This window comes from Pantoea sp. RIT-PI-b (genome assembly GCF_001187905.1).
GTDB classification, from domain to species: domain Bacteria; phylum Pseudomonadota; class Gammaproteobacteria; order Enterobacterales; family Enterobacteriaceae; genus Pantoea; species Pantoea nemavictus.
The window spans coordinates 288,358-346,028 of record NZ_LGIS01000030.1; the positions used below are offsets into that span (position 1 = coordinate 288,358).

Annotated in this window: 52 protein-coding genes and 1 other RNA gene (1 of these 53 running past the window's edge); 18 read left to right on the forward strand and 35 right to left on the reverse strand. The window is 54.1% G+C overall.

The genetic code is table 11. The annotated features are described in order from the left end of the window. Nucleotides 1-3,556 carry the 5' portion of an alpha-2-macroglobulin gene (locus AC790_RS20585; protein ID WP_049852993.1) on the reverse strand. Its footprint begins 1,331 nt before the window's first position, so 3,556 of the gene's 4,887 nt are visible here — the first part of the coding sequence; its start codon is at nucleotides 3,554-3,556; the stop codon falls past the left edge of the window. 137 nt (nucleotides 3,557-3,693) lie between these two features. Here AC790_RS20585 and sseA point away from each other — a divergent pair, with 137 nt between their 5' ends. Continuing rightward, nucleotides 3,694-4,533, forward strand: a complete 840-nt coding sequence (sseA, locus tag AC790_RS20590; RefSeq protein WP_049852994.1) for a 3-mercaptopyruvate sulfurtransferase — start codon at nucleotides 3,694-3,696, stop codon at nucleotides 4,531-4,533. Between the two features lie 61 nt (nucleotides 4,534-4,594). On the opposite strand, the gene sseB is transcribed toward sseA, so the two are convergent. From sseB to trmJ, 5 genes are all read right to left on the reverse strand, one after another. Further along, nucleotides 4,595-5,362: an enhanced serine sensitivity protein SseB gene (gene sseB / locus AC790_RS20595; protein ID WP_007886231.1), complete on the reverse strand. Its 768-nt coding sequence runs from the start codon at nucleotides 5,360-5,362 to the stop codon at nucleotides 4,595-4,597. Nucleotides 5,363-5,408: 46 nt separating this feature from the next. Then, nucleotides 5,409-6,695 carry an aminopeptidase PepB gene (gene pepB, locus AC790_RS20600; protein ID WP_049852995.1) on the reverse strand — a complete coding sequence of 429 codons (1,287 nt, stop codon included), beginning with the start codon at nucleotides 6,693-6,695 and terminating at the stop codon, nucleotides 5,409-5,411. 62 nt (nucleotides 6,696-6,757) lie between these two features. Beyond that, nucleotides 6,758-7,930, reverse strand: a complete 1,173-nt coding sequence (locus tag AC790_RS20605) for an IscS subfamily cysteine desulfurase (RefSeq protein ID WP_049852996.1) — start codon at nucleotides 7,928-7,930, stop codon at nucleotides 6,758-6,760. 89 nt (nucleotides 7,931-8,019) lie between these two features. Continuing rightward, nucleotides 8,020-8,517 (reverse strand): Fe-S cluster assembly transcriptional regulator IscR, encoded by a 498-nt coding sequence (gene iscR, locus AC790_RS20610; RefSeq protein ID WP_007886228.1) that lies wholly within the window; start codon nucleotides 8,515-8,517, stop codon nucleotides 8,020-8,022. Between the two features lie 135 nt (nucleotides 8,518-8,652). Further along, on the reverse strand, nucleotides 8,653-9,396 hold the full coding sequence (gene trmJ, locus AC790_RS20615) for a tRNA (cytosine(32)/uridine(32)-2'-O)-methyltransferase TrmJ (protein WP_007886227.1): 744 nt from the start codon (nucleotides 9,394-9,396) through the stop codon (nucleotides 8,653-8,655). A gap of 121 nt (nucleotides 9,397-9,517) precedes the next feature. On the opposite strand from trmJ, the gene suhB reads away from it, so the two are divergent. Then, on the forward strand, nucleotides 9,518-10,321 hold the full coding sequence (gene suhB / locus AC790_RS20620) for an inositol-1-monophosphatase (RefSeq protein ID WP_036620143.1): 804 nt from the start codon (nucleotides 9,518-9,520) through the stop codon (nucleotides 10,319-10,321). Between the two features lie 36 nt (nucleotides 10,322-10,357). Here the strand turns inward: suhB and AC790_RS20625 are convergent, their stop codons facing one another. The 3 genes from AC790_RS20625 to AC790_RS20635 all read right to left on the reverse strand — a co-directional run bounded on the left by AC790_RS20625 (nucleotide 10,358) and on the right by AC790_RS20635 (nucleotide 13,165). Then, nucleotides 10,358-11,371: a hypothetical protein gene (locus AC790_RS20625; RefSeq protein WP_007886225.1), complete on the reverse strand. Its 1,014-nt coding sequence runs from the start codon at nucleotides 11,369-11,371 to the stop codon at nucleotides 10,358-10,360. Between the two features lie 193 nt (nucleotides 11,372-11,564). Next, on the reverse strand, nucleotides 11,565-12,548 hold the full coding sequence (locus AC790_RS20630; RefSeq protein ID WP_049852997.1) for a nickel/cobalt transporter: 984 nt from the start codon (nucleotides 12,546-12,548) through the stop codon (nucleotides 11,565-11,567). Further along, nucleotides 12,539-13,165, reverse strand: a complete 627-nt coding sequence (locus tag AC790_RS20635) for a DUF1007 family protein (protein ID WP_007886223.1) — start codon at nucleotides 13,163-13,165, stop codon at nucleotides 12,539-12,541. Before AC790_RS20635 ends, AC790_RS20630 begins: the two co-directional genes overlap by 10 nt. 155 nt (nucleotides 13,166-13,320) lie before the next feature. On the opposite strand from AC790_RS20635, the gene csiE reads away from it, so the two are divergent. Further along, the gene (csiE, locus tag AC790_RS20640) at nucleotides 13,321-14,589 is read left to right on the forward strand and encodes a stationary phase inducible protein CsiE (RefSeq protein ID WP_049852998.1); all 1,269 of its coding nucleotides are present in this window, start codon (nucleotides 13,321-13,323) and stop codon (nucleotides 14,587-14,589) included. Here csiE and AC790_RS20645 read toward each other — a convergent pair. Both AC790_RS20645 and glyA read right to left on the reverse strand, forming a co-directional pair. After that, nucleotides 14,586-15,725, reverse strand: coding sequence for a 3-phenylpropionate MFS transporter (locus tag AC790_RS20645; protein WP_049852999.1), 1,140 nt, complete (start codon nucleotides 15,723-15,725; stop codon nucleotides 14,586-14,588). The genes csiE and AC790_RS20645 overlap by 4 nt on opposite strands. A gap of 129 nt (nucleotides 15,726-15,854) precedes the next feature. Beyond that, nucleotides 15,855-17,108, reverse strand: a complete 1,254-nt coding sequence (gene glyA / locus AC790_RS20650; protein ID WP_007886219.1) for a serine hydroxymethyltransferase — start codon at nucleotides 17,106-17,108, stop codon at nucleotides 15,855-15,857. A gap of 339 nt (nucleotides 17,109-17,447) precedes the next feature. Between glyA and hmpA the strand changes: the two genes are divergently transcribed. Beyond that, the gene (gene hmpA, locus AC790_RS20655) at nucleotides 17,448-18,632 is read left to right on the forward strand and encodes an NO-inducible flavohemoprotein (RefSeq protein ID WP_049853000.1); all 1,185 of its coding nucleotides are present in this window, start codon (nucleotides 17,448-17,450) and stop codon (nucleotides 18,630-18,632) included. Between the two features lie 50 nt (nucleotides 18,633-18,682). Here hmpA and glnB read toward each other — a convergent pair whose 3' ends face one another. The 5 genes from glnB to purL form a co-directional block, all read right to left on the reverse strand. Further along, a complete protein-coding gene (gene glnB, locus AC790_RS20660) occupies nucleotides 18,683-19,021 on the reverse strand; it encodes a nitrogen regulatory protein P-II (protein ID WP_007886217.1) in 339 nt (112 codons plus the stop codon). Between the two features lie 75 nt (nucleotides 19,022-19,096). Then, complete coding sequence (glrR, locus tag AC790_RS20665; protein WP_007886208.1) at nucleotides 19,097-20,428, reverse strand: two-component system response regulator GlrR; 1,332 nt, start codon at nucleotides 20,426-20,428, stop codon at nucleotides 19,097-19,099. 2 nt (nucleotides 20,429-20,430) lie between these two features. Then, nucleotides 20,431-21,102 (reverse strand): two-component system QseEF-associated lipoprotein QseG, encoded by a 672-nt coding sequence (gene qseG / locus AC790_RS20670; RefSeq protein ID WP_049853001.1) that lies wholly within the window; start codon nucleotides 21,100-21,102, stop codon nucleotides 20,431-20,433. Between the two features lie 3 nt (nucleotides 21,103-21,105). Further along, nucleotides 21,106-22,533, reverse strand: coding sequence for a HAMP domain-containing sensor histidine kinase (locus tag AC790_RS20675; protein WP_049853002.1), 1,428 nt, complete (start codon nucleotides 22,531-22,533; stop codon nucleotides 21,106-21,108). A gap of 645 nt (nucleotides 22,534-23,178) precedes the next feature. Beyond that, nucleotides 23,179-27,069, reverse strand: a complete 3,891-nt coding sequence (gene purL / locus AC790_RS20680) for a phosphoribosylformylglycinamidine synthase (RefSeq protein WP_049853003.1) — start codon at nucleotides 27,067-27,069, stop codon at nucleotides 23,179-23,181. Nucleotides 27,070-27,339: 270 nt separating this feature from the next. Between purL and mltF the strand changes: the two genes are divergently transcribed. Next, nucleotides 27,340-28,797 (forward strand): membrane-bound lytic murein transglycosylase MltF, encoded by a 1,458-nt coding sequence (gene mltF, locus AC790_RS20685; protein WP_007886192.1) that lies wholly within the window; start codon nucleotides 27,340-27,342, stop codon nucleotides 28,795-28,797. On the opposite strand, the gene tadA is transcribed toward mltF, so the two are convergent. Together tadA and yfhb are read right to left on the reverse strand one after the other, a co-directional pair. Next, nucleotides 28,794-29,288 (reverse strand): tRNA adenosine(34) deaminase TadA, encoded by a 495-nt coding sequence (tadA, locus tag AC790_RS20690; RefSeq protein ID WP_072093462.1) that lies wholly within the window; start codon nucleotides 29,286-29,288, stop codon nucleotides 28,794-28,796. The genes mltF and tadA overlap by 4 nt on opposite strands. A 65-nt stretch (nucleotides 29,289-29,353) precedes the next feature. Beyond that, on the reverse strand, nucleotides 29,354-29,992 hold the full coding sequence (gene yfhb / locus AC790_RS20695; protein WP_007886187.1) for a phosphatidylglycerophosphatase C: 639 nt from the start codon (nucleotides 29,990-29,992) through the stop codon (nucleotides 29,354-29,356). Nucleotides 29,993-30,208: 216 nt separating this feature from the next. On the opposite strand from yfhb, the gene AC790_RS20700 reads away from it, so the two are divergent. Beyond that, nucleotides 30,209-31,048 (forward strand): MurR/RpiR family transcriptional regulator, encoded by an 840-nt coding sequence (locus AC790_RS20700; RefSeq protein ID WP_007886185.1) that lies wholly within the window; start codon nucleotides 30,209-30,211, stop codon nucleotides 31,046-31,048. A gap of 55 nt (nucleotides 31,049-31,103) precedes the next feature. Further along, on the forward strand, nucleotides 31,104-31,352 hold the full coding sequence (locus AC790_RS20705) for a YfhL family 4Fe-4S dicluster ferredoxin (RefSeq protein ID WP_049853005.1): 249 nt from the start codon (nucleotides 31,104-31,106) through the stop codon (nucleotides 31,350-31,352). On the opposite strand, the gene acpS is transcribed toward AC790_RS20705, so the two are convergent. The 11 genes from acpS to rpoE form a co-directional block, all read right to left on the reverse strand. Beyond that, entirely contained in the window at nucleotides 31,349-31,729 is a 381-nt protein-coding gene (gene acpS, locus AC790_RS20710; RefSeq protein WP_007886180.1) for a holo-ACP synthase, read from the reverse strand. The genes AC790_RS20705 and acpS overlap by 4 nt on opposite strands. Further along, complete coding sequence (gene pdxJ / locus AC790_RS20715) at nucleotides 31,729-32,460, reverse strand: pyridoxine 5'-phosphate synthase (RefSeq protein ID WP_007886179.1); 732 nt, start codon at nucleotides 32,458-32,460, stop codon at nucleotides 31,729-31,731. The genes acpS and pdxJ overlap by 1 nt, the downstream gene beginning before the upstream one ends. A 70-nt stretch (nucleotides 32,461-32,530) precedes the next feature. Beyond that, nucleotides 32,531-33,259, reverse strand: a complete 729-nt coding sequence (recO, locus tag AC790_RS20720; RefSeq protein WP_049853006.1) for a DNA repair protein RecO — start codon at nucleotides 33,257-33,259, stop codon at nucleotides 32,531-32,533. Between the two features lie 3 nt (nucleotides 33,260-33,262). Further along, the gene (gene era / locus AC790_RS20725; protein ID WP_007886176.1) at nucleotides 33,263-34,168 is read right to left on the reverse strand and encodes a GTPase Era; all 906 of its coding nucleotides are present in this window, start codon (nucleotides 34,166-34,168) and stop codon (nucleotides 33,263-33,265) included. 49 nt (nucleotides 34,169-34,217) lie between these two features. Continuing rightward, entirely contained in the window at nucleotides 34,218-34,898 is a 681-nt protein-coding gene (rnc, locus tag AC790_RS20730; RefSeq protein WP_036620136.1) for a ribonuclease III, read from the reverse strand. 138 nt (nucleotides 34,899-35,036) lie between these two features. Beyond that, complete coding sequence (lepB, locus tag AC790_RS20735; RefSeq protein WP_007886174.1) at nucleotides 35,037-36,008, reverse strand: signal peptidase I; 972 nt, start codon at nucleotides 36,006-36,008, stop codon at nucleotides 35,037-35,039. A gap of 9 nt (nucleotides 36,009-36,017) precedes the next feature. Beyond that, on the reverse strand, nucleotides 36,018-37,817 hold the full coding sequence (gene lepA / locus AC790_RS20740) for a translation elongation factor 4 (RefSeq protein WP_007886170.1): 1,800 nt from the start codon (nucleotides 37,815-37,817) through the stop codon (nucleotides 36,018-36,020). Nucleotides 37,818-38,035: 218 nt separating this feature from the next. Beyond that, complete coding sequence (rseC, locus tag AC790_RS20745) at nucleotides 38,036-38,500, reverse strand: SoxR-reducing system protein RseC (protein WP_007886167.1); 465 nt, start codon at nucleotides 38,498-38,500, stop codon at nucleotides 38,036-38,038. Further along, nucleotides 38,497-39,453 carry a sigma-E factor regulatory protein RseB gene (gene rseB / locus AC790_RS20750; RefSeq protein ID WP_049853007.1) on the reverse strand — a complete coding sequence of 319 codons (957 nt, stop codon included), beginning with the start codon at nucleotides 39,451-39,453 and terminating at the stop codon, nucleotides 38,497-38,499. The genes rseC and rseB overlap by 4 nt, the downstream gene beginning before the upstream one ends. After that, nucleotides 39,453-40,109, reverse strand: a complete 657-nt coding sequence (gene rseA / locus AC790_RS20755) for an anti-sigma-E factor RseA (protein ID WP_049853008.1) — start codon at nucleotides 40,107-40,109, stop codon at nucleotides 39,453-39,455. The genes rseB and rseA overlap by 1 nt, the downstream gene beginning before the upstream one ends. 27 nt (nucleotides 40,110-40,136) lie before the next feature. Next, the gene (gene rpoE / locus AC790_RS20760; RefSeq protein WP_007886161.1) at nucleotides 40,137-40,715 is read right to left on the reverse strand and encodes an RNA polymerase sigma factor RpoE; all 579 of its coding nucleotides are present in this window, start codon (nucleotides 40,713-40,715) and stop codon (nucleotides 40,137-40,139) included. 441 nt (nucleotides 40,716-41,156) lie between these two features. On the opposite strand from rpoE, the gene nadB reads away from it, so the two are divergent. Continuing rightward, entirely contained in the window at nucleotides 41,157-42,770 is a 1,614-nt protein-coding gene (gene nadB, locus AC790_RS20765; protein ID WP_049853037.1) for an L-aspartate oxidase, read from the forward strand. On the opposite strand, the gene AC790_RS20770 is transcribed toward nadB, so the two are convergent. Beyond that, nucleotides 42,759-43,508: a tRNA1(Val) (adenine(37)-N6)-methyltransferase gene (locus AC790_RS20770; RefSeq protein ID WP_007886159.1), complete on the reverse strand. Its 750-nt coding sequence runs from the start codon at nucleotides 43,506-43,508 to the stop codon at nucleotides 42,759-42,761. The genes nadB and AC790_RS20770 overlap by 12 nt on opposite strands. Before the next feature lie 141 nt (nucleotides 43,509-43,649). On the opposite strand from AC790_RS20770, the gene srmB reads away from it, so the two are divergent. Further along, the gene (gene srmB, locus AC790_RS20775; protein WP_049853009.1) at nucleotides 43,650-44,978 is read left to right on the forward strand and encodes an ATP-dependent RNA helicase SrmB; all 1,329 of its coding nucleotides are present in this window, start codon (nucleotides 43,650-43,652) and stop codon (nucleotides 44,976-44,978) included. Between the two features lie 186 nt (nucleotides 44,979-45,164). Here srmB and grcA read toward each other — a convergent pair whose 3' ends face one another. Further along, entirely contained in the window at nucleotides 45,165-45,548 is a 384-nt protein-coding gene (gene grcA / locus AC790_RS20780) for an autonomous glycyl radical cofactor GrcA (RefSeq protein ID WP_007886153.1), read from the reverse strand. A 265-nt stretch (nucleotides 45,549-45,813) separates the two neighbouring features. On the opposite strand from grcA, the gene ung reads away from it, so the two are divergent. Beyond that, on the forward strand, nucleotides 45,814-46,491 hold the full coding sequence (gene ung / locus AC790_RS20785; RefSeq protein ID WP_049853010.1) for a uracil-DNA glycosylase: 678 nt from the start codon (nucleotides 45,814-45,816) through the stop codon (nucleotides 46,489-46,491). A 44-nt stretch (nucleotides 46,492-46,535) separates the two neighbouring features. Here ung and grpE read toward each other — a convergent pair whose 3' ends face one another. Further along, a complete protein-coding gene (grpE, locus tag AC790_RS20790; RefSeq protein WP_049853011.1) occupies nucleotides 46,536-47,114 on the reverse strand; it encodes a nucleotide exchange factor GrpE in 579 nt (192 codons plus the stop codon). Nucleotides 47,115-47,236: 122 nt separating this feature from the next. On the opposite strand from grpE, the gene nadK reads away from it, so the two are divergent. The 3 genes from nadK (at nucleotide 47,237) to bamE (ending at nucleotide 50,397) form a co-directional block, all read left to right on the forward strand. Then, nucleotides 47,237-48,115 (forward strand): NAD(+) kinase, encoded by an 879-nt coding sequence (nadK, locus tag AC790_RS20795; protein ID WP_008101540.1) that lies wholly within the window; start codon nucleotides 47,237-47,239, stop codon nucleotides 48,113-48,115. An 85-nt stretch (nucleotides 48,116-48,200) separates the two neighbouring features. Beyond that, nucleotides 48,201-49,862, forward strand: a complete 1,662-nt coding sequence (recN, locus tag AC790_RS20800) for a DNA repair protein RecN (protein ID WP_049853012.1) — start codon at nucleotides 48,201-48,203, stop codon at nucleotides 49,860-49,862. A 187-nt stretch (nucleotides 49,863-50,049) separates the two neighbouring features. After that, complete coding sequence (gene bamE, locus AC790_RS20805) at nucleotides 50,050-50,397, forward strand: outer membrane protein assembly factor BamE (RefSeq protein ID WP_007886144.1); 348 nt, start codon at nucleotides 50,050-50,052, stop codon at nucleotides 50,395-50,397. A gap of 53 nt (nucleotides 50,398-50,450) precedes the next feature. On the opposite strand, the gene AC790_RS20810 is transcribed toward bamE, so the two are convergent. After that, nucleotides 50,451-50,741: an RnfH family protein gene (locus AC790_RS20810; RefSeq protein WP_049853013.1), complete on the reverse strand. Its 291-nt coding sequence runs from the start codon at nucleotides 50,739-50,741 to the stop codon at nucleotides 50,451-50,453. Further along, on the reverse strand, nucleotides 50,734-51,168 hold the full coding sequence (locus AC790_RS20815) for a type II toxin-antitoxin system RatA family toxin (protein ID WP_007886142.1): 435 nt from the start codon (nucleotides 51,166-51,168) through the stop codon (nucleotides 50,734-50,736). The genes AC790_RS20810 and AC790_RS20815 overlap by 8 nt, the downstream gene beginning before the upstream one ends. Before the next feature lie 159 nt (nucleotides 51,169-51,327). Here AC790_RS20815 and smpB point away from each other — a divergent pair, with 159 nt between their 5' ends. The 5 genes from smpB to AC790_RS20835 all read left to right on the forward strand — a co-directional run bounded on the left by smpB (nucleotide 51,328) and on the right by AC790_RS20835 (nucleotide 54,621). Beyond that, on the forward strand, nucleotides 51,328-51,810 hold the full coding sequence (smpB, locus tag AC790_RS20820) for an SsrA-binding protein SmpB (protein WP_007886141.1): 483 nt from the start codon (nucleotides 51,328-51,330) through the stop codon (nucleotides 51,808-51,810). Nucleotides 51,811-51,854: 44 nt separating this feature from the next. Next, nucleotides 51,855-52,217, forward strand: a transfer-messenger RNA (tmRNA) gene (gene ssrA, locus AC790_RS24445). A gap of 112 nt (nucleotides 52,218-52,329) precedes the next feature. Further along, nucleotides 52,330-53,184 (forward strand): PA4780 family RIO1-like protein kinase, encoded by an 855-nt coding sequence (locus tag AC790_RS20825; protein ID WP_007886139.1) that lies wholly within the window; start codon nucleotides 52,330-52,332, stop codon nucleotides 53,182-53,184. 297 nt (nucleotides 53,185-53,481) lie between these two features. After that, nucleotides 53,482-53,838 carry a hypothetical protein gene (locus AC790_RS20830; protein ID WP_007886138.1) on the forward strand — a complete coding sequence of 119 codons (357 nt, stop codon included), beginning with the start codon at nucleotides 53,482-53,484 and terminating at the stop codon, nucleotides 53,836-53,838. Nucleotides 53,839-53,961: 123 nt separating this feature from the next. Then, on the forward strand, nucleotides 53,962-54,621 hold the full coding sequence (locus AC790_RS20835; protein ID WP_007886137.1) for an epoxyqueuosine reductase QueH: 660 nt from the start codon (nucleotides 53,962-53,964) through the stop codon (nucleotides 54,619-54,621). A gap of 135 nt (nucleotides 54,622-54,756) precedes the next feature. On the opposite strand, the gene mgtA is transcribed toward AC790_RS20835, so the two are convergent. Then, on the reverse strand, nucleotides 54,757-57,480 hold the full coding sequence (mgtA, locus tag AC790_RS20840) for a magnesium-translocating P-type ATPase (protein ID WP_049853014.1): 2,724 nt from the start codon (nucleotides 57,478-57,480) through the stop codon (nucleotides 54,757-54,759). Nucleotides 57,481-57,671: the final 191 nt, after the last annotated feature.

A 57,671-nucleotide genomic window follows, 5' to 3' on the forward strand; every position in this document is an offset into this window, starting at 1 on the left:
CCATCGCCGTCAGCTGCGCATGGTTGGTGAACACCGATGGCCAAATGCCGCTGGCGGTCTGCTCAAGGCAGCCGTAAGGATAGGCGTAGAGCGAGCTGATAAAGCTGGCGATGTTCAGCGGCGGGCGGTTACTGAGCGACAGCTGTCCGCTCAGCGTATCCTGCTGCAAACCATTAAAGGCACTCGCCAACACCTGCCAGTTTTGGCCGGTTTGCATCACGTTATCGAAGCTCAGCGTTTGTGCCGGATAAGCCGGACGCACGCCAATTTTCCATTTTCGCTCGCTCGGCGCCAGGGTTTCGCCCGGCAAACTCATGCCTGAGACATTCACCTGCACAGCGCCGTCACCAAAACCTCCCTGCGCTTTCACCGGAATGGATAAGGTGCTACGCGCGCCCTTTGCTAATTGCACGCTGGCCGGGATTTGGCCATTCAAGGCAAGCTGACCGCTGGCAGTAACATTGATTTTCAGCGTCTGGGCGCGATCGGTGAGGTTAGTGAGATCCAGCGCCAGCGTAGCTTGATCGCCGCTAGCAAGGAAACGCGGTGTCGCCAGTTCGCTAATAAGCGGTGCAGCAACCACCAGCTTGCGCTCGGCCGATCCGAAGCTGTCGTCGCTCCAAACCTGCGCCATCAAACGCAGTTCACCATTAAAAGCAGGGATTGGCAGCTCCAGCGTGCCGTCGCCATTGGCATCCAGCGTCACAGGCTGCAGCTGTTGTGCCACGATCTGCACATCGGTGACCGGCTTTTTACCGCCGCGCGACAGGGCATCCGCATCGTCGCCGTCACCGCCAAAGCGCAGCGCGGCCAGCTTGCCGCCGCCTTCAATTAACTGACCAAACACATCGTATTGATCGGCGTTATAGCGCTTGCGACCGAAAAACGCCTCCCACGGATTCGGTGTTGAGTAGTCAGTGATGCTAAGTACGCCGCTGTCTACCGCCGACAGCAATACCTGAACCCGCTTCGGCAACTCGCCGCCTTCGCGGCTGGCTTTCACCTTCACTTTCAGGGTCTGTTCTGGGCGGATTTTATCGGGTGCGTCGAGTGTCAACGTGAGTCGACGTGCTTCGGTCGCCATCGGCAGATGCAGCAAGCCCACCGCGCGTTTCGGCGTGACGCCGCTGGCCTTGTCGCCGTCGCGCACCACGATAGCGCTGAGATAGAGATCGTGTCGCTTCCAGCTGTCGCTAATTGGCACATCAATGGTTGCGCCACCTGCCGGAACATCCAGCGGCTGCCACCACAGCGTGCCGCTGCTGGATTCTACCATCAGATAGCCTTTGCCAGCTGCGGGCGACTCTACCTGCACATGTGCAGTGTCGCCCGGTTGATAAGCGGTTTTATCAATTTTCAGCTTGACCTGATCCGGGCGCAGCGCGCCGGTGCCATTGGTGTTGTCCTGCCACCCATATCCCGCCTGGAATCGTACGCTGCTGACGATGTTGTCACCCGCATGCACTTCCAGTCGATAGGTGCCCCACTCCACCGGGAAACTCACTTTCTGGCTGCCACCGGCAGCAATAGTGATGTGCTGTTGCTCTTCCTGCAGATCTTTTTGATCGTAGCGCGACTGCCAGCCTTCGCTGTCAGAAAAGCTCCAGTAATAGTCGCGGCGCTCGTGGATCAGGCGAACATCCAGATCCTGCGCCGCCAATTTTTCACCCTGCGGGTTGGCATATACCACGTCGAATTCAGCAAGGCTGTTTTCCGCGACGGTTGGCTCATCGTGATAACGATCGGTGCGGTAGTCATACACCGATTCACTGTTAAACAGCGGACGAATGCCCGGCAGCGCCGGTGCGGGCCAGATCGCCTGAATGGCGCGACGCGTCACCGGACGTCCACCGGTTTCCAGCAGGCTGGCTTGCAGAATCAGATTGAGCGGCGAATGGCTCTCTTTCCAGCTGCTCTCCACGCTGAGCTGCAACTTACCGCTCTCATCCAGCTTCTCATCGACATCGTCCAGCGTGCGTTTCAGTTCTTCGGTGATGTCACCGAACTGATAACCCGGCAGCGCCGTCACCGCTTCACGCGCGGGGCGCAGGAACAGCTGCCCTTGTAGCTCATTACCTGCGGCAGGTGCGCCGTACAAATAGCGCCCTTCCACATCAAATTGCACCGCGGCATCCGGCGCCACCGGCTGTGCGCTGTTGCTCAGCGCCAGCGCCATACGTTCCGGCAAAAAATCCTCCACGTGGAACGGCCAGCTACGCGGCTGGTTGTCGCCACTGTTAATGCGCAGCGTCCACTCTCCGGTCATGGCAGAAGCCGGCAGCGGGAAGCGTTGTTGATAGACGCCATTTACCGGCTGCCAGACGAAGGTTTGCGCCACTTCACCGTTCGGCTGCACCACTTCGGCTTTTACTGGCTGCGGCGGCAGCGGTTTACCATCGGCATCACGCAGCAGCGCGTTGACGATCACCGTTTCGCCGGGACGATAGAGATCGCGCGGACCAAAGACGAAGAACTGTTTGTCGTAACCTTGCGGACCATCAATCGGAAACTCAGCCAGATCGAGCGCCGGGCGAGTGAGATCGATCAGCGAGGTTTGCCCTTTTTGTGTCGCCAGCAGCAACTTGCCTTTAGCATGCGCGGGTAAGCGCAGATGACCGTTACTGTCGCTGGTGCCACTGGCCAGCTGTTTGCCCTTTTCATCCAGCAGCTGCACGCTGACGTCATCCAGCGGTGCGCCGCTGGCCAGGCTTTGAGCGAACAGCTCCAGCTGTTCAGGGAATTGGTGTAGCGACAGACCGATGTCGCTTAGGGTAAACAGCGTCGCTGGCTGCGTGTAGTTATAAGTCCCAGCCTGTTTCATTACCGCCAGATAGACGCCAGATTGTTTCAGGGCATCCACATCGCCGAGCGGCAACTGCATTTTTTCGCGCGTGTTGCGCGCCGGATTAAGATCAAAACGTCCGCTGTAAACCAGATCGGCATTTTTCAGCAGATCGCGGGATTCCCAGTACGACATATTGTTGCCGTAGTTCCACTGAGCCAGGAAATCGGCCAGTGTGGCACTTTTTACCCGGAAGAAATCGACGTCGACACTGTTTACATTCAGCGCCAGCAGCGGTAAGCCCTGCGTCAGACGTAGCGGCAGCAGCGAGCCGCGACTGGCAAAGCCGACCATCGGCTGGATATCACGCGTGGTCAGCGTTTGGCTAAAAGGCGTGGATAAGGTCGTGCCATCGGCGGCTTTAAGACCGGCATCGACGTTAATCGTCAATTTGCGCGACGGTTCCGGATGACGAAAACGCAACGCTTTACCGTTTTGCGCCAGCTCCCAGCCGCCGTCGAACTTGCCACTTTTCTCGTCAGTAATTTGCACGCGCGAAGCAAAATCCTGTTTGCTATCGAGCGGGGTATTAAAGGTCAGCACCAGCGCAGCAGCACCGTCGAGCTGCAGTTCGGAGAGATCGATAACCGAGAGTGATTGCTGCGTGGCTGCTGCGGCTGTCGTTTCCGCCGCGTGAGTCGTCGACGTTGCGCTGCCCAGTAATACACCCCCGATCAGCGCGCTGAGCAGTAGCCGGTTAAAACATTTTGCCATGGTAAATCCCTCACCAGTCCCAGAAGTTAAGAAAGAGTAATGCTGCGCATTTTCGACAACTTTAGCAATCATGCCCTTGAGATAGCCTTCACATTCCCGGAGACTGGACGTTTCACGATTGCTAAGAAGAGGTTGCTATGACAGCCATATTTGTCTCCGCTGACTGGTTGAAAGAACACTACACAGAAGAAACTTTGCAGGTGATTGATGCCCGCATGTTACCGCCCGGGCAGGAAGCGGTGCGCGATCTCCAGGCGGAATATCTTGCCGGCCATCTGCCGCATGCCCCCTTCTTTGATATCGAAGCGCTATCCGATCACACCAGCCCCTATCCGCACATGATGCCGCGCGCCGAGACCTTTGCAGTGGCCATGCGTGAGTTGGGCATTAGCCAGGACAAACATCTGGTGGTGTATGACGAAGGCAACCTGTTTTCGGCGCCGCGCGCGTGGTGGATGCTGCGCGCTTTCGGCTGCGAGCAGGTGTCGATTCTTGCTGGGGGATTACAAGGCTGGAAAGCCGCCGGTTATGACGTGGTTACCGGACCGGTTAGTCTGCCGGAAGCTGAGTTCGAGGCTAAATATGATAGTACACAGGTAAAACGCCTGACCGATGTGCTGCTGATTAGTCATGAAGGTGGTGCGCAGATTGTGGATGCACGCGCGGCAAACCGCTTTAATGCCGAAGTGGATGAGCCACGCCCCGGCCTGCTGCGTGGACATATCCCTAACAGCCTGAACCTGCCGTGGAACAGTTTGGTGGCGAACGGTGAACTGAAACCGGCAGCGGAACTGCGCGATTTGTTTGATAAAGCAGGCGTGAAGCTGGATCAGCCAGTGATTGCCAGCTGCGGTTCCGGGGTGACTGCGGTGGTATTGATTTTGGCGCTGACATCGCTCGGGGTACGTAACGTGACGCTGTACGACGGCTCGTGGGGCGAATGGGGAAGTCGCGACGATTTACCGATTGAGAAATGATGGTAGGGTGCGCATTAATGCGCACCTGGCCAAACGCTGCACCGTTCGTAACGGTAATAGATCAAATAATCCGCTGACTGCCTTTAAAGTCGCGCAGGAAACTGCCCCAGCGGCGTTCATAGAATGGCGTGATGTGGGCAGTAAAAAAATGGCTAACGCCACGATCTTCACTCACCACTTCACAGATATCAATTGGCGCATCATCGGCAAGCGTATCGGTTGCCACACCGCCCGCCGCCTGAATGATCTCATCAATATCGCTATCAGCTTCGATGCCAATCAGCAGATTCGGCGCTTCCGTTGCGCTTTCACGAATGCTGGCGACGTAAGCACGGCGCACCTGCTTATACTTGGCAAACAGCTGCGTCAGAGAATCAATCATCTGCGCCGGTGGCTCTGCCACTTCAGAGAGCAGCAGCGCTTGTCCCCCTTCCAGCACGGTTTGTTGACTCAGCGCACTGCCCTCTTCACTCATCAAATGAGCGATTTCGCCTGGCGAAAACTCTTTGCCGGCAGGCAGTTTCGGATTGAGAAACAGCGTTTCGCCCTGCGTAATCTCAAACAGCGTACGCACCGGCATGCGCAGATAAGGCTGTTCATCTTTGATCGCCTCGCCCATCGCTTCTTCGGAGGTGAAGAAAGGAATCACGCTGCCGCCGCCCTCTTTTTCCCAGTGCTGCAGTTCCACCGGTGACGTGGCATCAAACTGTTCGGCCGGGCTTTCGCCAGGTACCCAAACATCGGCTTCCAGCAGCAGTTGGAAAAATTCCGGACGGTGCGCAGGCTCAGTGGCTGCCAGTTTTAGCACCTCTTCAAGACGGTTACTCATTTAGTCATTTCCAAAAAAAGCAGGCCTGCGCCTGCCGTGATGAGGATTATTTCAGCAGAAGATTGGCAACGGTGCGCACACCCAAACCGGTTGCACCGGCAGACCACTGATCCACCGCGCCTTTGCGGTAGGTGGCAGAGCAGTCAATATGCAGCCAGCCCTGTTGATATTTGCTGACAAAATGCGACAGGAACGCGGCCGCGCTGCTGGCTCCGGCAGCATGCGACGGGCTGGCGATGTTATTCAGGTCGGCGAAGTTCGAAGGCAAATGGCTGCGATGGAATTCGGCCAGCGGCAGGCGCCAGAAAGCTTCGTTTTCACCGGTCGCACTGCCAAGCAGCGATTCCGCCAGCACGTCGTCAAAAGTAAACAGCGCGTGGTAATCGTTGCCCAGTGCCGTTTTCGCTGCACCCGTTAGCGTTGCTGCATCAATCAGCAGCTCTGGATTCTGCTCGCTGGCATCAATCAGGCCATCAGCCAGTACCAGACGACCTTCCGCATCGGTATTCATCACTTCAACGGTTTTACCATTGCGATAGCGGATGATGTCGCCCAGACGGAATGCGTTGCCGCTTACCATGTTGTCTGCGCAGCACAGGAACAGTTTCACGCGCTTATTCAGACCACGCGAAATCGCTAACGCCAGTGCGCCGGTCAACGTTGCCGCGCCGCCCATGTCGGACTTCATCGAGTCCATAAAGGCGCTCTGCTTTAGGCTGTAACCGCCGGTATCAAAGGTGATGCCTTTACCGACCAGACACGCATAAACCGGTGCAGCTTCATCACCGGTCGGGTTGAAATCGAGCGCCAGCAATACCGGTGCGCGGGTCGAACCACGGCCAACGGTATGGATGCCGGTGTAACCCTGGACGCGCAAATCATCACCTTTGGTGATGCGATAGCTCACCGCTTTGCCGCCGACCTCGTTGATCAGATCAACGGCGTTATGCGCCAGCTGCTCCGGACTGAGATCTTCCGCTGGCAGGTTGATGGTGTCGCGCACCCAATCGATGATCTTCAGACGACGATCAAATTCACTCTGATCGGCTTCACTAAACTCTGGCCACTCGACCTGACGTTTGCCTTTCGGGCTGCGATAGCCTTGCCAGAATGCCCAGCATTTTTCCAAATCCCAGCCTTCGCCTTGCAGTGCTACGTGACGAATGCCCTGACCGTCCAGCTTGCGGCCCGCGCGCTGGATGCTCATCAGCGCATCTGCGCCCGTCAGGTGAAGGGTCATGCCACTTTCGTTGCTGCTCAGCAAAGCTTTGTCACCCCAGCGCGCGTCGGCGGCCTGGGAGCTGAGCGTAATTATCATCGGTTGTGTTGTCATCGCGTGGCTCCGTTTGCGTTAGGTGTCACCTTGCGCCAGAACCGGCGCAAGGGGTGCATGAATTAGCGGGACGGTGCTGCAGGCGAAACTGCCCGCAGACGCGTCACCGCTTTGTTGACCAGCTCGATAGCGTACTCAATCTCTTCTGTGCTGGTGAAGCGTCCGAGCGAAAAACGCAGCGAGCTGTGTGCCAGCTCCTGCTCAACGCCCATCGCGCGCAGCACATAAGAGGGTTCGAGACTGGCCGAGGTACAGGCGGAACCGGATGACAGCGCCAGATCTTTCAGCGCCATGATCAGCGATTCGCCATCGACGTGGGCAAAACTGATATTGAGGATGTTCGGTGCGCCCTGTTCGAGCGAACCGTTGAGGTTCACATTACCCAGTTTACTGATGCCGCTCCACAGACGCTGGCGCAGCTCAGCCAGACGTGCCATTTCGCCGCTCATCTCTTCACGCGCAATGCGATAGGCTTCGCCCATGCCGACAATCTGATGCACCGGCAACGTACCCGACCGCATGCCGCGTTCATGACCGCCACCGTGCATCTGCGCATCAATTTGCAGACGCGGTTTACGTCGCACCCACAGCGCGCCAATGCCCTTCGGCCCATACAGCTTGTGTGCCGAGAACGACATCAAATCCACCGGCAGCTCACTGACGTCAATCGGTAGTTTGCCGACACTTTGGGTGGCATCAACGTGAAACAGGATGTCACGCGCACGGCACAGCGCACCGAGGGCGGCGATATCCTGAATCACACCGGTTTCATTATTAACCTGCATCAGCGACACCAGCACCGTATCGTCGCGCAGCGCAGATTCAAGCATCTGCGGCGTGACAATGCCGTCGCTGCCCGGCTGTAAGAAGGTGACATCAAAGCCCTCATTAGCCAGCTGCAAGCAACTGTCGAGCACCGCTTTGTGTTCGGTCTGGCTGGTAATGATGTGTTTGCCGCGCGCCTGATGGAATTGTGCCGCACCCTTAATTGCCAGGTTGTCAGCTTCGGTCGCGCCAGAGGTAAAAACGATTTCACGCGGATCGGCATTGACCAGCTCAGCAATCTGATTGCGAGCAACATCAACGGCTTCTTCAGCCTGCCAGCCAAAACGGTGGGAACGGGAAGCGGGGTTACCGAAGGTGCCATCCAGGGTGAGGAACTGCATCATTTTGGTGGCAACACGCGGATCAGCAGGCGTGGTGGCTGCGTAATCCAGGTAAATCGGTAATTTCATTGCGCTAAAACTCCGTATAAAAAATCATACGTCTTTATAGCACGCTTGGACCTTTCCTACCTTAGCAGGAAAGGCCGAAGTGAGATCAATTACGCGCGAAGATTAACGTTGATGGTTTCTTGCACACGATGCTGCTGGAAGCGACGATTATCGACGGTGTTCTGACGATCGGCGACATCAAGGATTTCCTGATTATTGACCAGCTCTGCCAGCGTGATGTTGTTGAGGAAGTCGCTGATGCGCTCACTCAAATCACGCCACAGCACGTGGGTCAGGCAACGTTCGCCGCCCTGGCAGCCTTCTTTGCCCTGGCATTTGGTGGCATCGACAGATTCATCAACCGCGGTGATCACCGCGCCTACGGCGATAGCGCCTGAATCTTTGCCTAACAGATAACCGCCGCCTGGACCACGTACGCTGGCCACTAAGCCGTGCTTACGCAGACGTGAGAATAACTGCTCCAGATAGGACAGCGAAATGCCCTGACGCTCAGAAATGTCAGCTAGCGGCACCGGGCCCTCGTGTGAGTGCAGTGCAACGTCCAGCATAGCGGTTACGGCATAACGTCCTTTGGATGTCAGTCTCATAGCATACAACCTCGTAAGCGTCCGTCCGGTTATCGGCGGGTTATCTGATGAATTGAGGCCAGTCTGACATTCCCGAGTAAAACGGTCAACTATTTAACCAAGTAATTTACTCAACTATTTAACCAACTGTTTCACTCAACTATTATCCACATTACCTTTGCGTTTTTCGAACGAGGCCATCATGCCGCGCAGGATATTGAGTTCATCACGTTCCGGGCGCGCGCGGGTGTATAGACGACGCAGCTTGCTCATCACCTGGCTTGGCGTGCCTTCACGAATAAAGCCGCTGTTCAGCATCATCTGTTCGATGTGCTGATAGAAACGCTCCAGATCGTCGACCAGTGGATACGGCGACTCCTCAGGCTCCGCAACCGGTGCGGCTTTTTCCTGCGCTTCCAGCCACGCCATGCGCACTTCGTAAGCGATGATCTGTACCGCCATCGCCAGATTCAACGAGCTGTACTCCGGATTGGCCTGAATCGCGACATGATAATGACACTTCTGCAGCTCTTCGTTAGTCAGGCCGACGCGCTCACGCCCAAAAACCAGGGCAACTGGCGCCTGCTGGCCCTCTTCCACGCTTTTAATGCCGCACTCGCGCGAGTCAAGCATGGGCCACGGCAATGAACGCGAACGTGCGCTGGTGCCCACGACTAAACTGCAACCGGCAATGGCTTCATCCATGGTATCAACAATGCGCGCATTGCCGATCACATCACTGGCACCGGCGGCGAGGGAAATAGCCTGTGAATCAGGTTTTACCAGCGGATTGACCAGATAGAGGTTAGTTAAGCCCATGGTTTTCATCGCGCGTGCGACGGAGCCCATGTTGCCGGTGTGTGACGTTTCAACCAATACGATTCGGATATTTTGCAGCATAATTAGAGGCGGTCAGGGAAATGATGGCGCGCATCCTAACATAAAAGTAGGACATTTGCTGAACACGCTGATATACTCCGCGCCGTTTTCCCCGTTCTTTAACATCCAGCGAGAGATACCGATGCATCCGATGCTCAACATCGCCGTGCGCGCAGCGCGCAAGGCCGGAAATTTAATTGCCAAGAATTACGAAACCCCGGACGCTGTCGAAGCCAGCCAGAAAGGCAGCAACGACTTCGTTACCAATGTTGACCGCGACGCAGAACGTCTGATTATCGAAGTAATTCGTAAATCGTACCCGAAACACACCATCATCACCGAAGAAAGCGGTGAACTGGCGGGCGAAGATCAAGACATTCAATGGGTAATCGATCCGCTGGATGGTACCACCAACTTCATCAAACGTTTACCTCACTTCTCAGTATCTATCGCTGTGCGCATCAAAGGCCGCACCGAAGTGGCGGTAGTTTACGATCCAATGCGCAACGAACTCTTCACCGCTGTACGCGGTCAGGGCGCACAGCTTAACGGTTATCGCCTGCGCGGCAGCACCGCTCGCGATCTGGATGGCACCATTCTGGCGACCGGCTTCCCATTCAAGTTGAAGCAGCATGCAACGCCTTACATCAATATCGTTGGCAAACTGTTCACCCAGTGTGCAGATTTCCGTCGCACCGGTTCTGCCGCGCTGGATCTGGCTTACACTGCTGCGGGCCGCGTGGATGGTTTCTTTGAAATTGGTCTGAAGCCGTGGGATTTTGCAGCGGGCGAACTGCTGGTACGTGAAGCGGGCGGCCTGGTGACTGACTTCACCGGCAACCACGGCTACGTCTTGTCAGGTAACATCGTCGCGGGTAACCCACGCGTGGTTAAAGCGATGCTGGCATCAATGCGTGAAGAATTGAGTGAAGCGCTGAAGCGCTAAAGCAGAAAAGGCGGCTGAATCAGCCGCCTTTTTTTATTACCGACGTTCGTGACTTAATACCTGGCGCGGCTGGGTCTTACGACCAACCCGCCCCAGCAATGCCGCCAACACCGCTTCAATGACCAGCATAAAGAAGGTGAACCAGCTGGCTTTCGCCGTCGCAGCTGCTGCTTGCTCAGCAACCTCACGCGCTTTCTGTTCCGCCTGCTGTTTTAACTGCTGATATTGTTGTACGGCTTTTTTATAGCTCTCTTCCGTTTGCGTAACGATCTGCTCAACTTCCTGATCGCTTTTACCGGTACGCGCCTTGATAATATTTTTCAGTGCATCACGATCGGCAGCCTGCAACGTATCGGAATGACGGCTGACAACGCCTTTCAACCAATTAGCCAGATCATCATCCGCATTTTGTGGATTCTGCGCCGTTTGCTCTGCCTGATTTTGCGCATTATTGGCTTCGTTATTTACATCCTTCTGCAGATTCTCCGGTTGTAATTCCGACTTACCCGTCTGTCGCAGTGTGGTTTGCAGTTCATTTTTTAAATCGTCCAGATTGATATTACTTTCCTGCAGCTTTTCTTTTGCCATATTGGTAAGGGATGGCGCCGCAGCGGAAATTCCATTACCCACAGCATTAACGCCTGCGCCGAGAATATTAAAGGCGCCACCAATAAGGCCAGTAGCTAAGGTAATCGCCAGCCACAATGTCAGGATGGTACTGACACCAAACATTAATAATCCGTGCATCGCGCCTTCGCGCTGCGCCAGACGCCCCGCGACGTAACTACCTACGCCCATGGCGATTAGCATACTGACGCCGGTCCAGATTAATGCGCCGGTCCCCAAATGCTGGAGTGGATTTTGTTCCTGTTGCGGATCGATGGTTGTCGCGCCAATTGCGGTGCCTAATACACCTAATAAAATATGGATGATTAGCGCAGCGATGACGCCGGCAAATACTGCGCTCCAGGAAATACGTTTCAACGGTAAACCGACATGAGCTTCATGAACAGTTTCTACGCCGCCATTATTAAGCCGGGTTTCAGGCATCACATTTTCCTCGCAAAATATTACGATAAATAATTATTGTTACTGAATGGACCAGAAGCCTGACTGGTAATAATCAGCGTAGACGGTGAACGCTATTTCCACCAGATAAGCACAGAGGAGATATTTAATTATATGAAGTGAATAACGTTTTAAACGCAGCCGATAATGTTACCGCTGCGTTTATTATTTTAGATTATATGAAAGGACGAATTCCGCCCCCGCTACCCGGGGAAGCGCTCTGCCATAATGCAACGCCCGCGATCATTAATAATACACTGCCCAACAGGGCGAGCACGGGCAGCAGTAGTCTGGCAGACGCATGCGTACCGCTGGCTCGCCCTAACTTCATCGCCAATATGCGGGAACGTTGCACCAGCAAACCGAGGGCTGAAACGGTCAGTGCGGTACCCACCGCCATGGCGACTGCAGACGCCACGCCCCAGACATAGACCCCAATCACTTTGGCGAACAGCAGCATCATAATGGCACCGGAACAGGGCCGCAGTCCCATTGAGAACACCACCAGCGCCTGAGTTTTAGCGCTTACCGCCTGGTCCATCTGCTCGGCACTTGGCATGTGCGCATGGCCACAGCCGCAGTGCTCGTGGTGCTGATGCTGCGGCCGAATAGCGTGAATCTGCATCTTTACTGCAGGTTTCAGTTGCTGGCGCAGCGATCGCAACGCACGCCACCCGACCCAAACGCCGAGCGCAACAACCAGCAGATAACTGCCCTTCTCCAGCCAGTAGCTGCCGAGATGAAGCTGGCGCGACGAAGTTTGTAGTACTACCAGCATTAGCGTCACCAATCCAATCGCTACCCCGCCTTGCAACAAGGCCGCCAGCAGCGTCAGCTTCATACTGGTCTTCAGTTTCGCCGGATGGGTGGCGAGAAAAGTCGCGATCACCACTTTGCCATGCCCTGGGCCGAGCGCGTGTAGCACGCCGTAGGCCAGGCTAAATAGCATCAGCGTCACGCCCGCCTGCTGCGGTTGCTCAGCGACCTGCTGTAATAGCTGGGTCATTTCGCGATTGAGGACCTTCTGCCACAGCACGCTTTGCAGCAAAATCTGCGACCAGTGCTGCCAGAGCAACACTCCCGCCAGCAGCAACAATGCCGCCAGCAGCCACAGCGGCCACAAGCGGCGTGAGCGTGAAGGAATTGAAATCAATGACATGTCAGCATCACCGTTTGCGCGAACTGTTGGCCGAGATCCATATCTTCCGGTGGCGCATCGGCCTTATCCAGCGACAGCGCATATTGCTTTAGGGAGTCATCGGGTTTCGGTGTGTGGAGATCAATTTGGCAATGGGATTTAACGCTATCGTCCATGGTTAATGCCTGCGGATTATCGTAATACATATCAACGAAATAAGTGGGATCAAACGTCTGAATACGATACTGCTTCGCGCTTAGCGACTGCGGTTCGCCAAACGGCACAATAAACTCCAGCACCGCTTTATTACCCTCGCGCGACAGATGGTACTCTTTCGGCAAATTAAGGAATTTCACCCGGTTTTTGTCCTGCCACACTTCGGTAAAATAGTGCTGGCCCAGCACATTGGCCATCACCTGTGCCGCCAGTTTCTTCCACACCACATCGCCCGGTTTAGCCTTTCCCGCGTCGTAAAGCAGGTCAGCGGAGGTGATTTCATCCATGGTCCACACCATTTTCATGCCACTCAAGCGATCGTTTTCACTGATGAACTGAGTTTTCATATCAATAAAGCTATGTGGATGTGACCAGGCTGCCGTGCTGAACAATAGCGTAAAGATAATGAGTGCAATTTTCATGTGTTATAAAGTAACAATTTTAGAGTGAAGTGTGGAGTGGTACAGAAAAATTGTGACCCGCCCTAAAGCTCTGAACAAAAGTCACGACAAAGAGCAGGGATACCCCAAGGAGTTAGCTATTCTTAGCTGAAAAATGACCTGCGGATAAACCTTTGATGAGTTCTGCACCTTCTTCTGCACCACTCTTCAGCCGCTCCCAGCGTCGTTGTCATCTATTACTGCTGCTCTTTCTGCCCGCTCCCGCATTGACGCTTGAAAAGCTCTGCCAGTTAAATGGCGTGGCACCTGTTGTCGCCCGACAGGATATCGCGGATGTGGGAGAGGAGATACAGCGATACCATCAACTGGAGCTACACCAGATGGTGGATGGCAGCTTCCGCATTCATGGGACGGAACTGGACAGGCGACTGTGCCTGATCCACTGGCTGCGACGCGCGCTGCGTTTGTCGCAGGATTTTGTCTGCGAGCACTTTGCCCCCATTCTGCGCCAGCGCCTGAAAGTGCTAAAGATTGAGAAAGCGCTGTGGGATGAGACCAACCTTCAGGCACTGATTCAACACTGCAGCCTGCGGCTAACGCGTGACTTCAGCCCGCGCGATCGCCTGTTTTTGCAAATCTTCATGAAGTATTCACTGTGTCAGAGACAAAACGCCCTCTTCAATCAGGGACAGCGCGCGTGGCTGGCAGAGAAAGCAGAGCGCGCCGCCGCCGACGATGTGATTCATCATTGGCAGAAACGCTGCCACTTAGCGCCCGATGCCAGCGAAACTGACTTCTGGACGTTACTATTCAGCCTGATTCATGCACCGAACGGTGCGGAACTCCATCATCCTCAGGCCATTAAACTGATGCAAGCAGTGCAAGCACTGGTTGTGCGTTTTGAACAAATGGCACAGACGCGCTTCAAAAATCAGCAAGAGCTCACCCAGCAGCTGTTTACGCATCTGGCGCAGGCGCTGGATCGTAGCCACTTTTCCATCGGCATTGATAACAGCGTAGCGCTGGATGTTGCGCGGCTCTACCCGCGCCTGCTGCGCACCACCGAACGTGCACTCCACCCTTTCAGCACGGACTTTGGTACGCGCTTTAGCGCGGAGGAAGTGAGCCTGGTGGCGGTGCTGTTTGGTGCCTGGCTAATGCAGGAGAGTGCGTTGCAGGAAAAGCAGGTGCTGCTGCTGACCGGCGCCGATGCGGCGCTAGAACAGTTGCTGGAGCAACAGCTGCGGGAAATGACGCTGTTACCCATTAACATCAGCTATCAGGATGTGATGCATTTTCAACGGGAAGGCGCACCACGGGATATCGCGCTGGTGATCACGCCATACGCCATTTCACTGCCGCTGTTCTCACCGCCGCTGATTCAGGCGGAGCTGCCGCTGAGTAGCCATCAGCAGCAGCGCATCCGCCAATTGCTCGAGAGCTAAGCGGTTCGCGGACGCAGGAACAGTGCCGGCAGCGCCACCAACGCCATTACCCAGAACAGATGTCCTTGCAGATGGGCAAACAGCACGCCGCAAATCATTGTCATCACCGCGATACCGCCGCCCATCGCCAGCGCCGAGTAAAGCGATTGCAGACGAATCACTTCTGCACCTTTGCGTGCGGCAATAAAACGCATCGCCGCTAAATGACAAACGGTAAAGCTGCCGCAGTGCAGAATCTGCGCCACAATCAGCAGTGGCAGCGCGGTGCTGGATCCCAGCAGCGTCCAACGCACGATGGCGCATGCTCCGGATAACAGCAGCAGGTCGCGCGCGGTCCAGCGTCGGAACAGCCGGCCACTGAGCGCAAAAATAATGATTTCGGCGACAACGCCTAATGACCACAAATAGCCAATAATCGACGCAGAATAACCGCTTTCCTGCCACCAGATGGCGCTAAAGCTGTAATAGGCCGCGTGCGCGCCCTGCAGTAGCGTTACGCATAACATAAAGCGCCACACTGCATTTTCGCGCAGCAGCTCACGCCACGCCTGCCAGCCGCCGTCTGTTGACGTCTGACGTTCACTGCCCTGCGGCCTGGTCGCCGGTGTTAACATCATTCCACCCAGCATGCCGATCGCGCCTAATGACAGCAGCACCAAAATCGCCTGAGACGAGAACGCAGTGACTAACATGCCGGTTAGGGCGGAACTGATAACAAACGCTAGCGAACCCCAAAGACGAACCGGCCCATAGGCCAGGCCAATTTGCTGCGTCCAGGTAGCGGCCAGCGCATCGCTCAGCGGCACCAGCGGTGAGAAAAACAGGTTGAAGCCGATCATCACCAACAGCAGCCACATCCACTGTTGCCCAAGCCAATAACCGATGGCGAACAGACAGGTCATCAGCGCCAGCAGGCGCAGAGCAGTGATCAACTGCGCCGGATTTTTAACCTGTGAGGCAATCAGCAAGCTCCCCACGAAGCGGGCCACCATGCCGCAGCCCAGCAGCAGGCCAATCTTTTCGGCATCAAGGCCTGCACCTTTCAGCCAAACGCTCCAGAAAGGCAGGTAGATGCCGTAACAAAAGAAGTAAGTGAAGTAGCCCAATCCGAGCCATTTGGCCGAGCCGATTGCCATATTCCCTCCAGCAAAGATGCTGCTCTGCAGCACGAGTGGTCGCTACTTTGTCAGAGCGCTATAGCGACGGCAATAAAAAAGGATGGCCTAAGCCATCCTTTTTCCTGCTGCATCGACAGACGTAAAAACTTACGCGTATACCGGCAGACGGCTGCAGATTTCCAGCACTTTCTGTTTGGTACGTTCGATGGTCGCTTCGTCGTTGATGTTGTCCAGCACGTCAGCAATCCAGCCCGCCAGTTCACGAACTTCAGCTTCTTTAAAGCCGCGACGCGTCACCGCTGGCGTACCGATACGGATACCTGAAGTTACGAACGGGCTCTTCGGATCGTTCGGAACGCTGTTTTTGTTCACGGTAATGTTAGCGCGGCCTAAAGCGGCATCAGCTTCTTTACCGGTCAGGTTTTTGCTCACCAGATCGATCAGGAACAGGTGGTTGAAAGTACCACCAGAAACGATGTTGTAGCCACGCTCCAGCAGAACTTCCACCATCGCTTTGGCATTCTTAGCAACCTGCTGCTGATAAGTCTTGAACTCTGGCTCCATCGCTTCTTTGAATGCCACGGCTTTACCGGCGATCACATGCATCAGAGGGCCACCCTGGCCGCCCGGGAACACCGCGGAGTTCAGCTTTTTATACAGATCTTCGTCACCGTTTTTCGCCAGGATCAGGCCGCCGCGCGGACCCGCCAGGGTTTTGTGGGTGGTAGAGGTTACGATGTGTGCATGAGGAACCGGGTTTGGATAGACGTCTGCGGCGATCAGGCCAGCAACGTGGGCCATATCAACGAACAGGTAGGCGCCAACGCTATCAGCGATTTCACGCATTTTGGCCCAGTCGCACACGCCAGAGTAGGCGGAGAAACCACCGACGATCATTTTCGGCTTATGGGTTTGCGCCAGTTCAGCCAGTTCGTCGTAATTGATTTTGCCGGTTTCATCGATGCCGTAAGGGATAACCTTGTACAGCTTGCCAGACAGGTTAACCGGAGAACCGTGCGTCAGGTGACCGCCGTGCGCCAGGTTCATACCCAGAATGGTGTCGCCCGGCTGCAGCAGTGCCGTGTACACCGCGAAGTTAGCCTGCGAACCTGAGTGCGGCTGTACGTTAGCGTAATCAGCGCCGAACAGCTCTTTAGCACGATCGATCGCCAACTGCTCAACGATATCAACGTATTCACATCCGCCGTAGTAGCGTTTGCCCGGATAGCCTTCGGCATATTTGTTGGTGAGCTGTGAACCTTGTGCCTGCATTACGCGTGGGCTGGTGTAGTTTTCAGAAGCAATCAGTTCAATGTGCTCTTCCTGACGCACTTTCTCTTGCTCCATAGCCTGCCACAACGCGGCATCATAATCGGCAATGTTCATATCACGCTTTAACATCCGGACTCTCCTGACTCAGCTAACTTTTTAACGGCAGTTTAGGCCCCGGCTAAGGGGCGAAGGCGAACAGTGTAAACGGTTTTGACAGGGGACGGTAGCGCCAATCCCCTCTTTTTGCGCAATCGATTGGCATGGCGCTGGAACGGGTTTTTTACGCTTTTTTGCAAGCGAGAAAATCGCGAGATTTGCTCACATTGCACGGGAATAAATTTCAGGTTTGCGGGCCAGCGCGCACCTTTTTTGCCTAATCCTTAATCACAACGAGGGATTTACAGGCGCTTCGATTAACCATAAGATGCATTTAAAATACATGTTTAAATTCACTCTGAGGATTTCACCATGCTTGACGCGCAAACCATCGCTACCATCAAATCCACCTTGCCTGCCATCGCACAAATCGGTCCCCAGCTCACCGGTCACTTTTATCAGCGTTTGTTAACCCAGCATCCTGAACTGAAAAACGTCTTCAACATGAATAATCAACGCAGCGGCAATCAGCGTGAAGCCTTGTTCAACGCGATTGTGGCCTATGGCAGCAATCTGGAAAATTTGGCGGTGCTGTTGCCGGCGGTGGAGAAGATCGCGCAGAAGCATGCCAGCCTGAACATTCAGCCTGAACAATACGCGATTGTGGGCGAAAACCTGCTGGCAACCATTGATGAGTTGCTGCACCCGGGCGAAGAGGTGCTGACCGCATGGGGAAAAGCTTATGGCGTGCTGGCCGATGTGTTTATTCAGCGTGAAGAAGCGATTTATTCTGCGTCCGAAGAGAAAGCCGGCGGCTGGCGCGGCGCGCGTGATTTCCGTATTCGCGCCATCAACCAGGAAAGCTCAGTGATTAAGAGTTTTGAGCTGGTGCCGAACGACGGTCAGCCAGTGGCAACATTCTTGCCTGGCCAGTATCTGGCCATTAGCCTGCAACCTGCAGGCAACGAAAATATCCAGCATCGCCAGTATTCGCTGACGCATCAACCGAACGGCACCTTCTATCGCATTGCAGTAAAACGCGAAGCGCTGGGCAGCGTATCGGGTTGGCTGCATGACAATGCACAGGTCGGAGATATCGTGCAGTGCGCCGCTCCAGCGGGCGATTTCTTCCTGCAGGCTGACGCGGCGACACCCATCACCTTAATCTCTGCTGGCGTGGGACAAACTCCGATGCTGGCGATGCTGGCTAATCTGGCGGAGCAGCAACATCCTGCAGCAGTTAACTGGCTACACGCGGCTGAAGCCGGTTCCCAACATGCCTTTGCTGAAGAGGTAAAATCATTCGGCGCACGTCTGCCAAACTTCGCCAGTCACGTTTGGTATCGCCAGCCGGAAAGCGCAGATGCAGGACGTTATAACGATGCGGGGTTGATGGATCTGGCGGGCATATCTTCTGCGTTAAATCAGCCCGAGCGCCAATTCTGGATCTGCGGTCCACTGCCGTTTATGCAGTTTGTCGCGCGTCAGTTAGTCGATGCGGGTGTGAGCGGCGATCGTATCCATTACGAAGTGTTTGGTCCGCACAAGGTGCTGTAAAACAGAAAGCCTGCAGAAGGCAGGCTTTCTTAGGCAATGCGCGAAGGGGCTTAAATCGCCTCTTCGTCCTCTTCACCGGTACGAATACGCACCACGCGCGCTACATCGAAGACAAAGATTTTGCCGTCGCCGATTTTGCCGGTCTGCGCAGTTTTCATAATGGTTTCTACGCAGGTGTCGACGATGTCGTCACCGACCACCATTTCAATTTTCACTTTTGGCAGAAAATCGACCATGTATTCCGCGCCGCGATACAGTTCCGTGTGGCCTTTCTGACGGCCAAAGCCTTTGACTTCACTGACCGTCATCCCGGTGATGCCCACTTCCGCTAACGCTTCACGTACATCATCGAGTTTGAATGGTTTGATAATTGCATCGATCTTTTTCATGACAGATCCTTTTTTACTCCCTCCATGATGGACGGATACCGTTAGTATAAGTGTTCCTGACACCGCCGCAGCACGCTACTCTTTAAATTCGCTGGCGTCTAGCTCATGGCGCGACAGCAGCTTATAGAATTCAGTGCGGTTACGTCCAGCCAGACGCGCGGCGTTAGTGACATTTCCTTTGGTCATCTGCAACAGTTTACGCAGATAGTTCAGCTCAAACTGATTACGCGCCTCGACGAAGGTTGGCAACGCGGTATTTTCTCCTGCCAGCGCCTGCTCCACCAGCGCATCGCCGATCACCGGTGCAGTACTCAACGCTACGCACTGCTCAATCACGTTCACCAATTGCCGCACATTGCCCGGCCATGCTGCACCAACCAGTCGTTTCATGGCATCCACCGAGAAGCTACGCACGAAAGGTTTATGGCGATCGGCTGACTGGCGCAGCAGATGATTCGCCAGCAGCGGAATATCTTCGGCACGCTCATGCAGCGCAGGAATTTTCAGATTGACCACGTTGAGGCGATAGTAGAGGTCCTCGCGGAAACTCTTTTTCTCCATCGCTTTCGGCAAATCACGGTGCGTCGCGGAAATAATCCGCACGTTGATATCCAGATCGCGGTTACTGCCCAGCGGGCGCACCTTGCGCTCCTGCAGTACGCGTAGCAATTTCACCTGCAACGCCTGCGGCATATCGCCGATCTCATCCAGAAACAGTGTGCCGCCCTCCGCCGCCTGGAACAGCCCTTCACGCGCGCTGACTGCTCCCGTAAAGGCACCTTTGGCGTGGCCAAACAGCTCAGATTCGAGCAGTTGCTCTGGCAAAGCGCCACAGTTGATGGCAATGAAGGGCTTGGTCGCACGGGGGCTGGCCGCATGAATCGCTTGTGCCAGCACCTCTTTACCGGTGCCGCTTTGCCCATTGATCAAAATACTGACGTCCGATTGCGCTACCATGTGCGACTGATCCAACAGGCGCAGCATCTGCGGATTGCGCGTCACAATCGCTTCGCGCCAGCCGTCATCGCTCATCGGCGCGCGCTGTGCCAGCGCTTCATCAATCGCTTTGTACAACGCATCACGATCGACCGGTTTGGTCAGAAAACTAAATACGCCTTGCTGCGTAGCGGACACGGCTTCAGGAATTGAACCATGCGCGGTGAGAATGATCACCGGCAAGCCCGCATGACGTTTCTGTACTTCGCCAAACAGCGCCAGACCGTCCATCTCATCCATGCGCAGGTCGCTGATGACTAAATCGACCTTCTCTTTCTGCAGATGACGCAGTGCTTCTGGTCCGCTGGCTGCCGTCGCCACCTGAAAACCTTCGCTACTCAAACGCATGCCAAGCAGTTTCAGTAAGCCAGGATCGTCATCTACCAGCAGTAAGCGTGCGCTCTGTTTCATGATTACTGATCCTCAGTTTGCACATCACTGGCACCGTGCGATGCGTCGCTGCTGTCGGGCGCTTTGCGCGATGACAGTTGGCGCTCAATGTCGGTTAAACGCTCGAGCTTACGTTGGGTGTCTGCCAGCGCCTGGCGCATTTTGCTTTGCTGCTGACGCAGGTTGTCCATTTCAGCGTCGTTGCTTTGCTGCAGGGCGGCGTAACGTCCACGCGCTTCACTCAGCTCCAGCTGAGCGGCCTGATTACTGCGCCACAGCTGCAGTAACGGGCGCACTGCCGCCGGATAAGACGCGCTATAACCGTCCAACGTGGTGACGTAATCACGGCGTTCCACCGGCGTGACGTTACCGTTAGCGAGCAGAATGCCTTGCTTAAAGGCGCGTGCCCAGCCTTGCACCGGCCAGCGACGCGCTTCGGCGCGAGCTTCGGCAGGGGATAAGCGCTCGGCACAATCAACGGCGCGCTGCCAGTAAAGCGGATTACTCACGGCGGCTGGCGTTTCGATTTGCCACATGCTTTGACAATCGATCGCAAGATAATCCGGCAGGCGCACGTCGGGTTCCGGCACGCTCACGCTAGTGTGTTGGGGACGTTGCTGCGACGGTGCCTGGCAGGCACTCAGGCCGAGCGCCATCAACGCACAGGTCACAAATTTAAATCGGGGTAATTTCATTAATCAGGCATTCCCGGCGCTGGTAGTCAGAATGATACGAAAACAGACATCCGCATCCTTGCGTGTTACCAACTGCAAATCGCCTTGCATCCTGCGCAGGCAATCTTTGGCGATGCTTAACCCCAGACCGCTGCCTTTAACCGGCCCCTTGCGCTGTTGGCTGCCTTGATAAAAAGGCTCAAAAATCATCGCCTGCTCTTCAGCCGGAATCGGTGTGCCGGTGTTTGCCACCTCAATCCACACCTGGTTGCCCTTCTGCTGGCTCTGCAGCCAGATGTTACCGGATTCGGCGCCGTAGTTCACGGCGTTCGAATAGAGGTTATCAATCACCCGCTGTAGCAACGTGGCTTCCGCCAGACAGTGATTCACCTGCAGATCAACGTGCGTCGTCATCTCACGCGCACTGGCAGGCAACGAGTGCACTTTTACTACGGAATCAATGATGTCATTTAATACCACCGGTGCCAGCGTCATCGGGCCATCTGCCAGCTTACGGTTGTAATCCAGCAACTGCTCAATCAGCCGCTGTAAATGACGGCTGCTGGTATCGAGAATCGCGACCACTTCCTGCTGCTCAGCGTTCAATGGCCCGGCGACCTGATCGGCCAGCAGCTCAGTGCCTTCCCGCAGGCTGGCAAGCGGTGTTTTCAGCTCATGCGACAGGTGACGCAGAAACTCATGGCGCTGCTCTTCCAGCCAGCTCAGACGTTCACTCAACCAAACGATGCGCTGTCCCAGCGAGCGAATTTCACGTGGGCCGCGAAAGCTGCCGCTATCGCCCAGCGATTTGCCCTCGCCTAAGCGATTGATCATGCGCTCAACGCGTTTTACCGGACCAATAATCATGCCAGTGAACAGCAAAACCAGCACCAGACTGATCAGGAACAGAATGAGCGCCTGCCAGCCAAAAAACTGGCCGCGATCGGCAATTTCACGTTGCAGTTGTAGGCCGCGCGAAAACACCACTTCGCGCGTTGCCTGCACCATTTGCGTATTGGTATCGGAAAAACGCTCCAGCGCGCTGGCAGCTTGTGCTTGCGGATTACCATTATCGCACTTTACCTGCTGCAGCTGCGGCAAGGTGGTTTGCAGCACTTTGAAGGAGGGCAGATCGGGCAAGCTGGCTGCGTGGCTGCTGAGCATTTGACCGTAGCGCGTCCACTGCGTTTGATACAGTTTGGCCAGCGACGCATCGCCTAATACGCAGTATTGACGATAGCTTCGCTCCAGCTCCAGCGCGGTGCGCGCCATCGCTTCACTGCGCCGTACATCGGTAAAGGTATTGCGATTGGTATCTGCCGCCTGGTTGCTCAGCGCCGAAAGGCTTTCCCATGCTTGCCATGCCAGCACCAGTAACGGCAGCAGCACCAGCAGAAAGGCCATTAAGACTAACTGTCGCAGGGATCGGGGAAACAGACGCCATTTATTCACAACCGCGCTTCCTTAAATATGAGCTGCAGGCATGCTAGCGAAGTATCAAAACGGAAGAAAGGAGAGATATGAAAACGGCAGGCCTTTTGGCCTGCCGTGAGAGCGACGCCGCAGCATCGCTTGCAAAATAGGTGGAGCCTAACTCAACGTTGCGTCCGATGCTTGATAACGTTGCAAAGCAAGCGATTATCGGTGAGGTGGACGACAGGCTCCGTTTGGTGCGTCATTCAGTTTTTATGAGCTCTGCCGCGAAAAGCGGGGCAATCATAAACAGGCGAATGAGCCACGCAGAAAGTATAGCAAGTATCATGCCAATAAATAAATAGTGTTTATTATCAGAGGAATGCCAGATAGAAGGCGAAGACAGGAAGGAAAGCGGACCGGACGGTCAGGGAAAAGTGTCGCTGATTAGCAACGGGTTTAGAGCGCTAACTTCCTTGCATTACAAATCAACGATTTAAATGTCACCTTTTGACGACAGTATAAAGTCAGGATTGTCGCCTTTTTCCGACAGCTTGCATACTTGTGCGGTTTTTAGCCAGGTCGCCATTAATGGCGACCCTACAAAAAAAATAAAGGCCGCGGTTAGGCGGCCTTGTAAGGTGCGCATTGATGCGCACCAGCATAACAACTCAAGATTAACGCTTAGCCCAACTGCTTACGCGCATTACGGAAGATACGCATCCACGGGCTATCTTCGCCCCACTCTGCCGGATGCCACGAGTTGCTGACGGTACGGAACACGCGCTCTGGGTGCGGCATCATAATGGTGACGCGACCGCTTTCGTTAGTTACCGCAGTGATGCCGTTTGGTGAGCCATTCGGGTTTGCCGGATAGCTTTCCGTCACTTTGCCGAAGTTATCGACGAAGCGCAGCGCTACCAGACCTTTGCTCTCCAGCTGCGCCAGATGCGCACCGTCACGCACTTCGACAAAACCTTCGCCGTGCGATACCGCGATTGGCATATGCGAGCCTGCCATGCCCTCCAGCAACAGCGACGGGCTCGCCGCCACTTCGACCAGGCTGAAACGCGCTTCGAAACGCTCGGACTGGTTACGCACAAAGCGTGGCCACAGTTCGCTGCCTGGAATCAATTCACGCAGGTTCGACATCATCTGGCAGCCGTTACACACGCCCAGCGCCAGCGTTTGTGGACGATGGAAGAAGTTCTCAAACTCATCACGTACGCGGCCGTTGAACAGGATCGATTTCGCCCAACCTTCACCGGCGCCCAGCACGTCACCGTATGAGAAGCCACCACACGCAACCAGTGCCTGGAACTCTTCCAGACCGCGACGACCGGCCAGCAGATCGCTCATGTGTACGTCAACTGCAGTAAAGCCAGCGCGATGGAAGGCAGCCGCCATCTCCACGTGGGAGTTCACACCCTGCTCACGCAGCACCGCCACACGCGGACGTGCGCCAGTGGCGATCATCGGTGCCGCCACATCCTCTTCTGGCTTGAAGGTCAGATGGACGTTCAGACCAGGATCGTTATCGTCTTTCTTCGCTTCATGCTCCTGATCGGCACAGGCTGGGTTATCACGCAGACGCTGCATCTGCCAGGTGGTTTCTGCCCACCAGGTACGCAGCGTGGTGCGGCTTTCGCTGTACACCGTACTGTCGCCAGAACGGATCACGAAGCGGTCGCCCGGCAGCGCTTTACCCATCACATGCACATTAGCGCTCAGGCCGTGATCGGCGAATACTTTCTCCACTGCCACGCGATCTGCTGCGTTGATTTGCAGCACCGCGCCCAGCTCTTCGGTGAACAGCGCTGCCAATGCATCACTGCCCAACGCGGCGATATCGGCTTCGATACCGCAGTGACCGGTAAAGGCCATCTCCGCCAGCGTGACCAACAGGCCGCCGTCAGAACGGTCGTGATAGGCCAGCAGTTTCTGCTCGGCCACCAGCGCCTGAATAGCGTTAAAGAAGCCCGCCAGCTGCGTAGCATCACGCACGTCGGCAGGCTTGTCACCGAGTTGACGATAAACCTGTGACAGCGCGGTAGCACCCAGCGTGTTAGCGCCGTTACCCAGATCCACCAGCAGCAGCAGGTTATCTTGATCGGCCTGCAGCTGCGGCGTAACGGTGCGACGTACATCCTCAACGCGCGCAAACGCGGTAATCACCAACGACAGCGGCGAGGTCATTTCACGCTGCTCGGTGCCTTGCTGCCAGCGGGTTTTCATCGACATCGAGTCTTTACCGACGGGAATCGTGATGCCCAGCGCCGGACACAGCTCTTCACCTACCGCTTTAACGGCGGCGTACAAACCAGCATCTTCGCCTGGGTGGCCGGCGGCGGCCATCCAGTTCGCGGAGAGCTTGACGCGCTGCAGCGAACCAATTGAGGTCGCTGCGATGTTGGTCAGCGCTTCACCCACCGCGAGGCGACCGGAAGCGGCGAAGTCGAGCAACGCGACTGGCGCGCGTTCGCCGAGAGAGAACGCTTCACCGTGATAGCTATCCAGGCTGGCCGTGGTGACGGCGCAGTTCGCGACCGGAATTTGCCACGGACCGACCATCTGATCGCGCGCGACCATGCCGGTTACGCTGCGATCGCCAATGGTGATCAGGAAGGTTTTTTCCGCCACGGTTGGCAAATGCAGCACACGATTCACCGCATCAGCAACGGTAATCCCGTCGCGCTGCAGGGCATCGCCTTTGGCTTGCTGGCTGGCAACATCACGCGTCATCTTCGGCGTTTTGCCCAGCAGCACGTCGAGTGGCATGTCGATTGGCTTATTGTCGAAATGGCTGTCGGCGAGGTTCAGATGCAGCTCTTCAGTCGCTTCACCAATCACCGCATAAGGCGCGCGTTCACGCTGGCACAACTCATCGAACAGCGCCAGTTTCTCAGGCGCCACCGCCAGCACATAACGTTCCTGTGATTCGTTACACCACACTTCCAGCGGGCTCATGCCCGGCTCGTCGCTCAGGATGTCACGCAGGTTAAAGTTGCCGCCGCGGTTACCATCACTTACCAGCTCTGGCATCGCGTTCGAGAGACCGCCCGCGCCCACGTCATGGATAAACAGAATCGGGTTGGCTTCGCCCAGCTGCCAGCAGCGGTCGATCACTTCCTGACAGCGACGTTCCATCTCTGGGTTGTCGCGCTGTACTGAAGCAAAGTCGAGATCGGCATCCGATTGGCCGGAAGCCATCGACGAAGCGGCACCGCCGCCCAGACCGATGTTCATCGCCGGGCCACCCAGCACGATCAGTTTGGCCCCCACCACAATCTCGCCTTTCTGCACGTGATCGGCACGAATGTTACCGATGCCGCCCGCCAGCATAATCGGCTTATGGTAGCCGCGCAGCTCCACACCATTGTGGCTGTTGACGCGCTCTTCATAGGTACGGAAGTAGCCATTCAGGGCAGGTCGACCAAATTCGTTGTTAAATGCCGCGCCGCCCAGCGGGCCTTCGGTCATGATGTCTAAGGCGGTGACAATACGATCCGGCTTACCGAAATCCTCTTCCCACGGCTGTTCGAAGCCTGGAATGCGCAGGTTCGATACCGAGAAACCGACCAGACCGGCTTTTGGCTTCGCACCACGTCCGGTTGCGCCTTCATCACGAATTTCACCACCAGAACCGGTCGCAGCACCCGGCCATGGCGAAATAGCGGTTGGGTGGTTATGGGTTTCCACTTTCATCAGGATATGCGCTTCTTCCTGATGGAATTCATATTCGCCCTTCTGCGCATCTGCGTAGAAGCGGCCAACCTCGGAACCTTCCATCACTGCGGCGTTGTCTTTATACGCCGACAGCACGTGCTCAGGATTATGTTCAAAGGTGTTTTTGATCATTTTAAACAGCGACTTCGGCTGCTTTTCGCCGTCGATAATCCAGTCGGCGTTGAAGATTTTGTGACGACAGTGCTCAGAGTTTGCCTGCGCAAACATATAGAGCTCGATGTCGTTTGGATTACGCCCCAGCTTGGTAAAGGCATCAAGCAGGTAATCGATCTCATCATCGGCCAGCGCCAGGCCCAGCGTGGCATTGGCCTGCTCCAGCGCGCTGCGACCTGCGCCCAGCACGTCGATGCTTTTGAGCGGCTGCGGCTGATGATGGGCAAACAGCTGCTGCGCATCGCTGAGGTCAGCGAACACGGTTTCCATCATGCGGTCATGCAGCAGGCTGGCAAGTTGCTGCCACTGCGCTTCCGTCAGCTCAGGGGCCTGCACATAGAAAGCCATGCCGCGCTCAAGGCGTAACACCTGTGGCAGATCGCAGTTGTGCGCGATATCGGTGGCTTTCGAGGACCACGGAGAGATAGTGCCGGGACGCGGCGTTACCAGCAACAGACGCCCTTGTGGCGCATGTTCGGCGAGAGAAGGACCGTATTTCAGCAGACGTTGCAGGCGGGCGTGCTCATCCGCGCTGAGCGGTGCGCTGACACCGGCAAAATGGACGTACTCGGCGTAAATATCACTCACCGGAAGGTGAGCGTCCTGAAAGCGGGTCAGCAGTTTGTTTACACGAAATGCCGACAGAGCGGGCGAACCACGCAGAATTTCCATCATTAAAGATCTCTCGTCTTTGAAGTGCCGGGCGACGCTTCATTGGGCGCAACAGGGGAAAACGGGCGGTATTATAGAGAAACAGCACGGGATACGAAACCGTTTGCGCATAAATTCTGGCACCTGGCGTTTGGCTGAATTTTGCACAATTCTTGCTATAAAAGTTGCCCTGCCCCTTTTTGTTGCGCAAAATGCCCCTCGCTCTGGGAGTTAAAACAACATAAATACTGCCTTTAAAAGACAGAGGCCTGTGAGCCATTACGAGACAACTATTTGAAACGCCTAAAAATAAACTATCTGTTTATCGGTCTGATCACCGTGCTGCTTGCGCTAGCATTGTGGCCTTCAATCCCGTGGTACGGGGGTGGAACAGACGCGCTATCACAGATTAAATCACGCGGAGTGCTGCGCATCAGTACCGTTAACTCTCCGCTGACTTACTACACCATTAACAATGCACCAGCCGGTATGGATTACGAGCTGGCGAAGCGCTTCGCCGATTACCTTGGCGTAAAACTGGAAGTTGAGGTACGTCCAAACCTCGGTGACCTGTTTGATGACCTGGATGACGGCAAGGCGGATTTGCTGGCTGCCGGCCTGATCTACAACAGCGAGCGCCTTGCGCACTACCAAAGTGGCCCGAGCTACTATTCGGTGTCGCAACAGCTGGTATACCGCATTGATAAGCCACGGCCGAAAAATCTCGGCGATCTGAAAGGCCGCCTGATTGTGCAGTCCGGTTCGGCATATCTGTCAACTTTACGTTCCGCCAAAGCCGACAGCTATCCCGATCTCGACTGGGCGATCTCGACCGATCAAGGGCAGAAAGCGCTGCTTGAAGCGGTTGCTGACGGCAAACTGGATTACACCGTGGGCGACTCCGTCACCATTGGCCTGTTACAGCGCATTCATCCGCAGCTGGCGGTAGCGTTTGATGTGACGGATGAAGAGCCGGTCACCTGGTATTTGCCGCGTAACGAGGACGACAGCCTGAACGCGGCGATGCTCGACTTCTACAGCCAGATGGGCGAGGAAGGCGCGATGGCGCGACTGGAAGAGAAGTATCTCGGCCACGTCGGCACCTTTGATTATGTGGATACCCGCACCTTCCTGCGCGCCATTGATAACACGCTACCGGACATCAAACCGCTGTTTGAGAAATATTCGGCCAGCATGGATTGGCGATTGCTGGCGGCGATCTCTTATCAGGAATCGCACTGGAATCCGCAGGCCACTTCGCCGACCGGCGTCCGAGGCATGATGATGTTGACGCGCAATACCGCTGACAGCCTTGAAGTCAACGATCGCCTCGATCCTGAACAGAGCATTCGCGGCGGCAGTGAATATCTCAAGCGCATGATGGAAAAGGTGCCGGAGACTATTCCTGAAGATGAGCGCATTTGGTTCGCGCTGGCGGCGTACAACATGGGCTACGCACACATGTTAGATGTGCGCAAACTGACGGCGAAACAGGGCGGCAATCCTGATAGCTGGGCGGATGTGAAGCTGCGCCTGCCGATGCTGAGCCAGAAGCGCTACTACACGCAAACTACCTATGGTTACGCGCGCGGTCACGAAGCTTATAACTACGTCGAGAATATCCGTAAGTATCAGATAAGCCTGGTGGGCTATCTGCAGGAGCAGGAGAAGCGGTTAGCGCAGCAATCGGCGCTGGAAGCGGAGTTAGGTGCCGGCTACCCGGCGGTCGAACCGAAAATTGCCATGAATTAATCTGCGCGCTGCGCCTGACGCAGCGCCTTCTTCTGCTCGCGACGCATGCGGAAGAAGTCACTCAACATCCCAGCGCACTGTTCCGCCAGCACACCGCAATCAATCTGAATTTGATGATTCATGCCGGGATGGCCAATCACATCCAGCAGTGAACCGGCCGCGCCGGTTTTCTCATCTTTGGCGCCATACACTAACCGCGTGATGCGGCTGTGCACCATCGCGCCAGCGCACATCACGCAGGGTTCCAGCGTGACATACAGTGTGGTATCCAGCAGACGATAGTTTTCCAGCACTTTGCCACCCTGACGCAGCGCCATGATCTCAGCGTGCGCGGTGGGATCGTGCTGACCAATCGGTCGATTCCAGCCTTCGCCGATCACTTTATCGCCCTGCACCAGCACCGCACCGACCGGCACTTCGCCCTGCTCCCACGCGCGCTTAGCCAGTTCCAGCGCATAACGCATCCAATATTCATCAGTTTGTGGGTTCACCGGGCAACTCCTGCGGGCATCAAAAGGCGGCGCATTATAGCGATGCTGCTGCCGGAATCGAAGCGTTATTCCAGCTGTTGCAGCTCACCGCGCGGCGTGACGCGCCAGCGGTGCTGACAGAAGAACAGCAGCGGGTTGTCCTGCTTGCTGTCGCTGTAGCCGCTATACAGCTGCAGCGGCGTGCCGATTTTCTCCTCCAGCTGTGCCACCTTCTCATGGCCGAGACAACGCATCGCCAGCAGGCGGCCGCCGCGGCCCGGTTTCATCTGACTGGCGATCAGCTGCACGCGCGGTAAGAAGGCGGAATCGAAATAGACTTTCTCCACCAGCGATTGCGGCGAACCGGTGATCAGCCAGACATCGGCATCATTGCTGCTGAGATAATCAGTGAGCCGCTGCTGCACCACCGGAAAGGCGGTAACGCGCTGGCGGAACCAGTCAGCGAATTCGGCTTCGCGCTGGCGCAGACGCGTTTCGCTATGGCCGAAGGTAATCGCCCATAGCAGCAAACTCATTGGCCAGCGCGCCGCGCGACCTTTGATCAGCATGCCGAGACCAATCACCGGTAACAGCGGCACCACCAGCAGCAGATTGATCGGCTGACGTCGCAGCAGATAGCGCATATAGGTGCCAAACATGTCTTGCTGATGCAGCGTGCCATCGAGATCGAAAAACACCACGCGTCGTTGCGTACCCTTTGTCAAACAACACTCCTTCTCTATCCTTCGTGGTTTCTGCACTACAGTGTAGCCAGCTTCAGCGTTTGGGGCGAAAGCTGCTATTTTTAATTCCAATGACTACAATGCCAGCTGAATAGTTTATTCTCTGTGCCCGCGCGCTGTCATCTGGCGGCAATCGCCCGACATCCTGCGCGTAACCGCACTACGCTCTATCTGGAAAGATGAATTAAGGATCGAACAATGAGTTCATTGCTGCGCATTCGCCAACTTTATCCTCGACTGGCGCTAAATGAGCGTCGCCTGGCGGATTTTTTGCTGTCGCAGCCGGACCGTGCACGGCATCTGAGTTCACAAAAACTGGCTGAGGAGTCGGGTGTCAGCCAGTCAAGCGTGGTGAAATTTGCCCAGAAGCTGGGCTATAAAGGCTTCCCGGCGCTGAAGCTGGCGCTGAGCGAATCAATGGCCGATCGCGATGCTATTACCGTGCATAACCATATTCTTAGCGATGACCCACTCAAAGTGGTGGGTGAAAAGCTGCTGACGGAAAAGATCTCGGCGATCCGCGCCACGCTGGATATCAATAGCGAAGAGAAGCTGCTGCAAACCTTACAGCTGCTGAAAAATGCCAACCGTATTCTTCTGGTCGGCATCGGTGCATCGGGTTTGGTGGCGAAAGATTTCTCATGGAAACTGATGAAAATCGGCATTAACGCGGTGGCGGAGCAGGATATGCATGCGCTGCTGGCCAGCGTGCAGGCGATGGCGCCGGGCGATGTGTTGCTGGCGATCTCCTACACCGGCGAACGTCGCGAAATCAATCTGGCGGCGCAGGAAGCGGCGCAGGTTGGCGCCGATGTGCTGGCTTTTACTGGCTTCACGCCGAATGCCCTGCAGCAGTGTGCGACGGTTTGTCTCTATACCGTAGCGGAAGAGCAGAGCACGCGCAGTGCGGCAATTTCATCAACCAGTGCGCAACTGGCACTCACCGATTTGCTGTTTATGGCGCTGGTGCAGAACGATCCGGAACGCGCATCCAGCCATATTCGTCACAGCGAAGAGTTGGTGAAAAAGCTGGTCTGATGAGATGAGGCGCGTATAATACCCGCGCCTTTTCTGCTGTTATTGGATTTCCGCTATGGCCCTGTTCATCACCACCAAATGCATCAATTGCGATATGTGCGAACCTGAATGCCCAAACCAGGCAATCAGTTTAGGCGACGCGATCTATGAGATTGATGTCGACCGCTGCACTGAGTGCGTGGGCCATTATGATGTGCCGACCTGCCAAAGCGTCTGCCCGATTGATAACACCATTATTGCGGATCCACAGCACCTGGAGAGTCGTGAGGCGCTGTGGGAGAAGTTTGTGGTGTTGCACCCTTAATTCTCGATAATCACCGTCGCGCAAGCGTAGTGGCGTTCATCCGCTAACGTCACATGCACGTGCTGCACGCCGAGCTGGCTGGCAATCACTTTCGCCTGCTCAAAGAAACGTAATCCCGGCTTACCCAGCGCATCGTTGTACACTTCAAACTGATTGAACGCCAGGCCACCGCGAATGCCGGTGCCAAACGCTTTCGCTGCCGCCTCTTTCACCGCAAAGCGTTTAGCAAGAAAGCGCACCGGTTGCTGGTGCGCCTGATATTGCTGCCACTCGGCTTCGCTCAATACGCGGCGCGCCAGGCGATCGCCGGAGCGCTCAATCACGCCCGCAATGCGCTCGATCTCTACGATGTCGCTGCCGAGTCCGAGAATCGCCATTAGCGACGCGCTTCCCGCATCAGCTGCTTCATTTCACTGACCGCATCGGCCAGGCCGCTGAACAGTGCGCGACCAATAATCGCATGGCCGATATTCAGTTCGTGCATTTCCGGCAGTTCAGCAATCGGCTGCACGTTGTGGTAGGTCAAACCGTGGCCAGCATTCACTTTCAGGCCAAGGCTGGCGGCGAAAGTCGCGGCTTTACGAATGCGCGACAGTTCAGCCTGGCGCGCCAGACCTTCAGGCGCTTCGGCGTAGGCGCCGGTGTGAATTTCAATATAGGGTGCGCCGCTGGCAACGGCGGCTTCAATCTGGCGATGATCGGCATCGATAAACAGTGAAACCAGGATGCCGGCGTCGCTCAGCAGGCGCACCGCGGCGTTAATTTTATCCTGCTGACCGGCTACATCCAGCCCACCTTCAGTGGTCACTTCCTGACGCTTTTCCGGCACCAGGCAAACGAAGTGAGGTTTGATTTCGCAGGCGATGTCGATCATCTCGTCCGTGACCGCCATCTCCAGATTCATGCGCGTCTGAATGGTGTCACGCAGAATGCGTACATCGCGGTCAGTAATGTGGCGGCGATCTTCACGCAAATGCACGGTAATGCCGTCGGCACCGGCCTGCTCGGCAACAAACGCAGCCTGCACCGGATCGGGATAGTTTGTGCCACGTGCGTTACGTACGGTGGCAATGTGGTCAATGTTGACGCCTAACAGCAACTCAGCCATGACAATCCTTAAATGTGTTCAGTGTGTTTGCAGTGTACTGCGCTGAATATATCAGGCGGTACGACCAGCGCTAGTCGTTTGCCACATCGGGTCTCTTTTTTGGCACGAACTGGCGAAACAGTTCCTGGCTCTTCAGCGGTTTGCCGCCCAGATAGGGCTTCAGCGCCATCCGCGTAAAGCGTTTGGCGGCGCGCAAAGTATCGGCATCGGGGAATTCACGTTCCCATAGCGCACGCAGTTGGCGGCCAGTAAAGCTGCGCTGATTGACCACCAGGCTGGCGATAAAGCCCTTCTCTTCGCGGTAGCTGTAGGTCATGCCATCGGCAACCTCTTCGCCGCTGCCGGCACAATGCAGGAAATCGACGCCATAGCCGAGATGACCCAGCAGCGCCAGCTCAAAACGACGCAGCGCCGGTTCAGGCGAGCCGTTGCCTGCTGCCAGCGTTTGGATGCAATTCAGGTAATCGAAGAACATGTCCGAGAAGGGGATTTGCTGCTCCAGCACGCGCGACAGCAGTTCATTGACGTACAGCCCGCAGTAGAGCGTGATGCCGCTGAGCGGCAATGCCAATGAAACGGCTTCGGCATTACGCAGCGTTTTGACGTCGCCACGACCGCCCCAGCGCACCAGCAGCGGCGTGAAGGGTTGTAGCGCACCTTTCAGTTGGGAGCGGCGCGAACGGGCGCCTTTGGCAAGGACGCGGACGCGCCCTTCGCTTTCGCTGAACAGATCGAGGAGCAGGCTGGTTTCGCTATAAGGGCGACTATGCAGCACAAAGGCGCGTTGCCAGCCTTCCATCGATTACCCTTCGTCAGAGTAACCTAAGCTGCGCAGCGCACGTTCATCGTCCGCCCAGCCAGATTTCACTTTAACCCACAGTTCAAGATGCACTTTCGCCTCAAACATCTCTTCCATGTCTTTACGCGATTCAATGCCGATAGTTTTGATCTTGGCGCCTTTATTGCCGATGACCATCTTCTTCTGGCCTTCGCGCTCAACGAGGATCAGGCCATTGATGTCATAACCGCCGCGCTCGTTAGAAACAAACTGCTCAATTTCTACGGTGACGGAATAAGGCAGCTCGGCGCCAAGGAAGCGCATCAATTTTTCACGGATGATCTCAGATGCCATAAAGCGCTGCGAGCGGTCGGTGACATAATCTTCTGGGAAATGATGCTCAGATTTTGGCAAGCATTTGCGCGCAATCGCCGCAATAGCGTCAACATTTTTGCCGCTTTCCGCAGAGATCGGTACGATTTCGAGGAAGTTCATCTGCTGGCTGAGGAACTGCAGATGGGGCAACAGGATGCTCTTATCCTGAATGTTGTCGACTTTATTGATCGCCAATACCACAGGAACTTTGTTATCCCGCAGCTTGTTAAGCACCATCTCGTCGTCTGGCGTCCAGCGCGTGCCTTCAACCACAAAGATCACCAGCTCAACATCACCGATGGAGCTGCTGGCCGCGCGGTTCATCAAGCGGTTGATAGCCCGCTTCTCTTCCATATGCAGCCCTGGCGTATCCACGTAGATCGCCTGATAAGCGCCTTCGGTGTGGATGCCCATAATACGGTGACGCGTGGTTTGCGGTTTGCGTGAAGTGATCGACACCTTCTGCCCCAGTAACTGGTTCAGCAAAGTGGATTTACCGACGTTTGGTCGGCCTACAATCGCGACAAAGCCGCTATATGTTTCGAGTTCGCTCATTCGAGTCCTGACTTGGGCAGCGCCGCTTTCGACGCTGCGATGTGACTATTTATTCGAGGCCAAGCTTGATTAACGCCTGTTCGGCGGCTGCTTGCTCGGCTTTACGGCGGCTGGAGCCAATGCCCACCACCGGTTCTGCCATGCCACTCACCTGACAGTGAATGGTGAATTCCTGATCGTGGGCTTCGCCACGCACCTGCACCACCAAATAAGAGGGCAGCGGCAGATGACGTCCCTGCAAATACTCCTGCAGGCGCGTTTTCGGATCTTTCTGTTTATCACCCGGACTGATCTGTTCCAGTCGTGAGTGATACCAATCGAGAATTAACTTTTCGACGGTCTGAATACTGCTATCAAGGAAGATGCCGCCAATTAAGGCTTCAACGGTATCCGCAAGAATCGATTCACGACGGAAACCGCCGCTTTTCAGCTCGCCCGGACCGAGGCGCAAACACTCGCCGAGGTCGAACTCTCGCGCCATCTCCGCCAGCGTATTGCCGCGCACTAGCGTGGCGCGCATGCGGCTCATATCGCCTTCATCCACGCGTGGGAAGCGGTGATACAGCGCATTAGCAATCACATAGCTGAGAATAGAATCGCCAAGAAATTCAAGACGTTCATTGTGTTTGCTGCTGGCACTACGATGCGTCAATGCCTGCTGCAATAAATCCGGATGAGTAAAAGTGTAGCCCAGTTTGCGCTGCAGCTTGTTAATGACGATGGGGTTCATGCGATTCCAGTTGTTCAGTGCGTCTGTCACTCTGCATACGAAACAGGGCTGAGGTGCCAACCTGTTCTGTTTCGTGTGCACTGGCCCCCAAAAGGAGGCCAACCATTGCTGTTCAGCTAAGGCTAAACAGCGCTTTTATCAATGAATCCCACCAATGCGGCTAAAGCGCACGCCGGTCGGCCACTGTCCTTCTTGTTTCTCGAAGCTCATCCAGATAGCAACCGCTTTACCGACCAGATTCTTCTCGGGCACAAAGCCCCAGTAGCGGCTGTCAGCGCTGTTATCACGGTTGTCACCCATCATGAAATACTGCCCTTGCGGCACAATCCATGTCGATTGCGGCTGGCCAGGCTGCTGATAATACATGCTTGCCTGACTTTGCGCTTCGTTTACCAGCAAGATATCGTGCGTTACGTTGCCCAAAGTCTCTTTACGGGTGCCGAGACGCAAACCGCCCTTCATAGTTTCACCCTGCGGAGCCTGGAAGAAGCCGTTACCGGTTTCATTGCCATCAAAGCCGCTGAAGGTTTGAATGAAGTTGCTTGGCTCAACGTTAGTGTACGTTACCGGCAGCGCGGTACTGCAATTGCCGCTGCTGCAACCCGGATTGATTGTCAGGGTTTTGCTGTAAGGATCAAACACCACTTTGTCGCCTGGCAAGCCAATCACGCGCTTGATGTAATCCACGCTCGGATCTTTCGGATACTTGAATACCGCGACATCACCGCGCTGCGGATGACCGGTGGGAATCAGCGTGGTTTGGGTAATTGGATCTTTAATGCCGTAAGCAAACTTCTCAACGAGGATGAAGTCACCAATCAGCAGCGTTGGCATCATTGAGCCTGAGGGAATCTGGAACGGCTCAAAAATGAACGAACGCACAATCAATACCACCGCCAGCACCGGGAACACCGATGCCGTGGTTTCTACCCAACCCGGTTGTGCGGCCACTTTCGCCAGCGTTTTGCTGTCGAGTGCGTTGCCAGCCTGCGCTTGCGCTGCAGCCTGCTTAGCACGACGTGCCGGTGCCCATTTAAAGCGATCGATACACCAGATAACGCCAGTGACCAGCGTTGCGATCACTAAAACCAGGGCGAACATGTTAGCCATTAAAAATCCTTATTTGCTGTCTTTACCGACATGCAGAATGGCAAGGAATGCTTCCTGCGGCAGCTCAACGTTGCCGACCTGCTTCATTCGCTTCTTACCGTCTTTCTGCTTCTGCAACAGTTTCTTCTTACGGCTCACGTCGCCGCCATAGCATTTCGCCAGGACGTTTTTACGCAGCTGTTTGACCGTTGAGCGAGCGATAATGTGGTTGCCGATTGCCGCCTGAATCGCAATATCAAACTGCTGACGAGGGATAAGATCTTTCATCTTCTCCACCAGATCGCGGCCACGATATTGTGAGTTATCACGGTGAGTAATCAGCGCCAGCGCATCAACACGTTCTGAGTTAATCATCACGTCGACACGCACCATGTCAGAGGTTTGGAAACGTTTGAAGTTATAATCCAGCGATGCATAGCCGCGCGAGGTTGATTTCAGACGGTCGAAGAAGTCGAGCACCACTTCAGCCATCGGAATTTCATACGTCAGCGCAACCTGCTTACCGTGGTAAACCATGTTGGTTTGTACGCCACGTTTTTCGATACACAGCGTAATGACGTTACCGAGGAACTCCTGCGGCAGCAGCATATGACACTCAGCGATCGGCTCACGCAGCTCTGCAATATTATTCAGCGGTGGCAGTTTCGACGGGCTATCGACGTAAATCGTTTCACCATCGGTGGTTTCCACTTCATAAACTACGGTCGGCGCGGTGGTGATCAGGTCGAGATCGTATTCACGCTCCAGACGTTCCTGAATGATCTCCATGTGCAACAGACCGAGGAAGCCGATGCGGAAACCGAAGCCCAGCGCCGTTGAGCTCTCTGGCTCGTAGAAAAGTGACGCATCGTTCAGGCTCAATTTGCCCAGCGCATCACGGAACGCTTCATAGTCGTCGGAACTGATCGGGAACAGACCGGCATAAACCTGTGGCTTCACTTTTTTGAAGCCAGGTAACACTTTCTCCGCCGGATTGCGCTGCAAGGTCAGCGTATCGCCTACTGGCGCACCGAGGATATCTTTAATCGCACACACCAACCAGCCTACTTCACCGCAGTTCAACTCGTTGCGATCAACGCGTTTCGGCGTGAAGATACCCAGGCGGTCAGCGTTATAGCTTTGGCCAGAACTCATGACCTTCACTTTGTCGCCTTTGCGCAGCGTACCGTTTTTGATGCGAATCAGCGACACCACACCAAGGTAGTTATCGAACCATGAATCGATAATCAGCGCCTGCAAAGGACCTTCTGGATCGCCTTCTGGCGGCGGAATGTCGCGCACCAGACGTTCCAGCACATCGGGCACGCCGACGCCGGTTTTCGCCGAACAACGTACCGCATCAGTAGCGTCGATGCCGACGATATCTTCAATCTCTTCCGCAACGCGCTCTGGATCGGCGGCAGGCAGGTCGATTTTGTTCAATACCGGTACCACTTCCAGATCCATTTCCATTGCGGTGTAGCAGTTTGCCAGCGTCTGCGCTTCAACGCCCTGCCCTGCATCGACCACCAGCAATGCTCCTTCACACGCCGCCAAAGAGCGGGAAACTTCATAGGAGAAGTCAACGTGTCCGGGAGTATCGATAAAATTGAGCTGGTAAGTTTCACCGTCCAGCGCTTTGTAATCGAGCGTTACGCTCTGCGCTTTAATGGTAATGCCGCGTTCACGTTCCAGATCCATTGAGTCGAGAACTTGCGCAGCCATCTCACGATCGCTCAGGCCACCACAAATTTGAATCAAACGGTCAGAGAGCGTTGATTTGCCGTGGTCAATGTGAGCGATGATGGAGAAATTTCTTATGTGCTTCATTTATATGAATATCTTCACGTAGAAAATCAGTGGGAAACTTGAGCACAGACACATTCAGGAAAGTCAGCTTTACCCGGAACCCTGTCGGCCTCATTAATGACGACGCATATTACACTGTTAACGCCGCGCGTTAAAGAATGGAACTGTGGGGAATCGCAACAGATTTCAGCGGTTAAGCAGAATAGAGGAAGCTGCATCCGATGCGGCCCTGACGGGGATCAAACTTCGCTTTCCACACGCAGTGCATCGGGAGGTAACGCAACGCTGAGAATCACAGGCTGAAATGCCTCACGATCGCCGAATACGTTAGAGACACCTTTCGCCACGATAAAGCCGCCAATGCCGCCTAACAGTGCGCCACAGGCCGCAGCAACATCGCTGTGGAACAACATCTGGAAGATACCTGCAACCAAAAACAGGCCAAACAGCGGCGTCATGTAAACCAGCAACGCCGACCCCAGTAAACTGCTTTCACGAATGCCTAATTCGATACGCTGCCCAGGTTGCAACGGCTCCGCGCTGGCGATAGTCATAACGTGAGCATTTTTGGGTCCCAGCTGATTAAGCGCGTGGCTGCCGCAGCCTTTGCGCGCCGAACAGCTGTTACATGAGGTTTTTGCTTCCGTATGCAACGTAGCAATGCCTTCCTTCCACGCCACGACGGTGGCCCATTCTCTCATCATTTTGGTGAACCCGAATCTATGCTGTCCGCAATACGTTTGGCAGTAGCTGGCGGCAATTCGCCCACCACCGTGATTTCACTATTATTGCGCACTTCTGTCTGCACCGTACGACGCCCAGTGCGCAATGCCTGCACGCTGCTGCTTTTATCTGCTGGAGTGATATTGATGGCGAAGCTGAATAAGCCGTCGCTATACAGGCGAGATTCGACAGTTTTGTTCATCGACGGAATATTGCGTCGACTTTGTGAAATCAACTTCATGCCTGCCGGAAGCCAGCCTGGCTGCCAGCTAAGTTCGACTTTATCTCCCGCCGGCAGTGACAGCGACGGCGGCAGATTAGCCTTTTCCAGACCTTGCATCAGATTACGCACGCCTTCATCAACGGCAAAACTGATCACCCGGAACTGCTCCAGCGTTTCTCCGTCACGATCGAGCAGATCAATACGCAGCGGCAATTTGGTATCCACATCCAGCCACACCACATAGCTGTAGCGTGTGCCATCGCGCGACACGATACGCACCACTTCGCACATTTGATCGGCCATGCGTGAGCGCCCCACGGGGATGAAATCGTAAGACTCGCCCAAACGGGAGAAGTCCGCGAACATCAACGCAGGAAGTGCATCAATAATGTGATTGCCCGGCAGCGAGAATGGATCTAATCCCGGCTCGAAATAGCTGATGTCGTTACCGCGCTGAATCACTTCACGGCGCGGCCCATCCATCTGCAGAAGTTGAGCGAAGATACGATTGTCGATTACCGCGTGACGAAAGCGTAGAGATTCAATGCCGAGACGCGAGACATTGATGTAGGCAAATTCGTAGTTGAGGTTCTGGCTTGCCTGCTCCATCTGCTGTAACAACGCCCCGGACGCAGATGTCTGCGCCGAGGCGATAGATGAGCAAAACAGGCTGCCTGCCAGCAGGCTAACGGCACACCAAAGCTGCTTCATTACTGCTGCTGAGTTCCTAACGACTGGTTTCCAGGAACATTAGCCTGTGCCTGTTGCGGATCGTTTTTTTCAAACTGAACCTGATCGGCATGCAGACGACGTTGCAGTTCATAATCCTGCAGCATGGCATTCACGCGACGACGCTGTTCCTGCACCTGCTGATTAGAGCTATTGGTGTCGAACGCTTCGGACGGCACACCTAAGCTAACCGGCGACGCTTTACCCATCATTGGCAAGGTATTAAACGCGGGTGAGTCAGAGGTTTCCGTTGCACTGCCGGTTGGTGAACTGTTGTAGTGCTGAACACCCACAATCACCGCCAGTGATACACAGGCAGCGACACCAACCTGAGTCAACTGTGCAGCCCAGCTACCACCACGACGCCAAAACGGCATCTTTTCATAGCGTGACGGCTCAGGCTGCGCTTCAGGGATCAGCGGAGTGACTTTGCGCGTCGGCTCATTTTCGATGGCCGCAGCTACACGTGCGGAGATATCAAAATGCAGCACTTCACCGATATCACCTCGTAAGGTGTCGCGGATGAGATGGTAGCTTTCCCAGCTTTGCTGAAGATCCGCATCCTTTGACAACGACGCCAACAGCTCGTTATCTAAAGTTTCACCATCCATTAAAGCGGAAAGTTTTTCTTTCTGCATGCCTTGGTACCCTTCCAGTAGCCGTTATCACTGACGTTGGATAAGCGGTTGAACTTTATTATCAATAGCCTCTCGTGCACGGAAGATACGCGAACGTACGGTACCAACCGGACAATCCATGATGACGGCAATCTCTTCGTAACTTAAGCCATCCAATTCCCTAAGGGTAATGGCCATACGAAGATCTTCGGGAAGCGCCTCAATGGTGCGAAAGACGATTTGTTTCAGTTCCTCAGACAACATTAAGTTCTCAGGGTTCGAAATTTCTTTTAACGCACCTGCACTTTCGAAATTCTCGGCGTCGATAGCATCCACATCACTGGATGGCGGACGTCGCCCCTGAGCAACCAGATAATTTTTTGCTGTATTCACCGCGATGCGGTACAGCCATGTATAAAAAGCGCTGTCGCCACGGAACGACTCCAGTGCGCGATACGCTTTAATAAAAGATTCCTGAACCACATCAGGCACATCGCCTGAGGGAACATAGCGTGAAACCAAGCTCGCCACTTTATGCTGGTATCGAATCACCAGTAAATTAAAGGACTTTTGATCTCCCTTCTGAACCCGCTCAACGAGAACCTGATCCGTTAACTGCTCGCTCATCCGAGGTAATATCTCCCCAAAACTTTTTTATGCGTAAGTGAACTGCCAGCACATCTCATTGTTCTGAGCAAGCATGCGCTTAGAGTGATCTGCTGGCCTAAAGTTCACAACGACCTGAATATTTCCGTATCGGAACCACGACATCATTGTTGTTGATGGTCTTTCAGTGTAGCGACTTGCCACGCCGGTGGTGTCTTTTGCGGCACCGATAATCGCTGGCAGAGTACCTTATGATGCGGTCATTTTCACCTTTATTACCTGAATTTTCAGAGTGTTTACTATAAAAAACACATTCTGCTTATTTTAAACGTTAACCTACTGATATCGCGTTACTATCCTGAGTGGCTGGATAATTTTCCGGCGTAATTTGTTCAAAATACTTCACAGCATCGCTATCCAGGCTTATGCTCAAGCGACCTTTTGTTTAGTAAATTAAACATCATGACCTCTCTTCCTGATTATCAGTGTGATGTACTCATCGTCGGCAGCGGTGCGGCAGGTTTATCTTTAGCACTGCGACTGGCACCGCATTATCAGGTGACTGTGCTCAGTAAAGCCCAGGTCAATGAAGGCTCAACGCTGTATGCGCAGGGCGGAATTGCCGCAGTGTTTGATGAAACGGACAGCATTGAATCTCACGTAGAAGACACGCTGGTGGCCGGAGCGGGCTTATGCGATCGTCAAACAGTGAGTTTCATCGCCAGTAATGCGCGTCACTGTGTGCAATGGTTAATTGATAATGGCGTAGCATTCGATAAAGAGCCGCAGGTTGACGGCGAAGCACGTTACCATCTCACACGCGAAGGCGGCCACAGCCATCGTCGTATCCTGCACAGCGCCGATGCCACTGGTCGTGCGGTTGAAACCACGCTGGTAAGCCAGGCGCTGAGTCATCCCAATATCCGCATTATCGAACGCACCAACGCGGTGGATTTAATTCTCTCCGATAAGTTCGGTTTGCCGGGCAAACGCCGTGTGGTTGGCGCGTGGATCTGGAACCGCAATCGCGAACAGGTAGAAACCTGTCGCGCGCGCGCCGTGGTTTTAGCCACCGGCGGCGCAGCGAAAGTGTATCAATACACCACGAATCCGGATGTGGCGTCCGGCGATGGCATCGCGATGGCGTGGCGCGCCGGTTGTCGCGTGGCCAATCTGGAATTCAATCAATTCCACCCTACCTGTTTATTCCATCCGCAAGCACAGAACTTCCTGTTAACCGAAGCATTGCGCGGTGAAGGTGCCTGGCTGCTGCGACCAGATGGATCGCGCTTTATGCCTGACTTTGACGAGCGAGCCGAACTGGCCCCGCGCGATATCGTCGCGCGCGCGATTGACCATGAGATGAAACGCCTGGGCGTCGATTGCATGTATCTCGACATTAGCCACCAGCCGGAAAGCTTTGTGCGCGCCCACTTCCCGATGATCTATGAAAAGTTATTGACCTTCGGCCTGGATCTTACCAAAGAGCCTATTCCCATCGTGCCCGCGGCGCATTATACCTGCGGCGGTGTGATGGTTGATCAACAGGGACGAACTGACGTAGACGGGCTCTATGCCATCGGCGAAGTGAGCTATACCGGCTTGCACGGTGCCAATCGCATGGCATCAAATTCACTGTTGGAGTGCCTGGTTTACGGTTGGTCAGCGGCGGAAGACATGATCGCTCGCCTGCCCGATGTCGCGGCGGTGGAACATCTACCCGCATGGGATGAAAGCCGCGTTGATGATGCCGATGAGCGCGTGGTCATTCAACACAACTGGCACGAACTGCGGCTATTTATGTGGGATTACGTGGGCATTGTTCGCACCACCAAACGGCTGGAGCGCGCACTGCGACGCATCAATTTGCTACAGCAGGAGATCGATGAGTACTACGCGCATTTCCGCCTATCCAACAATCTGTTGGAGCTGCGTAATCTGGTTCAGGTCGCCGAACTGATGGTGCGCTGTGCACTGCAACGCAAGGAGAGCCGCGGGTTGCACTTCACCCTCGACAATCCCGACCTGCTTGCGGAAGCCTTACCGACCATCCTGCAGCCAACGCTAACGGAATAGGTAAAACGCTTTGACCAGGCTGAGCCAGTCTGCCGAATAGCTTTTATCTTCATCGCGAATGGCGAGACGCTCCAGCAGCGTTTCGCCTGCGGTTGGAGAAAAGCCTAAGACCACCCGATTCGGTGGACGCTGCGCATAAGCGGCAACGTCGTAGCGATAGCGCAGATGCCAGCCGTCGGCTTCTGCGAGTGCAATCAGCGCTTCTCCTGCCTCTGCGGGCAGCACCACACAAAAAAGTCCCTCTTCCTCAATCAACTGCGCCGCGCAACGCAGCAGGGTGAGATGATCGAGTGTGGCGGTACTGCGTGCGGTATCTCGCTCTATGCTGCCAGAAGCCATACCTGGCGCAAAAAAAGGTGGGTTACTGACGATCAGCGAATAGCGTTTTTCGCACTGCTCGCTCCAGCTAACAATATCCTGATGATGAACCGTAATGCGATCCGCCCACGGCGAAGCCTGCATATTTTCCTGCGCCTGCTGCGCAGCGCTGGCTTCCAGCTCGACCGCATCAATCTGTACCTGAGACGACGTGCGCTGCGCCAACATCAGCGCAATCAGTCCGCTGCCGCAGCCTATATCGAGGATGCGACGGACATCTGCAACGGGCGCCCATGCGCCAATTAACACGCCATCGGTGCCCACTTTCATCGCACAGCGATCGTGTGCGACGAAGAATTGTTTAAAGGTAAAACCATCTTTTCTTAACGTTTGCCGCGCCTGCGGCTGGTGCTGAGACATTCTTCACTACCATTGAATTTTTTACTGCCGGAAGTGTAACGTGGTGGGGATGGGAATTCACCTGCGCCTGTAATACCTACACAAACAGATGAAGATTATATTCGTTCTGTCTATAATCAGCGCCCCAAACTGAGGTAGACCATGACCGTAACCACATTCTCCGAACTCGAACTCGACGAAAGCCTGCTACAAGCTTTGCAGGAAAAAGGCTTCACTCGCCCTACTGTTATTCAGGCCGAGACCATTCCTGCCGCGCTGGAAGGCCGTGACGTTCTGGGTTCGGCTCCAACCGGGACGGGGAAAACTGCAGCGTTTTTGCTGCCCGCTTTACAGCATTTGCTCGATTTCCCGCGCAAGAAATCAGGCCCGCCACGCATTTTGATTGTCACCCCAACGCGCGAACTGGCGATGCAGGTTGCCGATCACGCACGCGAACTGGCTAAACACACGCATCTGGATATCGCCACCATCACCGGTGGCGTGGCGTATATGAACCATGCCGAAGTGTTCAGCGAAAACCAGGACATCGTCGTCGCGACCACCGGCCGTCTGCTGCAATACATCAAAGAAGAGAACTTTGACTGCCGCGCTGTGGAGACACTGATTCTTGATGAAGCTGACCGCATGCTCGATATGGGCTTTGCGCAGGACATCGAAACCATCGCCGCAGAAACCCGCTGGCGCAAGCAGACGCTGTTGTTCTCGGCGACGCTGGAAGGCGAGCACATCAAAGACTTCGCCGAGCGTTTGCTGAATGAGCCAGTCTTTATCGAGGCCGACCCAAGCAAAAGCGAACGTAAAAAAATTCAGCAATGGTATTACCGCGCTGACGATCTCGAGCATAAAAATAAGCTGCTGATTCATCTGCTGAAACAGCCCGATGCCACGCGCGTCATCGTGTTTGTGCGCAAACGCGAGCGTCTGCATGAGCTGGTCACATGGCTGCATGAAGCCGACATTCGCACCAGCTATCTTGAAGGCGAAATGGTGCAGGTGAACCGTAACGAAGCGATCAAACGCATGAATGATGGCCGCGTTAAGGTGATGATCGCCACTGACGTTGCCGCTCGCGGTATCGACATTGACGATATCTCACACGTTATCAACTACGACTTGCCGCGCACTGCCGATACCTATCTGCACCGCATCGGTCGTACTGCGCGTGCGGGCCGTAAAGGTACAGCAATTTCGCTGGTTGAGGCACACGATCACGTGCTGCTGGGCAAAATCACCCGTTACATCAACGAGCCGTTAAAGGCGCGTGTGATTGATGAACTGCGTCCAGAAAGCCGTGCGCCAAGCGCTAAAGTGACGGGAAAACCGTCGAAAAAGGCCCTTGCGAAGCGCAAAGAGAAGAAAGAGAAAGAAGAAGAGAAACCACGCGTGAAAAAACGCCATCGCGACACCAAAAATGTCGGTAAACGCCGCAAGCCAAGCGGTAGCGATGCACCAGAATCCGGTGCGGAATAAAACAGCACCGTCTGAAACTGATCGCCTCTTTTGAGGCGATTTTTTTGTTTTAAGCGTAGCGAAATAGCGCTTTCGTTATGAACGTCCCTTCAGAAGCCTCTCTTTTTCAATGCACAATATAAAAAGCCGCGCCAATCAACATTGGCGCGGCTTGTATTGCTGTGTGTCTTTTCGTCAGCGCTGCAATTACAGGCTTTCGGTAAATGTACGAGTAATAACATCACGCTGCTGCTCTGGCGTCAGCGCGTTAAAGCGCACGGCATAGCCGGAAACGCGAATGGTCAACTGTGGATATTTTTCCGGATGGTTCACGGCATCTTCCAACGTTTCACGACGCAGTACGTTTACGTTCAGGTGCTGACCACCTTCAATACGCACCTGCGGTTTCTGCTCAAGTGGAATTTCACGGTAAGCAATTTCACCCAGATCGCTGATAGCAACGACCTGGTCTTCAGAGAAATCACCTTTAGCACACAGGCAGCGTGCTTCAGCTTTCTCATCGTCCAACAGCCAGAATGAGTTCATCAACTGTGGATTACTTGCCTGAGTAATTTGAATTCCGGTAATCATAGTGGGCCTCCAGGGCTTTAGGCTGCCGCACAGGGACAGCGTTTATCAATCGGTTATGGAATGCTCTGGTATATCACTCAAAGAAATCCTTGGTTTTGACCTGTATCAATTTTGTCCAATCGCTTTAAACGCGTCAAAAGCTAACAAATTGATTCACAACAATTTTTAAAATTAACTTTTTACGTAAATTTTCAAATTATTTTTAGCCTTCTGCTGCTGTGCCTGACACGTTAAGCTAGGCGTATTAATTTGCAGGGAGTCAATGATGGCTGAGAAGCTAACCTGGCACGATGTGCTGGCTGAAGAGAAAGAGAAACCTTACTTCGTGGAAACCCTTAAAACGGTTGCCAATGAACGCGCTGCTGGCGTAACGGTTTATCCGCCGCAGAAGGATGTGTTTAACGCCTTCCGCCTCACTGAACTGGGCGATATCAAAGTGGTTATTTTGGGCCAGGATCCGTATCACGGTCCAAACCAGGCGCATGGGCTGGCATTTTCCGTGCTGCCCGGCGTGGCCATTCCACCGTCGCTGCTGAATATGTACAAAGAATTAGAGTTGGATATTCCCGGTTTTGTACGTCCCAAACACGGTTTTCTCGAGAGTTGGGCAACGCAAGGCGTGATGCTATTGAATACCGTATTAACGGTGGAAGCCAGCAAGGCGCATTCGCACGCGCGCTTTGGCTGGGAAACTTTTACGGATAACGTTATTAGCGCCATCAATCAGCACCGCGAAGGGGTGATTTTCTTACTGTGGGGTTCACATGCGCAGAAGAAAGGCAGCATCATTGATACGCAGCGTCATCATGTCCTAAAAGCACCGCACCCTTCTCCGCTCTCGGCCCATCGCGGCTTTTTTGGTAGCAAACACTTTTCACAGGCTAACGCGCTATTAAGCCAATCGGGTCAAACCCCGATCGATTGGATGCCGCAACTGCCATAAAACAAACGGCCGCATTATGCGGCCGTTGTCATTACAGCAAGGGATTAGCCTTTGGCTTTGGTCACTGCCACCATCGCCGGACGCAGCAGACGACCGTTGAGGGTGTAACCACGCTGCATTACCATCAACACGTGATTTGGCGCCATATCATCAGACTCCATCATCGACATTGCCTGATGGATTTCCGGATTGAACGGCACATTGGTGTCGCCTACCACTTCCACGCCAAACTTACGCACCGCGCCCAGCAGCGACTTCAGCGTCAGCTCGATGCCTTCAATCATCGAAGCCAGTTCAGCGTTCTCTTTATCAGCCACTTCCAGCGCACGCTCCAGGCTATCGATCACTGGCAGCAGTTCGTTGGCGAATTTTTCTAGCGCAAACTTGTGCGCCTTTTCCACATCCATTTCGGTACGACGACGGATGTTTTCGATCTCCGCCTGAGCACGCAGCTGTGCATCACGAACGCCGGTTTGTGAAACGGCTAACTCGGCTTCGAGTTGCGCGATACGCTCATCACGTGGATCCACCTCAGCGGCTGTCTCTGCGTCCACGTGCTGTTGATCCTGTTGAATTTCGTCTGAGACTTGCTCGTTTGGGGTGTTGTGTTCTTTACTACTCATGAATTTCTCCGCGTTTTGCACATTCATCTCGCTGGTTGGCTTATTATGGGGATCAGTTTGACGGTTTCAAGTAAACCCATCACATTGCCTGGCCGTTTTGGCTTATAAGGAACTCGCGCTAAATGAACAAACACTTTAACTGCATCGGGATTGTCGGCCATCCGCGCCATCCTACTGCGTTAACCACCCATGAAATGCTCTGGCGCTGGCTAACGGCAAAGGGTTATGAGGTGATTGTCGAGCAGCAGATTGCGCGCGAACTGGATTTGAAAAACGCTGAAACTGGCAGCCTGGCGGATATTGGCCAACGTGCCGATTTAGCCGTGGTTGTCGGCGGCGATGGCAACATGCTCGGCGCTGCTCGCGTGCTGGCGCGCTATGACATCAAAGTCATTGGGATCAACCGTGGCAACCTCGGTTTTCTAACCGATCTCGATCCGGACAACGCACAACAGCAACTTGATGATGTGCTGCAGGGTGATTATTTCGTCGAAAGCCGCTTCTTGCTGGAGGCGCAGGTTTGCAAAGAAGATTGCTCGCCGCGCATCGGTAGCGCCATTAATGAAGTGGTACTTCATCCCGGCAAAGTGGCGCACATGATTGAATTCGAAGTCTATATTGATGAGGTGTTTGCCTTCTCGCAGCGCTCTGATGGCTTAATCATTTCCACACCAACCGGTTCAACTGCCTACTCGCTTTCGGCTGGCGGCCCGATTCTTACGCCGTCGCTGGACGCGATTACGCTAGTGCCCATGTTCCCGCATACGCTCTCCGCACGTCCGCTGGTAATTAATAGCAGCAGCACCATCCGTCTGCGCTTCTCCTCCTTACGCAGCGACCTTGAGATCAGTTGCGACAGCCAGATAGCCCTGCCGATTCAGGAAGGTGAAGATGTACTGATTCGCCGCAGCGCCAATCATCTCAATCTTATTCACCCTAAAAATTATAACTATTTTAATACGTTAAGCTCAAAGCTGGGTTGGTCGAAAAAATTGTTCTGAAAATCATCGCCGACTACTTTACTGTATAAAAAACCAGGATATACTGTATGTAAAACCATATCTGTTTTTACATACAGGTAATTCTATGCTGGCACAACTGACCATCAGTAATTTTGCTATCGTTCGTGAACTGGAGATCGACTTTCATCGTGGTATGACAGCGATCACAGGTGAAACCGGCGCAGGTAAATCTATCGCTATCGATGCGCTGGGCCTGTGTTTAGGCGGCCGCGCTGAAGCAGATATGGTGCGTCAGGGCGCCAGTCGTGCAGATATCTGCGCCCGCTTCCAACTGAAAGCCTCGCCTTCCGCACAACGCTGGCTGGTTGAGAATCAGCTGGATGAAGGTAATGAATGCTTGCTGCGCCGCGTGATTAGCGCAGATGGCCGTTCGCGTGGCTTTATTAACGGCACCTCAGTGCCGCTGTCGCAGCTACGTGAACTCGGCCAGTTGCTGATTCAGATTCACGGCCAGCATGCTCACCAGCTCCTGCTCAAAGCCGATCACCAAAAGCACCTGTTGGACGCTTACGCAGCACATGACAATGTGCTGTGCGACATGCGCCAGCACTACCAGCGCTGGCACCAGAGTTGCCGTGCGCTGGCACAGCATCAGCAGTTATCGCAAGAGCGGGAATCACGTCGTGAGCTGCTGCAGTATCAGCTGAAAGAGCTTAATGAATTTGCCCCACAGTTGGGCGAATTTGAACAGATTGATGAAGAGTACAAACGTTTGGCGAACAGCGGCCAACTGCTTTCAACCAGTCAGCAAGCGTTGCAAATCCTCGCCGATGGTGATGACACCAATCTGCAAAGCCTGCTGTACAGCGCCCGCAATATGTTAGGTGAACTGTTAACGCTGGATAATAAAGTTAGCGGCGTTTTCAACCTGCTGGAAGAAGCAGCCATTCAACTCAGTGAAGCCAGCGATGAACTGCGCCACTATTGCGAACGGCTGGATCTCGATCCTAATCGTCTGCATGAACTCGAGCAGCGCCTGTCACGACAGATCGCCCTTGCGCGCAAACATCACGTTTCGCCTGAAACCTTACCTGTTCTTTATCAGCAATTACTGGATGAAGCGGAGCTGTTGTCACAGCAAGAGAGCGATCAGGAAGCGCTACAGTCAGACGTGGTGGCTCACCATAAAGCCGCGTTAGTCAGTGCTGAAAAGCTGCATCAATTGCGCGAGCACGCAGCACAAGAGTTGAGTCAGCTGATTACCGAAAGTATGCGCACGCTGGCGATGCCGCATGGCCAGTTTGCCATTGTTCTGGAGTTCAATGCAGATCAACTCACCGCTGACGGTGCGACACGTATTGATTTCCGCGTTACCACCAACCCTGGCCAACCGCTTCAGCCATTGGGCAAAGTCGCGTCTGGCGGTGAACTATCGCGTATCGCACTGGCCATTCAGGTGATCACCGCACAGAAAATGGAAACCCCAGCAATGATCTTCGATGAAGTGGATGTTGGAATCAGCGGTCCAACCGCCGCTGTGGTTGGCCAGATGCTGCGTCAGTTGGGTGAATCAACTCAGGTGATGTGCGTAACGCATCTGCCGCAGGTTGCCGGCTGCGGACATCATCATTTCTATGTCAGCAAAGAGACCGATGGCGCGATGACTGAAACCCATATGCAGCCGCTTGATAAGCGTGCGCGCTTGCAAGAGTTGGCGCGACTGCTGGGTGGCAGTGAGGTCACACGCAACACGCTGGCAAACGCGAAAGAACTTTTAGCCGCCTGATACAGCACTTTTTTCCCGGCTGGTGGTCATATGCTTGCTCTGTAGAGGTTTCAAATAGCGGAAAGGTTTATTATCATCGGCAGTTATATAAATCGAATGATAAAGCCTGCCGCAGGCAGAGTTCAGAATTTGATGGCAAAAAAATAGCCTGCTGAAAGGCGTTTGGCCCCAGAAAAGGAATGTATAGATGCGCTGTAAAACGCTGACTGCCGCGGCAGTAGTAATGTTGATGATGACCGCTGGATGTTCCACCCTTGAGCGCGTTGTGTATCGTCCGGATATCAATCAGGGGAATTACCTGGTCGCCAACGATGTGTCGAAGATTCACAACGGCATGACGCAGCAGCAGGTCGCCTACACGCTTGGCACGCCGATGATGCACGATCCCTTTGGCAGTAACGTTTGGTATTACGTGTTCCGTCAGGAACCTGGCCATGAAGGTGTGAAACAGCAGACCTTGACGCTGACCTTTGATAGCAACGGAACGCTGACCAACATCGATAACAAGCCCAAGCTCACTGGCAAAGAAGGCTAAGTGAACAGCAATAAAAAAGGCGCTTTAGCGCCTTTTTTAGTTTTCCTACTCGACTATTTCTTATCTGCCGCACGCTCTGCGCGTTGACGCCGCATCTCTTTTGGATCGGCAATCAGCGGCCGATAAATCTCGATACGGTCACCATCCTGCACAGCATCAGTCAATTTCACTGGGCGACTATAGATACCGACTTTATTGGTGCTAAGGTCAATATCCTTGCGCAGCGACAATAAGCCCGACGCCTGAATGACCTGCTTAACCGTCGCGCCCTCTTCAATAGTGACTGAGCGCAAATATTGCTTATCGGGCAGCGCGTATACCACTTCCACGCTGATATCAGGCACGATAAACCTCTTTCGCGCGCTGACTGAACGCCTGCACCATGCTGTTAGCGAGCTCTTTAAAGATGCGACCAAACGCCATTTCTACCAGCATATTGGTGAACTCAAAATCAAGGCTCAACTCAACTTTACAGGCATCATCACCTAACGAAGTGAAATGCCAGCCGCCGGTCAATTTTCGAAATGGACCATCAACCAACTGCATTAAAATGCTTTGATTACTGATCAACGTATTACGCGTAGTAAATGTTTTACTGATGCCTGCTTTCGAGACATCAACGGCGGCGGTCATTTGATCTCCGCTGTTATCCAACACACGGCTGCCGGTGCAGCCCGGTAGAAACTCAGGATAAGCATCCACATCATTCACTAGACGGTACATCTGCTCAGCGCTATAAGGGACCAGCGCTGAACGGCTAATCTGGGCCATAATGGTTCCTGTTCATCACAAAACCCTTGAATAATACCATTTTCAGTCACCAAACAAAAATTCACGACTTTGCTTGCTGTGCTAAAATGGAGTGTTTTTTACCGCCCTGCAGGACAGGGGATGCGCCCATAAACTGAGTGATGTAGACTACGCCGCACTATGACAAAGAAAAAAGTTAACAAACCCGGTTCAGCCACTATTGCCCTCAATAAACGCGCACGTCATGAATACTTCATTGAAGAAGAGTTCGAGGCGGGTATGTCGTTGCAAGGATGGGAAGTCAAATCACTCCGTGCCGGTAAGGCTAACATCAGCGATAGCTACATTCTGCTGCGCGATGGTGAAGCTTACCTGTTCGGTTCTACCTTCCAACCGCTGGCAGTGGCTTCAACGCATGTGGTGTGTGATCCCACGCGTAGCCGCAAGCTGCTGCTGAAACAACGCGAACTCGATTCCCTCTACGGACGCGTTAACCGTGAAGGCTTTACCGTGGTTGCGCTGTCGATGTATTGGAAAAATGCCTGGGCCAAACTGAAAATTGGTGTGGCACGCGGCAAGAAAGAGCATGACAAGCGTGACGACGTTAAAGAACGTGAATGGAAGATGGATAAAGCACGTATTATGAAGAATTCAAAGCGTTAAGCACTGGATTTGAACATCTGTTTTCTGTAGTATTGAAATTTCTTGGGGCTGATTCTGGACTCGACGGGATTGTGAAGCCTTAGGAGCATGCCGAGGGGCGGTTTGCCTCGTAAAAAGCCGCAAAAAAATAGTCGCAAACGACGAAAACTACGCTTTAGCAGCTTAATAACCTGCTTTGAAGCCCTCTCTCCCTAGCTTCCGCTCTTAAGACGGGGATCAAGAGAGGTCAAACCCAAAAGAGATCGTGTGGATGCCTTGCCTGGGGTTGAAGCACTAAATCTAATCAGGCTAGTTTGTCAGTGGCGTGTCTGTCCGCAGCTGGCCGGTGAACGTAAAGACTGACTAAGCATGTAGTGCCGACGGTGTAGTAATTTCGGACGCGGGTTCAACTCCCGCCAGCTCCACCAAAATTCTCCATCGATGACACCAGAGTCACTCGATGAAGTCCTAAGAGCCCGCACGGCGTAAGCCTTGCGGGCTTTTTTGTATCTGTACTCGTACTCTTTCAAGGCGACTGGAATGAAAATCCCAAACAGACTCCAACCTCTCGTCGATGATGGCTTGATCGACGAAGTACTTCAAAGACTTAGAAGCGGCAAAGAAGCTGACGTATACACAGTTTTAAGTGGCGGTAAAATTCAATGTGCCAAAGTGTACAAAGAAGCCACGCAGAGAAGCTTTAAGCAGGCGGTGAATTATCAGGAAGGACGTAAAGTCCGTAACTCGCGTAATACGCGTGCCATGCAAAAGGGCTCGAAATTCGGACGTAAGCAACAGGAAGAGACCTGGCAAAGCGCGGAGGTCGATGCGCTATTTCGTCTGGCTAATGCTGGCGTGCGCGTTCCCCAACCCTATATCTGCATCGACGGTGTGTTGTTGATGGAGCTGGTCACGGATGCAGAAGGCATGGTTGCTCCACGTCTGAGTGACGTGATGCTTTCAGCAGAGGATGCCGCTGTTGATTTCGCAACCATGATCCGCAACATCGTGCGCATGCTGTGTGCCGGCATTGTTCATGGTGACCTGTCAGAGTTTAACGTGTTACAGGACGCGAACGGGCCAGTGATTATCGACCTGCCACAAGCTGTCGACGCCGCCGCTAATAATCACGCCGAATCCATGTTTGAGCGCGACGTCAATAATATTACCGCTTACTACGGCCAGTTTGCCCCGCAGATACTGCAAACCCGCTATGCGAAAGAGATCTGGCAGCTGTACGAAGATGGAAAATTAACGCCAGAAACACCGTTAACCGGCCTGTTTACTGAAGAGTTGCATAGCGTAGATGTTGATTCGTTGATGGACGAAATCATCGCCGCAGAAGATGAGTTTTATGCCCGTCAGCGGGCCGCCAAAGAGCGTGACGATGAGTAAAAGTTGCTCCTGATTTTAGGTGAGCTAGTCGAGCAGATCCCACTGAGGAGAAGTGATGACAGTACAACCATTCAGGGCGGGGTAACGTTGGCATGCAGGCTTAATCTTTGTTGCTGAACGTAAAGCACGTCATTTGTGCTTGCCTCCTGTAAACGCCAACGGCTTAAAATGCTATCTGCAGTTGATTTCACCAGCGAAACTAGACCTTTTTCATTCCTGGTTTATTCTTAAATCTTTCCATCGTGGCTTATGCCAGGATGAATACCTGAGACGACAAATTTCAAGAAAGAGGGAATTATGAAAAAGACAATTATTGCAGTATCGGCTCTCCTGTTGGCTTCTTCGGCTTTTGCTGCCACTACACATGCTACTGATGACACCGTCGCTAACGCGCAAGCCGGTGCTAACACCGCTAAAGAAAAACTGCATCAGGCGCAGAACGAAGGTAAAGAGCAGCAGCTGAAAGCTAAACATGCTGCTGAAGGCAAAAGCGATAACCTGAGCAGCAAAGCGAGCGAAGGCACGCAAAAAGCCTGGAACAATACAAAAGAAGGTTCCGAGAAAGGTTGGGATGCCACGAAAGAAGGCACGCAGAAAGGCTGGAATAAAACCAAAGAAGGTGCCAGCGATCTGAAAAAGAAAGTGACTGAATAACGCTCTTTGCCCAATCCAGAGGCCGCGCTTGCGGCCTTTTTTATTGCCCCGTTTTCGTCAATTTTGCATCTTCAGCCTAATCACCTTAGACTTTACGCAACACTCTATTAACCAATAATTCTTATGTCTGATACCTTCACACGCCAGCCGCTCCCTTTACCCAACGGTCACAATAAAGTACTGCTGCACTCGTGCTGTGCACCCTGCTCGGGCGAAGTGATGGAAGCGATGCTGGCTTCGGGCATTGATTACACCATTTTTTTCTACAACCCAAACATTCATCCGCTGAAAGAGTACGAACTGCGTAAAGAGGAGAACATCCGCTTTGCCGAGCAGTTTGGCGTCCCGTTTGTGGATGCCGATTACGACAAAGACAATTGGTTTGCGCGCGCACGCGGCATGGAGTGGGAACCGGAACGCGGCGTGCGCTGCACCATGTGTTTCGATATGCGTTTCGAGCGCACCGCGCTGTATGCACATGAAAACGGTTTTCCGGTGATCACCAGTTCACTTGGCATTTCGCGCTGGAAGAACATGCAGCAGATTAACGATTGCGGCGTGCGTGCAGCTGCACACTATCCCGATATGCTTTATTGGCAATTTAATTGGCGTAAAGGCGGCGGATCGTCACGCATGATTGAGATCAGCAAGCGCGAACGTTTCTATCAGCAGGAGTATTGCGGCTGCATCTATTCACTGCGCGACAGCAATCGCCATCGCGTTGCCAGCGGTCGCGAGCGCATTGAAATCGGCGTGCAGTATTACCAACCGGATGAAGAGTAAAGAAAAGGGCAGGATTTCCTGCCCTTCATGTGATTAACGCAATACCAGCGTCAACACCACGATGACCACCATCATCAGCAGCAGATGGAAGACCACTTTATTAAGATTTCTGTTGCGCATGTCACCTCCATCGTCTTAGAACCACTGACCAAAACGCTTGATGTAGAGCATTTTCATGCCCTGCGCGACTACGCAATAGCCGAGCAGCGTTGCCACCAGCCATGGGAAGTAGGACCACGGCAGCGGCACTAATCCAACCATGGCACCCAGCGATGAGAACGGCAGCAGAATGCCGGCGATCATCACGCAGGCCGTGGTCAGCAGCACCGGCAGCGCAGCGCGACTCTGGATAAACGGAATCTTTTGCGTCCGCAACATATGTACCACCAGCGTTTGCGACAGCAGGCCTTCAATAAACCAGCCAGACTGGAACAGCGACTGCATCTCTGGCGTATTCGCCGCAAATACGTACCACATCAGCGCAAAGGTGGTGATATCGAAAATGGACGACGTTGGGCCAATCCATAGCATGAAGCGTTTGATATTACGCGCGTCCCATTTACGCGGTTTACGCAGGAATTCACGGTCCATTTTGTCCCACGGCAGCGCCAGCTGAGACAGATCGTACATCAGGTTCTGAATCAGCAGATGAATCGCCAACATCGGCAGGAACGGAATAAAGGCGCTGGCCACCAATACCGAGAACACATTGCCAAAATTAGAACTGGCGGTCATGTTCAGGTACTTAATGATGTTGCCGAAGGTTTCGCGCCCCGTCATCACACCCTCTTCCAGCACCATCAAATCTTTTTCCAGCAGGATGATATCGGAAGATTCTTTCGCGATATCCGCCGCGCTATCGACGGAAATCCCCACATCAGCATCACGCAGTGCCGGAGCATCATTAATACCATCGCCCAGGAAACCAACGGTGTGACCAAGTTGCTGCAGCGTACTCACCAGACGTGATTTTTGCAGCGGCGTGAGTTTAGCGAACACCGAACTTTGTGCTGCAGCCGCCGCCAATTGCTCATCGCTCATTAATGCAATTTGGTCGCCGGTAACGATCGCGCCGCTATCGATGCCAACCTGCTGGCAAATGCGCGCGGTAACCACCGGATTATCGCCGGTTAATACCTTGACGCTGACACCATTGTCGCGCAATGCGCTAATGGCTTTCGCGGCGCTCTCTTTTGGCGGATCGAGGAAGGTCAACAGTCCTTCCACCGTCAATCCCTGCTCATCCGCCACGCTCAACGGCTGCTGCAAACCCGGCTCCGCCAGCACGCGACTGGCCACCAGCAACACGCGGAAACCCTGCTCATTATATTGATGTGCTAGCGCCAATAGTTCTGCACGGCGCGTTTCGTTCAGCGGCTGCACCAGTTTGCCTTCGCGCTCGGCGGTAGCGATGCTCAGCATCTCTTCCACTGCGCCTTTGCAGATCAGCATCTGTTGATTCAGGCGACGATCGCGCACCACCACCGAGACACGGCGCCGGATAAAATCAAACGGCAGTTCATCCACTTTGATGTAGCTGTCGCCAACCGCCTCGCTAACCCGGTTTTTGCCGTACTGCAAAATGGCGCGATCCATCAGGTTCAGCGTACCGCTTTGATAATGGCTGTTGAGCCAGCTCAACATCAGCACGCGTGAGTTTTCCACGCCAGCACAATCCAGATGATGCTCCAGAATGATGTTGTCCTGCGTAAGCGTACCGGTTTTATCGGTGCAAAGGATGTCCATTGCCCCGAGGTTTTGAATCGCGTTCAGGCGCTTAACGATCACTTTGCGCCGCGACATGGCAATGGCGCCTTTCGCCAGATTTGAACTGACAATCATCGGCAGCATTTCCGGCGTTAATCCGACCGCCACCGCCAGCGCAAACAGCGAAGCGTCGAGCCAGTCGCCTTTGGTGAAGCCATTGATCAGCAGCACCACCGGCACCATCACCAGCATGAAGCGAATCAGCAGCCAGCTCACGCTGTTAACGCCGCGGTCAAAGGCGGTTTGTGAGCGGTTACCAACAATCGATTTCGCCAGGCTACCAAAATAGGTTTCGCTGCCGGTCGCCACCACTACTGCTTTAGCGCTGCCGCTGGAGACGTTGGTACCCATCAGGCAGACGCTGCCCAGTTCCAGCAGCGACGTGCCCTGCTCGCTGGCACCGCTGCTTTTGCTGGTGACATGGCCGGTAACGTCATATTTTTCAACCGGTAACGATTCGCCAGTTAAAATTGCCTGGCTGATAAACAGATCGCGCGAATCCAGCAGGCGCACATCGGCGGGCACCAAATCCCCCGCGGAGAGATAGATGATGTCGCCAGGCACCAGCGTAGCGATGTCCACTTCCTGTTTGCTGGGCGCATGCTGCGCTGATTCACGACGTAATACGGTCGCGGTGGTGCGCACCATCGACTTCAGCGCCTGTGCCGCTTTGTTGGTGCGGAACTCCTGCCAGAAGCGCAGCAAACCGCTGAGCGTTACCATCGTCACAATGATGATGACACCGGTCAGATCGGTCTCCTCACCGTTGCGCATCGGCAGCCAGAAATCAGTGAAAAAACTCACCGCAGCCAGTGCCATCAGGACATAGATAAACGGATTGTTGAACGCGTGCAGCAGCTGCACCAGCGCCGGCGGCGCTTTATCGTGTTCAACCTGATTACGGCCATACACCGCTAAGCGCGCCTCGGCTTCACGCTCATTCAGGCCCAACGCATCACTACGCAGGCGCACCAGAGTTTCATCGGCAGTGAATCCGGCTTCATCTTCAATCAGGTAGCGCGGCGTTTTGTGACGCTGCGGACGTGTGGTATTCCAGGCTTTTTTGTCCTGGTTGAGTTTCATGTCAGTCATGATGACACTCCTCTGTTTTACGGCAATAGATATCCCTGCATGCCATGCACACAAAATGGATGTAATTAAATTAACGGCAATGCGTTATTAAATTAAAAATAACCTGTCGGGAATTTCCATATCACCTCCCGGAAATTAAAGACGAAAAGAGTCGCTCGTTAAATAACGAGTAATAGATAATGACGAGGGAA

Bases quoted from the DNA above. Each gene is read 5' to 3' on its own strand.
- mgtA (WP_049853014.1), bottom strand. From the start codon at position 57,480: ATGACTGACATGAAACTCAACCAGGACAAAAAAGCCTGGAATACCACA.
- AC790_RS20825 (WP_007886139.1), top strand. From the start codon at position 52,330: ATGAAAATCCCAAACAGACTCCAACCTCTCGTCGATGATGGCTTGATC.
- qseG (WP_049853001.1), bottom strand. From the start codon at position 21,102: ATGAAATTACCCCGATTTAAATTTGTGACCTGTGCGTTGATGGCGCTC.
- AC790_RS20645 (WP_049852999.1), bottom strand. From the start codon at position 15,725: ATGGCAATCGGCTCGGCCAAATGGCTCGGATTGGGCTACTTCACTTAC.
- sseA (WP_049852994.1), top strand. From the start codon at position 3,694: ATGACAGCCATATTTGTCTCCGCTGACTGGTTGAAAGAACACTACACA.
- AC790_RS20815 (WP_007886142.1), bottom strand. From the start codon at position 51,168: ATGGCCCAGATTAGCCGTTCAGCGCTGGTCCCTTATAGCGCTGAGCAG.
- recO (WP_049853006.1), bottom strand. From the start codon at position 33,259: ATGGAAGGCTGGCAACGCGCCTTTGTGCTGCATAGTCGCCCTTATAGC.
- AC790_RS20830 (WP_007886138.1), top strand. From the start codon at position 53,482: ATGAAAAAGACAATTATTGCAGTATCGGCTCTCCTGTTGGCTTCTTCG.
- pdxJ (WP_007886179.1), bottom strand. From the start codon at position 32,460: ATGGCTGAGTTGCTGTTAGGCGTCAACATTGACCACATTGCCACCGTA.
- rseB (WP_049853007.1), bottom strand. From the start codon at position 39,453: ATGAAGCAGCTTTGGTGTGCCGTTAGCCTGCTGGCAGGCAGCCTGTTT.
- AC790_RS20770 (WP_007886159.1), bottom strand. From the start codon at position 43,508: ATGTCTCAGCACCAGCCGCAGGCGCGGCAAACGTTAAGAAAAGATGGT.
- AC790_RS20700 (WP_007886185.1), top strand. From the start codon at position 30,209: ATGAGTTCATTGCTGCGCATTCGCCAACTTTATCCTCGACTGGCGCTA.
- smpB (WP_007886141.1), top strand. From the start codon at position 51,328: ATGACAAAGAAAAAAGTTAACAAACCCGGTTCAGCCACTATTGCCCTC.
- sseB (WP_007886231.1), bottom strand. From the start codon at position 5,362: ATGAGTAACCGTCTTGAAGAGGTGCTAAAACTGGCAGCCACTGAGCCT.
- ung (WP_049853010.1), top strand. From the start codon at position 45,814: ATGGCTGAGAAGCTAACCTGGCACGATGTGCTGGCTGAAGAGAAAGAG.
- purL (WP_049853003.1), bottom strand. From the start codon at position 27,069: ATGATGGAAATTCTGCGTGGTTCGCCCGCTCTGTCGGCATTTCGTGTA.
- grpE (WP_049853011.1), bottom strand. From the start codon at position 47,114: ATGAGTAGTAAAGAACACAACACCCCAAACGAGCAAGTCTCAGACGAA.
- AC790_RS20630 (WP_049852997.1), bottom strand. From the start codon at position 12,548: ATGTCATTGATTTCAATTCCTTCACGCTCACGCCGCTTGTGGCCGCTG.
- glyA (WP_007886219.1), bottom strand. From the start codon at position 17,108: ATGTTAAAGCGTGATATGAACATTGCCGATTATGATGCCGCGTTGTGG.
- glrR (WP_007886208.1), bottom strand. From the start codon at position 20,428: ATGAAACAGAGCGCACGCTTACTGCTGGTAGATGACGATCCTGGCTTA.
- glnB (WP_007886217.1), bottom strand. From the start codon at position 19,021: ATGAAAAAGATCGATGCAATTATCAAACCATTCAAACTCGATGATGTA.
- AC790_RS20625 (WP_007886225.1), bottom strand. From the start codon at position 11,371: ATGCCTGAAACCCGGCTTAATAATGGCGGCGTAGAAACTGTTCATGAA.
- rpoE (WP_007886161.1), bottom strand. From the start codon at position 40,715: ATGAGCGAGCAGTTAACGGATCAGGTTCTCGTTGAGCGGGTTCAGAAG.
- AC790_RS20705 (WP_049853005.1), top strand. From the start codon at position 31,104: ATGGCCCTGTTCATCACCACCAAATGCATCAATTGCGATATGTGCGAA.
- lepB (WP_007886174.1), bottom strand. From the start codon at position 36,008: ATGGCTAACATGTTCGCCCTGGTTTTAGTGATCGCAACGCTGGTCACT.
- AC790_RS20635 (WP_007886223.1), bottom strand. From the start codon at position 13,165: ATGAAAATTGCACTCATTATCTTTACGCTATTGTTCAGCACGGCAGCC.
- suhB (WP_036620143.1), top strand. From the start codon at position 9,518: ATGCATCCGATGCTCAACATCGCCGTGCGCGCAGCGCGCAAGGCCGGA.
- iscR (WP_007886228.1), bottom strand. From the start codon at position 8,517: ATGAGACTGACATCCAAAGGACGTTATGCCGTAACCGCTATGCTGGAC.
- rnc (WP_036620136.1), bottom strand. From the start codon at position 34,898: ATGAACCCCATCGTCATTAACAAGCTGCAGCGCAAACTGGGCTACACT.
- recN (WP_049853012.1), top strand. From the start codon at position 48,201: ATGCTGGCACAACTGACCATCAGTAATTTTGCTATCGTTCGTGAACTG.
- rseA (WP_049853008.1), bottom strand. From the start codon at position 40,109: ATGCAGAAAGAAAAACTTTCCGCTTTAATGGATGGTGAAACTTTAGAT.
- bamE (WP_007886144.1), top strand. From the start codon at position 50,050: ATGCGCTGTAAAACGCTGACTGCCGCGGCAGTAGTAATGTTGATGATG.
- acpS (WP_007886180.1), bottom strand. From the start codon at position 31,729: ATGGCGATTCTCGGACTCGGCAGCGACATCGTAGAGATCGAGCGCATT.
- grcA (WP_007886153.1), bottom strand. From the start codon at position 45,548: ATGATTACCGGAATTCAAATTACTCAGGCAAGTAATCCACAGTTGATG.
- hmpA (WP_049853000.1), top strand. From the start codon at position 17,448: ATGCTTGACGCGCAAACCATCGCTACCATCAAATCCACCTTGCCTGCC.
- era (WP_007886176.1), bottom strand. From the start codon at position 34,168: ATGAGCGAACTCGAAACATATAGCGGCTTTGTCGCGATTGTAGGCCGA.
- nadK (WP_008101540.1), top strand. From the start codon at position 47,237: ATGAACAAACACTTTAACTGCATCGGGATTGTCGGCCATCCGCGCCAT.
- nadB (WP_049853037.1), top strand. From the start codon at position 41,157: ATGACCTCTCTTCCTGATTATCAGTGTGATGTACTCATCGTCGGCAGC.
- AC790_RS20835 (WP_007886137.1), top strand. From the start codon at position 53,962: ATGTCTGATACCTTCACACGCCAGCCGCTCCCTTTACCCAACGGTCAC.
- pepB (WP_049852995.1), bottom strand. From the start codon at position 6,695: ATGACAACACAACCGATGATAATTACGCTCAGCTCCCAGGCCGCCGAC.
- csiE (WP_049852998.1), top strand. From the start codon at position 13,321: ATGAGTTCTGCACCTTCTTCTGCACCACTCTTCAGCCGCTCCCAGCGT.
- AC790_RS20605 (WP_049852996.1), bottom strand. From the start codon at position 7,930: ATGAAATTACCGATTTACCTGGATTACGCAGCCACCACGCCTGCTGAT.
- lepA (WP_007886170.1), bottom strand. From the start codon at position 37,817: ATGAAGCACATAAGAAATTTCTCCATCATCGCTCACATTGACCACGGC.
- rseC (WP_007886167.1), bottom strand. From the start codon at position 38,500: ATGATGAGAGAATGGGCCACCGTCGTGGCGTGGAAGGAAGGCATTGCT.
- trmJ (WP_007886227.1), bottom strand. From the start codon at position 9,396: ATGCTGCAAAATATCCGAATCGTATTGGTTGAAACGTCACACACCGGC.
- srmB (WP_049853009.1), top strand. From the start codon at position 43,650: ATGACCGTAACCACATTCTCCGAACTCGAACTCGACGAAAGCCTGCTA.